55 protein-coding genes (2 of these 55 running past the window's edge) are annotated in these 57068 nt (G+C 56.5%); 26 read left to right on the plus strand and 29 right to left on the minus strand.

From position 1 onward, the window contains the following. Positions 1 to 129, minus strand: the 5' portion of a protein-coding gene (gene gltA, locus C4S72_RS01855; RefSeq protein ID WP_104001372.1) for a citrate synthase. The gene continues 1152 nt to the left of window position 1, outside the view; the window shows 129 of its 1281 coding nt (coding positions 1-129); it begins with the start codon at positions 127 to 129; its stop codon lies beyond the left edge, outside the window. Between the two features lie 433 nt (positions 130 to 562). Between gltA and sdhC the strand changes: the two genes are divergently transcribed. From sdhC to C4S72_RS01905, 10 genes are all read left to right on the plus strand, one after another. After that, positions 563 to 940 (plus strand): succinate dehydrogenase, cytochrome b556 subunit, encoded by a 378-nt coding sequence (gene sdhC, locus C4S72_RS01860; RefSeq protein WP_104001373.1) that lies wholly within the window; start codon positions 563 to 565, stop codon positions 938 to 940. Beyond that, the gene (gene sdhD / locus C4S72_RS01865; protein ID WP_104001374.1) at positions 934 to 1281 is read left to right on the plus strand and encodes a succinate dehydrogenase, hydrophobic membrane anchor protein; all 348 of its coding nucleotides are present in this window, start codon (positions 934 to 936) and stop codon (positions 1279 to 1281) included. The genes sdhC and sdhD overlap by 7 nt, the downstream gene beginning before the upstream one ends. 3 nt (positions 1282 to 1284) lie before the next feature. Beyond that, positions 1285 to 3057 (plus strand): succinate dehydrogenase flavoprotein subunit, encoded by a 1773-nt coding sequence (gene sdhA, locus C4S72_RS01870; protein ID WP_104001375.1) that lies wholly within the window; start codon positions 1285 to 1287, stop codon positions 3055 to 3057. 12 nt (positions 3058 to 3069) lie between these two features. After that, positions 3070 to 3774 carry a succinate dehydrogenase iron-sulfur subunit gene (locus C4S72_RS01875; protein WP_104001376.1) on the plus strand — a complete coding sequence of 235 codons (705 nt, stop codon included), beginning with the start codon at positions 3070 to 3072 and terminating at the stop codon, positions 3772 to 3774. A 296-nt stretch (positions 3775 to 4070) separates the two neighbouring features. Beyond that, positions 4071 to 6902 (plus strand): 2-oxoglutarate dehydrogenase E1 component, encoded by a 2832-nt coding sequence (locus C4S72_RS01880; RefSeq protein ID WP_104001377.1) that lies wholly within the window; start codon positions 4071 to 4073, stop codon positions 6900 to 6902. A 47-nt stretch (positions 6903 to 6949) separates the two neighbouring features. After that, positions 6950 to 8167 (plus strand): 2-oxoglutarate dehydrogenase complex dihydrolipoyllysine-residue succinyltransferase, encoded by a 1218-nt coding sequence (gene odhB / locus C4S72_RS01885; RefSeq protein ID WP_104001378.1) that lies wholly within the window; start codon positions 6950 to 6952, stop codon positions 8165 to 8167. Between the two features lie 39 nt (positions 8168 to 8206). Then, entirely contained in the window at positions 8207 to 9646 is a 1440-nt protein-coding gene (gene lpdA / locus C4S72_RS01890) for a dihydrolipoyl dehydrogenase (RefSeq protein ID WP_104001379.1), read from the plus strand. 131 nt (positions 9647 to 9777) lie between these two features. Continuing rightward, positions 9778 to 10944, plus strand: a complete 1167-nt coding sequence (sucC, locus tag C4S72_RS01895; protein WP_104001380.1) for an ADP-forming succinate--CoA ligase subunit beta — start codon at positions 9778 to 9780, stop codon at positions 10942 to 10944. Positions 10945 to 10946: 2 nt separating this feature from the next. Then, positions 10947 to 11828 carry a succinate--CoA ligase subunit alpha gene (gene sucD, locus C4S72_RS01900; protein ID WP_104001381.1) on the plus strand — a complete coding sequence of 294 codons (882 nt, stop codon included), beginning with the start codon at positions 10947 to 10949 and terminating at the stop codon, positions 11826 to 11828. A 142-nt stretch (positions 11829 to 11970) separates the two neighbouring features. Next, positions 11971 to 12279, plus strand: a complete 309-nt coding sequence (locus tag C4S72_RS01905; protein WP_104001382.1) for a c-type cytochrome — start codon at positions 11971 to 11973, stop codon at positions 12277 to 12279. Positions 12280 to 12289: 10 nt separating this feature from the next. Here the strand turns inward: C4S72_RS01905 and C4S72_RS01910 are convergent, their stop codons facing one another. After that, a complete protein-coding gene (locus C4S72_RS01910; protein ID WP_146071849.1) occupies positions 12290 to 13510 on the minus strand; it encodes an EAL and HDOD domain-containing protein in 1221 nt (406 codons plus the stop codon). 224 nt (positions 13511 to 13734) lie between these two features. Between C4S72_RS01910 and C4S72_RS01915 the strand changes: the two genes are divergently transcribed. Further along, on the plus strand, positions 13735 to 14637 hold the full coding sequence (locus C4S72_RS01915; protein ID WP_104001384.1) for a GGDEF domain-containing protein: 903 nt from the start codon (positions 13735 to 13737) through the stop codon (positions 14635 to 14637). Positions 14638 to 14670: 33 nt separating this feature from the next. Here the strand turns inward: C4S72_RS01915 and hisC are convergent, their stop codons facing one another. Then, a complete protein-coding gene (gene hisC, locus C4S72_RS01920) occupies positions 14671 to 15750 on the minus strand; it encodes a histidinol-phosphate transaminase (RefSeq protein ID WP_104001385.1) in 1080 nt (359 codons plus the stop codon). 178 nt (positions 15751 to 15928) lie between these two features. Between hisC and C4S72_RS01925 the strand changes: the two genes are divergently transcribed. After that, on the plus strand, positions 15929 to 16681 hold the full coding sequence (locus C4S72_RS01925) for a GGDEF domain-containing protein (protein WP_104001386.1): 753 nt from the start codon (positions 15929 to 15931) through the stop codon (positions 16679 to 16681). A gap of 8 nt (positions 16682 to 16689) precedes the next feature. Here C4S72_RS01925 and C4S72_RS01930 read toward each other — a convergent pair whose 3' ends face one another. Further along, on the minus strand, positions 16690 to 17169 hold the full coding sequence (locus C4S72_RS01930) for a MarR family winged helix-turn-helix transcriptional regulator (protein WP_104003008.1): 480 nt from the start codon (positions 17167 to 17169) through the stop codon (positions 16690 to 16692). Between the two features lie 281 nt (positions 17170 to 17450). On the opposite strand from C4S72_RS01930, the gene ectA reads away from it, so the two are divergent. The 4 genes from ectA to C4S72_RS01950 are packed head-to-tail and all read left to right on the plus strand — an operon-like array spanning position 17451 to position 21209. Then, complete coding sequence (gene ectA / locus C4S72_RS01935) at positions 17451 to 17972, plus strand: diaminobutyrate acetyltransferase (RefSeq protein ID WP_200826644.1); 522 nt, start codon at positions 17451 to 17453, stop codon at positions 17970 to 17972. Between the two features lie 49 nt (positions 17973 to 18021). After that, on the plus strand, positions 18022 to 19296 hold the full coding sequence (ectB, locus tag C4S72_RS01940) for a diaminobutyrate--2-oxoglutarate transaminase (RefSeq protein ID WP_104001387.1): 1275 nt from the start codon (positions 18022 to 18024) through the stop codon (positions 19294 to 19296). Between the two features lie 52 nt (positions 19297 to 19348). Continuing rightward, positions 19349 to 19756, plus strand: a complete 408-nt coding sequence (locus tag C4S72_RS01945; protein WP_104001388.1) for an ectoine synthase — start codon at positions 19349 to 19351, stop codon at positions 19754 to 19756. Further along, positions 19749 to 21209 (plus strand): aspartate kinase, encoded by a 1461-nt coding sequence (locus C4S72_RS01950; protein WP_235009018.1) that lies wholly within the window; start codon positions 19749 to 19751, stop codon positions 21207 to 21209. Before C4S72_RS01945 ends, C4S72_RS01950 begins: the two co-directional genes overlap by 8 nt. 85 nt (positions 21210 to 21294) lie before the next feature. Here the strand turns inward: C4S72_RS01950 and C4S72_RS01955 are convergent, their stop codons facing one another. Next, positions 21295 to 21492 (minus strand): PA3496 family putative envelope integrity protein, encoded by a 198-nt coding sequence (locus C4S72_RS01955; RefSeq protein ID WP_104001389.1) that lies wholly within the window; start codon positions 21490 to 21492, stop codon positions 21295 to 21297. Positions 21493 to 21741: 249 nt separating this feature from the next. Continuing rightward, on the minus strand, positions 21742 to 23475 hold the full coding sequence (locus C4S72_RS01960; RefSeq protein ID WP_104001390.1) for a PHA/PHB synthase family protein: 1734 nt from the start codon (positions 23473 to 23475) through the stop codon (positions 21742 to 21744). Between the two features lie 398 nt (positions 23476 to 23873). Between C4S72_RS01960 and C4S72_RS01965 the strand changes: the two genes are divergently transcribed. The 3 genes from C4S72_RS01965 to C4S72_RS01975 are packed head-to-tail and all read left to right on the plus strand — an operon-like array spanning position 23874 to position 27695. Beyond that, positions 23874 to 26609: a bifunctional acetate--CoA ligase family protein/GNAT family N-acetyltransferase gene (locus C4S72_RS01965; protein ID WP_104001391.1), complete on the plus strand. Its 2736-nt coding sequence runs from the start codon at positions 23874 to 23876 to the stop codon at positions 26607 to 26609. Between the two features lie 49 nt (positions 26610 to 26658). Next, the gene (locus C4S72_RS01970; RefSeq protein WP_104001392.1) at positions 26659 to 27363 is read left to right on the plus strand and encodes an AzlC family ABC transporter permease; all 705 of its coding nucleotides are present in this window, start codon (positions 26659 to 26661) and stop codon (positions 27361 to 27363) included. Then, positions 27363 to 27695 carry a branched-chain amino acid transporter permease gene (locus C4S72_RS01975; protein WP_104001393.1) on the plus strand — a complete coding sequence of 111 codons (333 nt, stop codon included), beginning with the start codon at positions 27363 to 27365 and terminating at the stop codon, positions 27693 to 27695. Before C4S72_RS01970 ends, C4S72_RS01975 begins: the two co-directional genes overlap by 1 nt. Before the next feature lie 21 nt (positions 27696 to 27716). Here the strand turns inward: C4S72_RS01975 and C4S72_RS01980 are convergent, their stop codons facing one another. Together C4S72_RS01980 and C4S72_RS01985 are read right to left on the minus strand one after the other, a co-directional pair. Next, the gene (locus C4S72_RS01980) at positions 27717 to 28004 is read right to left on the minus strand and encodes an ArsR/SmtB family transcription factor (RefSeq protein WP_132290479.1); all 288 of its coding nucleotides are present in this window, start codon (positions 28002 to 28004) and stop codon (positions 27717 to 27719) included. Positions 28005 to 28391: 387 nt separating this feature from the next. Continuing rightward, entirely contained in the window at positions 28392 to 29657 is a 1266-nt protein-coding gene (locus tag C4S72_RS01985; RefSeq protein ID WP_160115432.1) for a GGDEF domain-containing protein, read from the minus strand. Between the two features lie 232 nt (positions 29658 to 29889). On the opposite strand from C4S72_RS01985, the gene C4S72_RS01990 reads away from it, so the two are divergent. Continuing rightward, positions 29890 to 30795: a universal stress protein gene (locus C4S72_RS01990; protein ID WP_104001395.1), complete on the plus strand. Its 906-nt coding sequence runs from the start codon at positions 29890 to 29892 to the stop codon at positions 30793 to 30795. A 5-nt stretch (positions 30796 to 30800) separates the two neighbouring features. Here C4S72_RS01990 and xthA read toward each other — a convergent pair whose 3' ends face one another. Further along, entirely contained in the window at positions 30801 to 31619 is an 819-nt protein-coding gene (gene xthA, locus C4S72_RS01995) for an exodeoxyribonuclease III (protein WP_104001396.1), read from the minus strand. 191 nt (positions 31620 to 31810) lie between these two features. On the opposite strand from xthA, the gene gor reads away from it, so the two are divergent. Continuing rightward, entirely contained in the window at positions 31811 to 33169 is a 1359-nt protein-coding gene (gene gor / locus C4S72_RS02000; RefSeq protein ID WP_104003012.1) for a glutathione-disulfide reductase, read from the plus strand. Positions 33170 to 33265: 96 nt separating this feature from the next. On the opposite strand, the gene C4S72_RS02005 is transcribed toward gor, so the two are convergent. Continuing rightward, entirely contained in the window at positions 33266 to 34318 is a 1053-nt protein-coding gene (locus tag C4S72_RS02005; protein ID WP_104001397.1) for a GGDEF domain-containing protein, read from the minus strand. A 53-nt stretch (positions 34319 to 34371) separates the two neighbouring features. Beyond that, the gene (locus C4S72_RS02010) at positions 34372 to 35535 is read right to left on the minus strand and encodes a cation diffusion facilitator family transporter (protein WP_104001398.1); all 1164 of its coding nucleotides are present in this window, start codon (positions 35533 to 35535) and stop codon (positions 34372 to 34374) included. 529 nt (positions 35536 to 36064) lie between these two features. Here C4S72_RS02010 and C4S72_RS02015 point away from each other — a divergent pair. Further along, on the plus strand, positions 36065 to 36949 hold the full coding sequence (locus tag C4S72_RS02015; RefSeq protein WP_104001399.1) for a bile acid:sodium symporter family protein: 885 nt from the start codon (positions 36065 to 36067) through the stop codon (positions 36947 to 36949). A 78-nt stretch (positions 36950 to 37027) separates the two neighbouring features. Here C4S72_RS02015 and queE read toward each other — a convergent pair whose 3' ends face one another. From queE to ccoN, 14 genes are all read right to left on the minus strand, one after another. Next, positions 37028 to 37660: a 7-carboxy-7-deazaguanine synthase gene (gene queE / locus C4S72_RS02020; RefSeq protein ID WP_104001400.1), complete on the minus strand. Its 633-nt coding sequence runs from the start codon at positions 37658 to 37660 to the stop codon at positions 37028 to 37030. 4 nt (positions 37661 to 37664) lie between these two features. Then, positions 37665 to 38582, minus strand: a complete 918-nt coding sequence (locus C4S72_RS02025) for a recombination-associated protein RdgC (protein WP_104001401.1) — start codon at positions 38580 to 38582, stop codon at positions 37665 to 37667. A gap of 86 nt (positions 38583 to 38668) precedes the next feature. Further along, the gene (locus C4S72_RS02030) at positions 38669 to 39211 is read right to left on the minus strand and encodes an adenine phosphoribosyltransferase (protein ID WP_104001402.1); all 543 of its coding nucleotides are present in this window, start codon (positions 39209 to 39211) and stop codon (positions 38669 to 38671) included. Positions 39212 to 39386: 175 nt separating this feature from the next. After that, on the minus strand, positions 39387 to 40160 hold the full coding sequence (gene fnr / locus C4S72_RS02035) for a fumarate/nitrate reduction transcriptional regulator Fnr (RefSeq protein ID WP_104001403.1): 774 nt from the start codon (positions 40158 to 40160) through the stop codon (positions 39387 to 39389). A gap of 96 nt (positions 40161 to 40256) precedes the next feature. Then, entirely contained in the window at positions 40257 to 41648 is a 1392-nt protein-coding gene (gene hemN / locus C4S72_RS02040) for an oxygen-independent coproporphyrinogen III oxidase (RefSeq protein ID WP_104001404.1), read from the minus strand. 75 nt (positions 41649 to 41723) lie between these two features. Continuing rightward, positions 41724 to 42392 (minus strand): sulfite exporter TauE/SafE family protein, encoded by a 669-nt coding sequence (locus C4S72_RS02045; protein ID WP_104001405.1) that lies wholly within the window; start codon positions 42390 to 42392, stop codon positions 41724 to 41726. After that, the gene (gene ccoS / locus C4S72_RS02050) at positions 42382 to 42600 is read right to left on the minus strand and encodes a cbb3-type cytochrome oxidase assembly protein CcoS (protein ID WP_104001406.1); all 219 of its coding nucleotides are present in this window, start codon (positions 42598 to 42600) and stop codon (positions 42382 to 42384) included. The genes C4S72_RS02045 and ccoS overlap by 11 nt, the downstream gene beginning before the upstream one ends. 13 nt (positions 42601 to 42613) lie before the next feature. Next, the gene (locus C4S72_RS02055; protein ID WP_104001407.1) at positions 42614 to 45067 is read right to left on the minus strand and encodes a heavy metal translocating P-type ATPase; all 2454 of its coding nucleotides are present in this window, start codon (positions 45065 to 45067) and stop codon (positions 42614 to 42616) included. Between the two features lie 15 nt (positions 45068 to 45082). Beyond that, on the minus strand, positions 45083 to 45589 hold the full coding sequence (locus tag C4S72_RS02060) for a FixH family protein (protein ID WP_104001408.1): 507 nt from the start codon (positions 45587 to 45589) through the stop codon (positions 45083 to 45085). Positions 45590 to 45664: 75 nt separating this feature from the next. Then, complete coding sequence (gene ccoG / locus C4S72_RS02065; RefSeq protein WP_104001409.1) at positions 45665 to 47089, minus strand: cytochrome c oxidase accessory protein CcoG; 1425 nt, start codon at positions 47087 to 47089, stop codon at positions 45665 to 45667. Between the two features lie 269 nt (positions 47090 to 47358). Further along, positions 47359 to 48252, minus strand: coding sequence for a cytochrome-c oxidase, cbb3-type subunit III (gene ccoP, locus C4S72_RS02070; RefSeq protein WP_104001410.1), 894 nt, complete (start codon positions 48250 to 48252; stop codon positions 47359 to 47361). Further along, a complete protein-coding gene (locus C4S72_RS02075) occupies positions 48249 to 48446 on the minus strand; it encodes a cbb3-type cytochrome oxidase subunit 3 (protein WP_235009019.1) in 198 nt (65 codons plus the stop codon). Before C4S72_RS02075 ends, ccoP begins: the two co-directional genes overlap by 4 nt. 6 nt (positions 48447 to 48452) lie before the next feature. Next, complete coding sequence (gene ccoO, locus C4S72_RS02080) at positions 48453 to 49073, minus strand: cytochrome-c oxidase, cbb3-type subunit II (protein ID WP_104001411.1); 621 nt, start codon at positions 49071 to 49073, stop codon at positions 48453 to 48455. Between the two features lie 22 nt (positions 49074 to 49095). Next, positions 49096 to 50526, minus strand: a complete 1431-nt coding sequence (gene ccoN, locus C4S72_RS02085) for a cytochrome-c oxidase, cbb3-type subunit I (protein ID WP_104001412.1) — start codon at positions 50524 to 50526, stop codon at positions 49096 to 49098. Between the two features lie 428 nt (positions 50527 to 50954). Here ccoN and rlmM point away from each other — a divergent pair, with 428 nt between their 5' ends. Further along, the gene (gene rlmM, locus C4S72_RS02090; RefSeq protein WP_104001413.1) at positions 50955 to 52019 is read left to right on the plus strand and encodes a 23S rRNA (cytidine(2498)-2'-O)-methyltransferase RlmM; all 1065 of its coding nucleotides are present in this window, start codon (positions 50955 to 50957) and stop codon (positions 52017 to 52019) included. Positions 52020 to 52043: 24 nt separating this feature from the next. Here the strand turns inward: rlmM and C4S72_RS02095 are convergent, their stop codons facing one another. After that, positions 52044 to 52325 carry an antibiotic biosynthesis monooxygenase family protein gene (locus C4S72_RS02095; RefSeq protein ID WP_104001414.1) on the minus strand — a complete coding sequence of 94 codons (282 nt, stop codon included), beginning with the start codon at positions 52323 to 52325 and terminating at the stop codon, positions 52044 to 52046. A 127-nt stretch (positions 52326 to 52452) separates the two neighbouring features. On the opposite strand from C4S72_RS02095, the gene tusA reads away from it, so the two are divergent. The 3 genes from tusA (at position 52453) to trxC (ending at position 53816) form a co-directional block, all read left to right on the plus strand. Then, complete coding sequence (gene tusA, locus C4S72_RS02100) at positions 52453 to 52695, plus strand: sulfurtransferase TusA (RefSeq protein ID WP_104001415.1); 243 nt, start codon at positions 52453 to 52455, stop codon at positions 52693 to 52695. A gap of 2 nt (positions 52696 to 52697) precedes the next feature. Then, positions 52698 to 53288 carry a ProQ/FINO family protein gene (locus C4S72_RS02105; protein ID WP_104001416.1) on the plus strand — a complete coding sequence of 197 codons (591 nt, stop codon included), beginning with the start codon at positions 52698 to 52700 and terminating at the stop codon, positions 53286 to 53288. Positions 53289 to 53381: 93 nt separating this feature from the next. Beyond that, positions 53382 to 53816: a thioredoxin TrxC gene (gene trxC, locus C4S72_RS02110; protein WP_104001417.1), complete on the plus strand. Its 435-nt coding sequence runs from the start codon at positions 53382 to 53384 to the stop codon at positions 53814 to 53816. A gap of 55 nt (positions 53817 to 53871) precedes the next feature. On the opposite strand, the gene C4S72_RS02115 is transcribed toward trxC, so the two are convergent. The 3 genes from C4S72_RS02115 to C4S72_RS02125 form a co-directional block, all read right to left on the minus strand. Further along, positions 53872 to 55821, minus strand: a complete 1950-nt coding sequence (locus tag C4S72_RS02115) for a bifunctional diguanylate cyclase/phosphodiesterase (protein WP_104001418.1) — start codon at positions 55819 to 55821, stop codon at positions 53872 to 53874. A 14-nt stretch (positions 55822 to 55835) separates the two neighbouring features. Beyond that, positions 55836 to 56462 carry a transglutaminase-like cysteine peptidase gene (locus tag C4S72_RS02120; protein ID WP_235009020.1) on the minus strand — a complete coding sequence of 209 codons (627 nt, stop codon included), beginning with the start codon at positions 56460 to 56462 and terminating at the stop codon, positions 55836 to 55838. 163 nt (positions 56463 to 56625) lie between these two features. After that, a protein-coding gene (locus C4S72_RS02125) for a DUF3080 family protein (protein ID WP_104001419.1) crosses the window boundary here: on the minus strand, positions 56626 to 57068 show its final stretch. The gene runs 625 nt beyond the window's last position; the window shows 443 of its 1068 coding nt (coding positions 626-1068); its start codon lies off the right edge, out of view; its stop codon occupies positions 56626 to 56628.

The following is a 57068-nucleotide window of genomic DNA, read 5'->3' on the forward strand; positions in this document are numbered from 1 at the left end:
GGTGAAAAGTCCCTGACCGGTCAGCGGGCGTACGTCGATAACGTCCGGGCCTTCTGTACCGCTATAAACGGGAAGCTCAATTGCATCTTCCAGACCATCGACTGTCAAACGTGCTTTTTTGTCAGCCATTCGAGGCTCCTATCATTCGGTTGTAATAGCTGCGACTTGTTGTCAGCCGCTTAAATTCAGGGTTTCAGGATCGTCTGAGGCCCCTGTAAAGAGTGCAACCACTATAAGGTTTGAAGCGTGATTGTCAATTTAGCCGAAGGGCTAATATGTTGCGTTGCATCATGAGGAAAATTTCAATTCCATTCATCGGCATAATGGCTTTAATAAGAGGTGGGGATCAGCCTTTTATAAGGTGTGGGTGGCATTGGACATAAGGCTAATGCGGCCTGGGCTGCATTGTGTTCAAAGGGGGAAGTGTCTATACTTCCGCACCTGAAATGCCTCATAAAAGCAAAATATATGAGCGCATTTCAGGCATCTCGAGGTACTACTCTCTGAGCACTTCCAAACAACCGAGTCCTGCAACAGGGCCGAAAGAGTGTGAACTAGAGCCGTGAACAAAAATAGACCTGTAAACTTAGATCTGCGAACAATCAAACAGCCACTACCGGCGATTACGTCCATCCTGCACCGTGTATCAGGTGTCGCGCTGTTCTTCGGCGCCATCTTCATGGTGTATGCGTTGAGCCTGTCGTTGGAATCTCCCCAGGGCTTTGCTGAAGCTCAGGAGATGCTCCAGGAATCCTTCCTGGCAAAACTCATTGCATGGGGTCTGGTATCAGCGCTCCTGTACCACTTCTTTGCGGGTATCAAGCACCTGATTATGGATGCTGGTTTCTGTGAAGAGCTGGAAAGCGGTCAGCGCGCAGCCAAGGTAACACTTGTTGTTGCCGTCGTAGCGATTCTTCTGGCAGGAGTATGGATATGGTAACCAGCATTACTAGCTTTGGCCGTAGCGGCCTGTATGACTGGATGATGCAGCGTGTTACTGCTGTCATTCTTCTTGCTTACACCGTATTCATGATCGGCTACCTGCTGTTCAACCCGGATATGGATTACAACCAGTGGAGAGGCCTGTTCGACGCAACAGGTATGCGTATCTTTACGCTGCTGGCACTGCTTTCCATGGTTGCACATGCCTGGATCGGTATGTGGTCTGTTTCTACCGACTACATCAAACCGACCGGCGCCCGTTTCGTATTCCAGTCCGTTTGTGGCCTGCTCGCGTTTATTTACGTTGTGTGGGGCATCCAGATTCTTTGGGGTATCTAAGACATGTCTAAACTGCGTACGCTCTCTTTCGACGCGATTGTTGTCGGCGGTGGTGGTGCAGGCATGCGCGCTGCGCTCCAGCTGGCACAGTCCGGCTTGAACACTGCCTGTGTGACCAAAGTTTTCCCAACTCGTTCCCACACTGTATCTGCCCAGGGTGGTATTACCTGTGCTATCGCAAGTGCTGATCCGAACGATGATTGGCGTTGGCACATGTACGATACCGTCAAAGGGTCTGACTACATCGGTGACCAGGACGCTATCGAGTACATGTGCTCTGTGGGTCCTCAGGCGGTATTTGAACTGGACCACATGGGTCTGCCGTTCTCCCGTACTGAAGTAGGCCGCATCTATCAGCGTCCGTTCGGCGGTCAGTCGAAGAACTTTGGTGAGGGTGGTCAGGCTGCCCGTACCTGTGCTGCTGCCGACCGTACCGGTCACGCACTGCTGCACACCCTGTATCAGGCCAACATGAAGGCCGGTACTACCTTCCTGAATGAATGGTATGCGGTCGATCTGGTCAAGAATGCTGACGGTGCTGTCGTTGGTTGTATCGCGATCTGCATCGAGACCGGCGAAACCGTTTATATCAAGGCGAAGGCTACCGTGCTGGCTACCGGCGGTGCGGGTCGTATCTATGCTTCCACTACCAATGCCCTGATCAACACCGGTGACGGTGTCGGCATGGCGCTGCGTGCCGGTGTTCCGGCGCAGGATATGGAAATGTGGCAGTTCCACCCGACCGGTATTGCCGGTGCCGGTGTCCTCGTAACCGAGGGCTGCCGTGGTGAGGGTGGCTACCTGATCAACAAGGATGGCGAGCGTTTCATGGAGCGTTACGCTCCGAACGCGAAAGACCTTGCTGGTCGTGACGTTGTTGCGCGCTCCATGATCCTCGAGATTCTCGAAGGTCGTGGCTGTGGTGAAAATGGCGACCACGTTTACCTGAAGCTTGATCACCTGGGTGAAGAAGTTCTGCACTCCCGCCTGCCGGGTATCTGCGAACTGTCTCAGACCTTCGCTGCTGCGGATCCGGTTAAAGAGCCGATTCCGGTTGTACCGACCTGCCACTACATGATGGGTGGTCTGGCGACCAACATCGGCGGCCAGGTGCTTGCACCGAACGATGGCGGTGAAGACACCGTTGTTCAGGGTCTGTTTGCTTGTGGTGAGGTTGCCTGCGTATCCGTACACGGTGCTAACCGTCTGGGCGGTAACTCACTGCTTGACCTGGTTGTATTCGGTCGTGCGGCGGGTCTGCAGATTGAGCAGCAGATGCGTGAAGGCTATGAAGTGGCTTCCGCTACCGATGCTGATATCGAAGCGGCCATGGGTCGTCTGAATCGTCTGAACGGCTCTACCGGCGGTGAAAGTATCGCTGATGTGCGTAAGGATCTGCAGAACACCATGCAGCTGTACTTCGGTGTATTCCGTGACGGCGAGAGCATGCAGAAAGGTCTTGGTCTGCTGAAAGAGCTCCGCGAACGCGTTGCCAACGTACATCTTGAAGACAAGAGCAATGCCTTCAATACCTCGCGTATCGAAGCGCTTGAGCTTGAGAACCTGATGGAAGTGGCAGAGGCAACGGCTATTGCTGCGGAAGTGCGTAAAGAGTCACGTGGCGCTCACGCCCGTAACGACTTTACCGAACGTGATGACGAGAACTGGCTGTGCCACTCCGTCTTCTACCCGCAGGACAAGCACATCGGCAAACGTGCGGTTAACTTCGCACCGAAGACGATGGATCCGTTCCCGCCGAAAGTACGAACTTATTAAGGGGCTGATACGATGCTGGTAAGTGTATATCGCTATAACCCTGAGGTTGATGACGCGCCGTACATGCAGGATATCCATATCGATATCCCGGGCGGCAAAGACATCATGGTGCTGGATCTGCTCCAGCTGCTGAAAGAGAAAGACGCTACGCTGGCGTACCGTCGCTCATGCCGTGAAGGGGTTTGTGGCTCCGACGGTATGAACATGAACGGCAAGAACGGCCTGGCTTGCATCACTCCGCTGTCTGCGGTTGTTGAAGCTGACAAGCTGGTGCTGCGTCCGTTGCCGGGTCTGCCGGTCATCCGTGACCTGGTTGTCGACATGGCTCAGTTCTACAAGCAGTACGAGAAGATCAAGCCGTTCCTGATCAACGATACTCCGGCGCCGGCTATCGAGCGTCTGCAGTCTCCGGAAGAGCGTGCTGAGCTGGACGGTCTGTACGAGTGTATTCTCTGTGCATGCTGCTCTACTGCCTGCCCGTCGTTCTGGTGGAACCCGGATAAGTTTGTTGGGCCGTCTGGTCTGCTGCAGGCTTACCGCTTCCTGGCAGATAGCCGTGACACCGCGACTCGTGAGCGTCTGGCTGATCTGGATGATCCGTTCAGCGTATTCCGCTGCCACGGCATCATGAACTGCGTCAGCGTATGTCCGAAAGGTCTGAACCCGACCAAAGCGATCGGTAAGATCCGTACCATGCTGATTCAGCAGGCGACCTGATTGGTTGTTGATTGAACAGAAAGCGGCACCTGGTGCCGCTTTTTTCGTTTCTGGCAGGACGCAATGCGTCTTTTGTGGAAGGAAAAACAGAATTCGAGGGAACTTTAGTAGTATCCATCCCCGCTAGCTGTGTTAAGGCTCAATGAAAAGTCGTAAAATATTCCCCGCAATTTCGCGTGACCCGTTAGATTGCAGCTGAATAACAAATCGGTAATCAGCAGGGGATAGGTATTGATGAGCAGGACATGGTGCACCCTGATCGCGGCCTACGCCCCCAAAGCCAGGGTGATATCATAATGCAAGATGGCATAATGGAGCTGATGTGGAAGAATGCTCACCTGTACGGTGGCAACCTTTCTTACGTCGAGCAACTGTACGAAACCTACCTGATGGACCCGAACGCTGTTCCACAAGAATGGCGTGAAGAGTTCGACCAGCTTCCTAAAGTTGGTGACAGCATCTCCCAGGATGTTCCCCATTCTCCAATCCGGGAGCATTTCCTTTATCTTTCCAAGAATCAGAAACGTGCTCAGCCCGGTGTGGTGAGTAGCGTAAGCTCAGAGCATGAGAAGAAGCAGGTTCGTGTGCTGCGTATGATTAACGCCTATCGTGTGCGTGGTCATCAGGTGGCGCAGATCGATCCGCTGGGTCTTCTTGAGCGTGAGCAGGTGCCCGATCTGGAGCCGCGTTTCCATGAGTTGTCTGAAGCGGATTACGACACCGTATTCCAGCTTGGCTCTCTGTTCTTCGGTAAGGAAGAGGCGCCGCTGAAAGAGATCCTGGCCGATCTTAAGAAAACTTACTGCACCACCGTCGGCGCTGAGTACATGCACATCGTCGATACCCAGGAAAAGCGCTGGATTCAGTCGCGCCTGGAGCCCGTGCGTTCACATCCTGAAGTAGAACAGGATATGAAGATGATGGTGCTTGAGCGCCTGACGGCGGCAGAGGGTCTCGAGAAGTACCTCGGTTCCCGTTACGCCGGTGCCAAGCGCTTCGGTCTTGAAGGTGGCGAGTCTCTGATTGTCTCTCTGAACACGCTGGTGCGTCGCGCCGGTAAACAGGGTGCCAAAGAGATCGTTATCGGCATGGCCCACCGTGGCCGCCTGAACACCCTGGTCAATATCTTCGGTAAGAACCCCACTGACCTGTTCGGTGAGTTTGAAGGTAAGAAGCTGGTAGAGAGTTCTGGTGACGTTAAGTACCACCAGGGTTTCTCTTCCAACGTGATGACCGATGGCGGCGAAGTTCACCTGGCGATGGCGTTTAACCCGTCTCACCTTGAGATCGCAGCTCCGGTTGTTGTCGGTTCCGTGCGTGCGCGTCAGGATCGTCGTAATGATGATGATGGCGATACCGTGGTACCGGTTAACATCCATGGTGATGCTGCTTTCGCAGGTCAGGGTGTGGTCATGGAGACATTCCAGATGTCTCAGACCCGTGCCTACAAAACCGGCGGTACCATCCACATCGTGATCAATAACCAGGTCGGCTTCACCACTTCTCGCAAAGAAGATGCACGCTCGACTGAGTACTGCACCGACGTTGCGAAAATGGTTCAGGCGCCGATTTTCCACGTTAACGGCGACGATCCCGAAGCGGTTCGTTTCGTGACTCAGCTGGCGGTCGATTACCGTCATGAGTTCAAGAAAGACGTGGTTATCGATCTGGTCTGCTACCGTCGTCGCGGCCACAACGAAGCTGACGAGCCGTCCGGCACCCAGCCTCTGATGTACGCCAAGATCAAAAACCAGAAATCCACCCGTGCTCTGTATGCTGAGCAGCTGATTGCGCAAAACGTGATCTCTGAAGAGCAGAGCAAAGAGATGGAGAAAGAGTACCGCAGCCAGCTCGAGAACGGCGAGCACGTGGCACGCGCTCTGGTTAAAGAGCCGAACACCGAGTTGTTCGTTGACTGGCGCCCCTACCTGGGTCACCAGTGGAGCTTCGACTGCGATACCCGCGTTGATATCAAGTTGCTGCAGGAGCTGGCGAACAATATCGCCGAGTACCCTGAAGGCTTCGCGATTCAGCGTCAGGTTCAGAAGATCTACGAAGACCGTAAAAAGATGGCTCATGGTGCCATGGAAGCCAACTGGGGCTTCGCTGAAACCTTGGCCTACGCGACTGTGCTGGCTGAAGGTCATCCGGTGCGTCTGACGGGGCAGGACGTAGGTCGTGGTACCTTCTCCCACCGTCATGCGGTGCTGCACGACCAGAAAAATGCCAGCAGCTACGTGCCGCTGCAGAACATCGCGTCTGAACAGCCTGAGTTCGATATTTACGACTCTCTGCTGTCTGAAGAAGCGGTGCTTGGCTTTGAATACGGTTATGCCACCACCACGCCTAACGCGCTGGTTATCTGGGAAGCTCAGTTTGGTGACTTCGCCAACGGTGCTCAGGTGGTTATCGACCAGTTCATCACCTCTGGTGAGCAGAAGTGGCAGCGTCTCTGTGGTCTGACCATGCTGTTGCCGCACGGTTTCGAAGGTCAGGGGCCGGAGCACTCTTCAGCACGTCTGGAGCGTTTCCTGCAGCTGTCCGCCGAGCACAACATTCAGGTCTGCGTACCGACAACGCCGGCTCAGATCTTCCATCTGCTGCGCCGCCAGGTTGTGCGCCCGCTGCGTAAGCCGTTGATCGTGATGTCTCCGAAGTCACTGCTGCGTCACAAGCAGGCGGTTTCGTCACTGGAAGAGTTGGCTGACGGTTCATTCCAGCCGGTAATCCCGGAAGTGGATGCGCTTGATCCGAAGAAAGTAAAACGCCTCGTTATGTGTAGCGGTAAGGTTTACTACGATCTGTATAACCGTCGCACCGAACTGGCAAAAGATGATGTTGCTATCGTGCGTATCGAACAGCTGTATCCTTTCCCGGAAGAGATCCTGCTGGAAACGATCGCCGAGTACACCAACCTGGAAACAGTGGTCTGGTGTCAGGAAGAGCCGATGAACCAGGGCGCCTGGTACTGCAGTCAGCACCATATGCGCAACGTGATGCACAAGCATAACCCCAAACTTTATCTCGAAGGGGTTGGTCGTCCGCACGCTGCAGCACCGGCTGTGGGTTACATCTCGGTTCACCTTGAGCAGCAGGAACAGCTGGTCAACGAAGCAATCAACGGTTAATGACAGTTCGTTAGCATAGAAACGAGCACCATATTAAAGGAAACAGCATGTCCATCGATATCAAAGCACCGACATTCCCGGAGTCCGTAGCGGACGGTACTGTTGCAACCTGGCACAAGCAGCCTGGTGAGGCTTGCTCAGCTGACGACCTCATCGTCGATATCGAGACCGACAAGGTCGTTCTTGAAGTGGTTGCGCCGGCTGACGGCGTGATCAAAGAGATCGTTAAAAACGAAGGCGATACCGTCCTGAGCGACGAAGTTATCGCTATCTTCGAAGAAGGTGCTGCGGGCGCCTCAGCACCGGCTAAAGAAGCTGCAGCTCCGGCCGCGGCTGAAACGACCACTGAAGCTGCCGGCGAAACCGGCGACGGCGACAAGGTCGGTCCTGCAGCCCGTAAACTGATCGACGAAAACAACCTGGACGCAAGCCAGATCCCGGCGACCGGCAAAGGCGGCGGCATCACCAAGGAAGACGTCCAGAACTACCTGAAGAACAAGCCGGCGGCTCCTGCTGCGAAGCCTGCAGCAGCGGCTGCTCCGGTGAATGTTCCGGTTGGCGAGCGCACCGAGAAGCGCGTTCCGATGACTCGTCTGCGTGCCACCATCGCCAAGCGTCTGGTTGAAGCACAGCAGAATGCTGCCATGCTGACTACTTACAACGAAGTCAACATGAAGCCGGTCATGGAACTGCGTAAGCAGTACAAAGACCTGTTCGAGAAGACCCACAACGGTACTCGCCTGGGCTTCATGTCCTTCTTCGTGAAGGCGGCTACCGAAGCGCTGAAACGCTTCCCGGCCGTTAACGCCTCTATCGATGGCAACGACATGGTTTACCATGGTTACCAGGATATCGGCGTTGCTGTATCTACCGAACGTGGCCTGATGGTTCCGGTTCTGCGTGATACCGACAGCATGAGCCTGGCAGATGTCGAATCGACTATCGCTGACTTCGGTAAGCGTGGCCGTGACGGTAAGCTGGGCATGGACGACATGCAGGGCGGTACCTTCACTATCACCAACGGTGGTGTGTTCGGTTCCCTGATGTCTACTCCGATCCTGAACCCGCCGCAGACTGCAATCCTGGGTATGCACAAAATCCAGGAACGCCCGATGGCTGTTAACGGCGAAGTTGTGATCCTGCCGATGATGTATCTGGCGCTGTCATACGATCACCGTATGATCGACGGTAAGGAAGCAGTACAGTTCCTGGTTACCATCAAGGATCTTCTGGAAGATCCTGCCCGTATGCTGCTGGATATCTAATCGAGCCCACCATCGAACGAGAGAGAACAGGATTAAGTAATGGCAGATAAATTTGATGTAATTGTTGTTGGCGCCGGTCCCGGCGGATATGTGGCTGCGATTCGTGCAGCGCAGCTGGGCCTGAAAACTGCCTGTGTCGAGAAGTGGGTTGATGACAAGGGTACCGCTGTACTGGGCGGCACCTGCTTGAACGTCGGCTGTATCCCGTCCAAGGCGCTGCTCGAAACCACTCACAAGCTGCACGAAGCTCAGCATGGCTTTGCTGCTCAGGGTATCGTTGCGGACAACGTCCAGATCGACACCAAGAAAATGGTTGAGCGCAAGGACCAGATCGTTAAGAACCTGACTGGCGGTATCGCTGGCCTGTTCAAGGCGAACGGCGTGACCCTGCTGCAGGGTACCGGCAAACTGCTGGCTGGCAAAAAAGTAGAAGTGACCGACAAAGACGGTAACGTTTCTACTCATGATGCTGAAAACGTCGTCCTGGCTTCTGGCTCCGTTCCGGTTGAGATCCCGCCGGCACCGCTGACCGAAGGTCTGATTCTGGATAACGCCGGTGCACTGGATATCGACGAAGCGCCGAAGCGCCTTGGTATCATCGGTGCGGGTGTTATCGGTCTGGAAATGGGCTCTATCTGGGCTCGTTGCGGCTCTGAAGTTACCGTACTTGAAGCGATGGACGACTTCCTGTCCCTGGCTGATATCGACGTTTCCAAAGAAGCCAAGAAACTGCTGACCAAGCAGGGTCTGGACATCAAACTGGGTGCGCGCTGCACCGGCACTGAAATCGTCGATGGTAAAGAGGTGAAAGTTAAGTACACCGATTCCAACGGCGACCAGGAGCTGGTAGTCGACAAGCTGATCGTTGCGGTTGGCCGTCGTCCGCAGACTCAGGGACTCCTTTCTGAAGATTCCGGCGTTAAGCTGGATGAGCGTGGCTTCATCTTCGTTGATGAAAGCTGCCGCACTGACGCACCGGGCGTCTACGCGATCGGTGATTCCGTTCGTGGCCCGATGCTCGCACACAAGGCCTCGGAAGAGGGCATCATGGTAGTAGACATCATTGCCGGCCATAAAGCCGCAATGAATTATGACTGCATACCGAACATCATCTACACCTTCCCGGAGCTGGCCTGGGTCGGTAAGACTGAGCAGGAGCTCAAGTCTGAGGGTGTGAAATATAAAGTCGGCAAATTCCCGTTTGCGGCATCAGGTCGTGCGATGGCAGCCAATGCCACCGAAGGCTTTGTCAAAATGATCGCTGACGAAGCGACTGACCGCATTCTGGGTGTTCATATTGTTGGCGGCATCGCCTCTGAGCTGATCGCTCAGGGTGTAATCGCGATGGAGTTCTCCTCCAGTGCGGAAGACCTGCAGCTGACCATCTTCGCTCACCCGACCGTGAGTGAAGCGGTTCACGAAGCTGCACTGGCTGTGGATGGTCACGCTATCCACGTCGCCAACCGTAAGAAGCGTTAAATCCTGAGGGTTGCGCTGCAAGAGGGTCGGGCCACAAGCCCGGCCTGATGTGGCAGCATCATTATAAGCAGACACGTGGCTGCACATTCGCGGCCCGTGTATGAATAACCGACACAATAACGGATTAGAGCATGAACCTTCACGAGTACCAGGGTAAACAGCTGTTTGCCGCCTATGGTCTGCCGGTTTCCAAAGGGATTGCGGTAGATACTCCGGAAGCAGCAGTAGAAGCAGCCAAGCAGATTGGCGGAGACAAGTGGGTCGTCAAGGCTCAGGTACACGCTGGCGGCCGCGGTAAAGCGGGCGGCGTGAAACTGGTCGACAGCCCGGAAGAAGCTAAAGCCTTCGCTGAAAAATGGCTCGGCGAGCGTCTGGTAACTTACCAGACAGACGCTAACGGTCAGCCGGTTTCCAAGATCCTGGTTGAAACCTGCACCGATATCGCCAACGAACTCTACCTGGGTGCCGTTGTTGACCGCTCCAGCCGCCGTATCGTCTTCATGGCGTCTACCGAAGGTGGTGTGGAAATCGAGAAAGTTGCTGAAGAGACTCCGGAAAAGATTCTCAAGGCAACCATCGACCCGCTGACCGGCGCTCAGCCGTATCAGGGTCGTGAGCTGGCGTTCAAACTGGGCCTGAAAGGCGACCAGATCAAACAGTTCGTCAACATCTTCCTTGGCCTGGCCAAGATGTTCGAAGAGAAAGATCTCGCGCTGCTCGAAATCAACCCGCTGGTTATCACTGACCAGGGCAACCTGCACTGCCTGGACGCTAAAGTCGTGATCGACGGTAACTCCGTTTATCGCCACAAGGATATCCAGGAAATGCACGATCCGTCTCAGGACGACGCTCGTGAAGCGCGCGCTGCAGAATGGGATCTGAACTATGTTGCTCTGACCGGTAACATCGGTTGCATGGTTAACGGCGCAGGTCTGGCCATGGGTACCATGGATATCGTTTCCCTGCACGGCGGTTTCCCGGCCAACTTCCTGGACGTTGGTGGTGGTGCGACCAAAGAGCGCGTTACCGAAGCATTCAAGATCATCCTCGAAGACGACAAGGTCAAGGCCGTACTGGTCAACATCTTCGGCGGTATCGTCCGCTGTGACCTGATCGCTGAAGGCATCATCGGTGCTGTCAAGGAAGTGGGTGTAGAGGTACCGGTTGTGGTACGTCTGGAAGGTAACAACGCAGATCTGGGTTCCAAACTCCTGTCCGAGTCTGGCCTGGACATCATCGCAGCGACCAGCCTGACCGACGCGGCTCAGCAGGCTGTTAAAGCAGCGGAGGGTAAATAATCATGTCCGTACTGATTAATAAAGACACCAAAGTAATCTGTCAGGGTTTCACTGGTGGTCAGGGTACCTTCCACTCTGAACAGGCTATTGCTTACGGTACTAAAATGGTCGGCGGTGTTACCCCGGGCAAAGGCGGTACCGAGCACCTGGGTCTGCCGGTATTCAACACTGTTGCTGAAGCCGTTGAAGCCACTGGCGCTGAAGCTTCTGTTATCTACGTTCCGGCTGCTTTCTGTAAGGATTCCATCCTGGAAGCTGCTAACGCAGGCATCAAGCTGATCGTTTGTATCACTGAGCACATCCCGGTTATGGATATGCTGCAGTGCAAGGTTAAGTGTGACGAGCTGGGCGTTCGCCTGATCGGTCCGAACTGCCCGGGTGTTATCACTCCGGGTGAGTGCAAGATCGGTATCATGCCGGGTCACATCCACCTGCCGGGTAAAGTCGGTATCGTTTCACGTTCAGGTACCCTGACTTATGAAGCGGTCAAGCAGACTACTGATGCTGGCTTCGGTCAGTCTACCTGCGTAGGTATCGGTGGCGACCCGATCCCGGGCTCCAACTTCATCGACATTCTGGAAATGTTCCAGAACGACCCGCAGACCGAAGCGATCGTTATGATCGGTGAGATCGGCGGTTCTGCCGAAGAAGAAGCGGCTGCCTACATCAAGGCAAACGTCACCAAGCCGGTGGTTTCTTACATCGCTGGTGTTACCGCTCCTCCGGGCAAGCGCATGGGTCACGCTGGTGCGATCATCTCTGGCGGTAAAGGTACTGCTGACGAGAAGTTTGCAGCACTGGAAGACGCTGGCGTTAAGACTGTTCGCTCCCTGGCTGATATCGGCAAGGCGCTGTCTGAACTGACCGGCTGGGAAATGAAGTAATTCTTTTCCGGTAATGAAAAAGGCGACTTAGGTCGCCTTTTTTTGTGCCTGAACGACCATGAATTTCCACTCTAAATCCTTTTTTTAATTAGGGTTATCTGGTTTGATAGCAGCATATGTAATTAACGCTAGGGAATGATTAATGAAGAAGTTTCTGGTCGGGGTCTCCTGCGGTATCTCCTTGTTGCTGGCTGGGCAGGTAGCAAACGCTCAGACGGCTGAAGAGGTCGTTAACAAGCACTGTGTGGCTTGTCATAAGGCTGGGGCAGCAGGGGCGCCTAAGCTTGATGATGCAACGGCGTGGGCACCGAGGCTGGCGACAGGTATTGACGCTATGCTGGCGACGGTCAAGGCCGGTAAGGGCTCAATGCCTCGGATGGGCACCTGTATGAAATGTACCGATGATGAGTTGAAAGCGGCGATCGATCTGATGACGCAACAGGTACGATAGAAACCTTGCTTCAGTCGTTATCCAGGCAGCTCATTGTCTCGTTCACCCAGGTCAGGGCCTGGAGGTAGGATTCCCGATACACCTCAAGTTCGTCGCAGGGGAGGTTGTTCCAGTCTCCGTCGCACAGGGCGTAGGTCTTCTTGATCAGTTTGCCAAGAGGGCCGCTGCCGTCTCTGACCGCGTCTTTTATTTCCTCACTGATTGCGATCTCCGTGAGCAGGTGTTCGCGGTCGATATCCAGTGCAGCATCCAGGCGATAGAGCAGTGTGCCAAGGAACGCGCCACTGGCTGAAACTTCCAAGCTGTTGATCTTCGTGGTGACCAGTTCCGCCAGGCGCGCTGCGGTCAGAATCTGGCGCGTCAGCTCTGAAGGCTTGCGTTTCTGGCCTGAGAGCGCGATTAACGAGATCCATTTGCGCACTTCGTTCAGGCCGAGTATCACCAGCGCCTCGTGCACGCTGTTAATGGGGTGTTGCATAGCCAGTGCCGCGGAGTTGACGATTTTCAGCAGGCGGTAAGTCAGAGCTGGGTCCTGCTCTATCAGATCGGTCACCCGGATGTCGTCGGGTTCTGCCTGGTTTAATTCAGCAACCAGCTGCAGTAAGACTGCCTCGTTGCTCTCCAGACGGCGCCCAGCGACCACCTCGGGGCGCTGTAAAAAATAGCCCTGGAACAGCTTAAAGCCCAGGGCTATGCATTCGCGCAGTTCTTCGTAGGTTTCAATCTTCTCGGCTAGCAGGCTGGCTCGGAACTGTTTCAGGTGGGATACGTGGTTGCGAACCTGATCCATGCCCAGCGCCAGAATATCGAGCTTGATGATGTCAGCCAGCGCCAGTAATGGGTCATATTCCGGGCTATAGACAAAGTCATCCAGGGCAATGCGGTACCCTGCCTGCTTGTAACGCGCAACTGCCTCGAGAAGGGTAGAGTCGACCTTTACGTCTTCCAGGACCTCAATGACGAGTTGCTTGTGTGACATCGAAGGTAAGGTGTCCGCCTCGAACATTTCCCGGGGCAGGTTAAGAAACGCGGGTAGTCGCTTGGGTTCCTGGTTTTCGATAATGCTGGTGTAGGCATTGAGCAAAACGGATGAGGTGGCTTGGTGGCCGTTGATGATCTTGGCGACGGAGGTTTCGTCGTCCGAACGGTACAGCAGCTCATAGGCGACGACGTTGAGTTCCCGGTCGAAGATCGGCTGCCTTGCCATAAGTACCTGAGATGCTTCTGTCACCTAGCTCTCCTCGCGTTTTTATCAATGTCACCATATTTCCGGCACCTGGGCAACGTATTTGCGGCCCTTGTTCTGACCGGGTTAGTAGGTGGGTTGTCATGAATAAGAGACAGGATCGCTACTATACTTCTTCTTTGAAGTTACAGGGATTTCCGGTAGCTTTCATTTAGGCGTGTCAATTGCCAGCTAATAACAACGGCGGCGTTAGCCGGGGAGAATTTGGGATGAGTCAGGATGTTTCCGCCAGTGCAGGGCGTTTTGACGCGCTGCTGCAGGTTAACCGCGATCTGGTGTTGGTCTTGAAGGATGGTGTGGTAGAGCTATGTAGTGCCGGGGAGTCGGAGTGGCTGTTGGAGTCTGTACTTACAGGGGGGCGGCTGGATGATCTGCTTCCCGCCGATATTCTGGCTCTCGTCAGTGGTGCGGTCGAACGGGCCCTCGCGGCGCCAGGGCAGGTGCAGTCATTGCAGTATGCCCTTAGGCCTGAGCATGTTCCGGTTTTTCGTGAGGCCGGGTTGCGTGAGCCCACCTGGTTTGACGCGCGCATTCTGGCATCGGCCGATGGCGAAGTATTCTGGAGTGCCCGTGATATCAATGACAGCAAGAAGCTGCAGCGCAAAGTGACTAATCAGGCGCAGCGGGATCCTCTGACCGGTGCCTATAATCGCCGCGCCCTCATGACGGTGATGGAGCAGACCGTTGCTCAGGCGCAGCGTTACGACTGGGTCTGCAGTGTCATGATTATCGATATCGATGATTTCAGCCGGATTAATGACCAGCATGGTTGGGACGCAGGCGATCAGCTGTTGCAGCAGATCGTGACTGGTATACACAAGCTCAAGCGCACGGCTGATTTCCTTGCGCGCTATGGCGATGATCAGCTGGTGCTGTTTTTGCCGGAAACCAATCATGAGCAGGGCGTAGCAGCCGGGGAGCGTGTACGACGCTTAATCGCTGAGATGGAAATGCCTTACCCTACCGGCGATATCGCCTGCACGGCCAGTGTCGGGGTGTCAGGTCTGCTTGGTCTGGAGGATGGGGCGGCCGCGATGCTGAAACGGGCGGAGGAGAATCTGTTCGTTGCGCGCAGCAGTGGCGGAAACAGGGTTGAGGGCGAGTCGCTTTAAGCGCCAGCCCTGCTTGTTTCTTGAGCCGGCGCCTCAGGGCGCCGGTTTGCTGCTGATGGCAGGGTGTTGTCTCAGTGTCTCGATCAGCAGGGCCATCTCAGCGTCGGTGCCGACGGTAATTCGCAGATAGTCGGCAATCAGTGGTTTGCTGAAATGGCGTACGAGGATGTTGTGCTCACGGAGGTAGGTCATCAGCTCGCTACCCGACAATTCCCCGTGTTTGGCGAACAGGAAGTTTGTGGCTGAGGGCAGTACCTCAAAGCCGAGCGCTTGCAGCGCTTCGCGGCTCTGCTCGCGGGTTTGCATGATGCGCTGGCAGGTCTGGCTGAAGTAGTTTTTGTCCGCCAGTGAAGCGCAGCCCGCCTCGATCGCCAGCATATCCAGAGGGTAGGAGTTGAAGCTATTCTTGACCCGCTCCAGGCCATCGATCAGTTCGACAGATCCGATGGCGTAGCCAATCCTCATTCCTGCCAGTGAGCGTGACTTGGAAAAAGTCTGAACCACGAGCAGGTTGGGGAACTCGTCGACCAGGCTGGCCGCCGATTCGCCACCGAAATCTACATAAGCTTCATCCACCAGCACCACGCTGTCCTGGTTGCGCTCCAGCAGGGTTTTGATGGCGCTGAGCGGCAAGGCGACACCGGTAGGTGCGTTAGGGTTGGCGAAGATGATGCCCCCGTTCTCGCTCGGATAGTCGTCCAGTTCAATACGGAAGTCGTGAGTCAGCGGAATCTTCTGGTGATCTATGGCATAGAGGTTCGCATAGACGTCATAGAAGCTGTAGCTGGTTTCCGGCATCAGCAGTGGTTTGGGCTGGCGGAAAAATGCCATGAACGCCAGCGCCAGTACTTCGTCTGAGCCGTTGCCGACAAAGATCTTCGAGCTGTCCGTTTCAAACTCGCTGGCCAGGGCCTCTTTCAGACGCGACGCATTGGGATCCGGGTATAGACGCAAGCGATCGGTTGCAAATGATTTGATCGCTTCTGCGGCACCAGGCGCCGGCGGGTAGGGGTTTTCGTTGGTATTGAGCTTGGTTAGATTCGCAATGCGTGGCTGCTCTCCCGGTGTGTAGGGAACCAGGGATTCGATTGCGGGACTCCAGAATTTGCTCATGATCTGTGTGCGCCTGAGGACTGCGTGAAAAGAGGGTGTGAATCATACCAGATCGCCGATTTGGAGGCGAGAAGCGGCTGGCGGGGTATGCTTAAGCGCGGCTGCGAACGGCTGTATTAACCTGCGCAGGGACTGCTAATATATGCGTTAAATTGTCCCCGTTTATGGACGTTAGTAGTTGTCTCGATTCAAGCATAAGTATCTCGATCTTCGTCGCCTGGTGGGGGAGCTGGTTCTGGCTATCTTGCTGGTGGTTCTGGTCTTTCTGCTGACAGCGCGTTTTGAAGTTAGCGAATGGCTGATGGAGTGGGCCAAGAGGCACGAGGAGTACGAGCTCGATGATCTCCTGCTCAGTGTGCTAGTGGTAGGGCCTGTGTATCTGCTGGTGTTTGCTTACCGGCGCCACAGAGAGATTGGCAAGCTGGTGGAGCAAGCCAATACCGACGTTCTTACCGGGATTTTTAATCGCCGCAGGGGTATGGAGCTGCTGGCCAGAGAAGTGCGTCGCTCCCATCGTTACCACCGGCATTTGTCGGTGATTCTTTGCGATATAGATCACTTTAAGCAGATAAACGACCAATTTGGACATCCTGTTGGTGACAGGGTCTTGCAGTCGTTTGCGAGGCTGGCATCGGCGCGGGTACGTGACCTGGATCTGATCGCGCGTACCGGTGGCGAGGAATTTATGGTCATCGCCACTGAAACCAGTGGTGCCGGTGCTGTGGAACTGGCTGAGCGTTTGCGTTCAGCGGTGGAGACTACCAGTTTTGGGGTTGAGCGGGCTGTGACGGCGAGCTTTGGTGTTTCGCAGCTGAGGCCTGGGGAGAGTTATGCGGCGCTGATGCAGCGGGCGGATGAACGTCTTTACTGGGCGAAACGAGGTGGTCGAAACAGGGTGTCGGGCCCCGGCGCTACAGCGGCGAAGCCCTGAACGTCGACTTACTGTATTGGACGATCCAATGCGCCTATGTCGAGCATGGGAGCTGCATCGATCTGGTCTGCTTCAAGCAGGCCGGATATCTGTTGCAGTGAGGCGATGATCATCGACTGCTCCCAATCCTTCAAGCCTTCGAACTGGCCGACAAAGCGGTCCTGAAGGGTTGTCGGGGCAGATTTCAACAGCTCTATGCCCGAAGGCGTAGGGCAGGCAAGTACCTTGCGTTTGTCGGTCTGACTGCGCTCTCTTCTAACTAATCCTTTGAGTTCAAGTCTGTCCAAAATGCTGGTCACTGTAGCCTGAGCCAGGTTCATTTTCTTGGCCAGAACGCCGATGGTGATTGCACCCTCGGCATCCAGTGTCTGCATGGTCATAAGCTGCGGCATGGTCAGTCCGGTGATCCGGCTGAGCTGCTTGTCGTGCATGTCTGTTACGCGAATTATCTGGCGCAAAAGCACCAGAACGTCCTGACTCTTCGGCATATCTTTCCAGGTTTTATCTTCTGCATCTAACGAGATAGCGGAGTTTTTAGCCTGATTCATGAAACCTTGCAATAAAAAGCTGTCTTACTAATTTAAATCTATTGTAACGCTAAACAAAGTAAAATTGCACGCCGGTTGCGTGTGTGGCCCGGTAGTTGGTGATTTTTAGGCTTTTTATGACAGTTTCAGGGATCGAAAATCTAACGAAGGTCGAGGTTGATTAACGATCCTCGATATGTTTTACAATAAAAACCATCGTAAAGCTAAATATTCAGGACGCTATGAATACCAACAAAATGAAGATCAAGTTTCGTAAGCCGAACTCCCATGATGGTGCCGCGGTGTACAACCTGATCAAGCGCTGCCCGCCGCTGGATACCAACTCTATGTATTGCAACTTGCTGCAGTGTGGCGACTTCGCCGACACCTCGGTTGCAGCCTTTGACGATAAAGGAAAGATGATTGGATTTATCTCCGGTTACAGGCCGCCAGCACGCCGCGAGACGCTGTTTGTCTGGCAGGTGGCTGTCTGTCCGTCTGCACGCGGACAGAAACTGGGTAATCGCATGTTGATGGAATTGGCTGACCGTCTTTCGGACGAAGGTGTCGAGTACATCGAGACCACCATCACGCCGGACAATCAGGCTTCCCAGGCGATGTTTGCGCGGTTCTTCGCTGCGCTCAGCGCACCGGTTGAGAAAAGCGTGAAGTTTGCCAGCGATGACCATTTCGATGGTGCTCATGACGACGAAGTGTTGTATCGCGCAGGGCCGTTCAAGTTGGCCGTAGCGCTGGCGTCATAAGCGAGACTGGAATTAAAGAGCAAGTAATTAACTCAAGCAGGAGTTTGTAATGAGTATTTTTGAGCAGGTTGAATCAGAAGTTCGTTCCTATTGCCGTTCGTTCCCTGTGGTATTCAACCAGGCCCGCGGGGCTGAGCTCACAACTGAAGAGGGTCGTACCTACATCGATTTTCTGGCCGGTGCGGGCACTCTGAACTATGGACATAACCACCCGGAGCTGCGTGAAGCACTGATCGAGTACATCAGCTCTGAGGGGATCACCCACGGTCTGGACATGATGTCTTCTGCAAAGGCTCGCTTCCTTGAGTCTTTCCAGCAGTACATTCTGAAACCGCGTGACATGGACGATTTTCGCGTCATGTTCACCGGCCCGACCGGGACCAACGCTGTTGAAGCCGCCATGAAGCTGGCGCGCAAGGTCAAGGGTCGTCCGACCATCGCTGCGTTTACCAATGGCTTTCACGGTTGCAGCGCCGGTGCGCTGGCAGCCACAGGTAACCAGCACCATCGCGGAGGCATGGGTACATCACTGAACGATGTTTTCCGTCTGCCGTTCGATGGCTACCTGGGTGAAGGTGTTGATACCACCGAGTACTTCGAAAAGCTGCTCGAAGATCCGAGCAGCGGTCTGGATCACCCGGCGGCGGTTATCGTTGAAACCGTGCAGGGCGAAGGTGGCCTCAATGCGGCTAACGCTCAGTGGCTGCGTAACCTGGAAGCGGTATGCCGTCGCCATGACATGCTGCTTATCGTAGATGACATCCAGGCAGGCTGTGGCCGCACCGGGCACTTCTTCAGCTTTGAAGAAGCCGGCATCAAGCCCGACATCGTTACTCTGTCCAAATCGTTGAGCGCCTATGGTCTGCCGTTTGCGGCAGTGACCTATCGTGGCGAGCTGGATATCTGGACTCCGGGTGAACATAACGGCACGTTCCGCGGCAACAACCTGGCATTTGTCACTGCAGCCAAGGCGTTTGAGCTGTTCTGGAGCGATAACGAATTCGCTGAAGAGGTGCAGCAGAAAGCGCGTCACATGCGTGCAGGGCTGGAAAAGCTGATCCGCAACCACGGTCCTTCGACCTTGAAGCTCAAGGGGCGTGGCCTGATGAGCGGTATCGAGTGCCCGGATGGCGATCTGGCCTCTGATGTTATTCGTGAAGCTTTTGATAACGGTCTGGTGATCGAAACCAGCGGCGCACATGACCAGGTGGTTAAGTGCCTGGTGCCGTTGACGATTACCCAGGCGCAGATCGATTTCGGTCTGAACGTGCTTGATCAGGCGTTTGCCAAGGCTGTCGCTGCGCGCGAGAAGAAAGCCTCTTAATTGAGCCCGTTTTCACGAGTTAACCCGTTTTCAAGACAAGGATTTTTGCACAATGATCGTACGTACACTGGCTGAATGCGAAGAGAATGGCCGCAAGATTTATTCAGAAACCGACACCTGGGACAGCACCCGTATGTCGCTGAAGGATGATGGTATGGGCTTTTCCTTCCATATCACCAACATCTACCCGAACTCTGAAACCCATATCTGGTATCAGAACCATTTCGAGACCGTTTACTGTATTAGCGGATCGGGTGAGGTCGAAACCCTGGCGGACGGTAAGATCCACAAGATCGTGCCGGGGACCGTTTACATTCTGAACAAAAACGACGAGCACCTGCTGCGCGGTGGTCCGGAAGGGATGCAGGTTGCCTGCGCTTTCAATCCGCCGCTGAACGGCAAAGAGGTGCATGATGAAAACGGCGTTTACCCGGTTGAAGCGGAGGCGCTTGATGCCTGAATCAGAGAATACTCAGACTGCTCTGCATAGTGTCGAAAAGATAGGCGGTACTTCCATGAGCCGGTTTACCGAGCTCATGGACACGATCCTCATCGGTGACCGGAGTGGCGAGGATCTCTATCAGCGCATCTTTGTGGTTTCCGCGTATGGTGGCATGACCAACCTGTTGCTGGAGCACAAGAAGACCGGGGAACCTGGTGTCTATGGGCGTTTCGCCAACGGCGAACAGGAACAGAGCTGGCACGAATCGCTGGATAAAGTTCGTGACGAGATGCTGGCGATGAACCGCGCACTGTTTGGTGACTCCACCGCCCGGGCCAAGGCTGATGGCTTTATCTCCGAGCGGATTGAGGGCGCCCGCAGTTGCATGGATAACCTGCAGGCGCTTTGCCGCTACGGTCACTTCCAGCTCACCGATCATCTGCTGCGTGTCAGGGAAATGCTCGCCGCTATCGGTGAGACGCACAGCGCGTTCAATACGGTGCTTGCTCTGAACGAGTCGGGTGTTAAAGCTCGATTAGTCGATCTCAGTGGCTGGCATGAGCCGGAGCCGTTGGCGTTCGAAGAGATGCTGACCCGTCATCTGGAAGGGATCGACCTAGCCACCGAGCTGCCGATCGTCACTGGCTATACCCACTGTAAAGAGGGTCTTATGAAGACCTTTGACCGTGGTTACAGCGAGATGACGTTCAGTAAGATCGCGACGCTGACCAATGCCCGCGAGGCGGTGATCCATAAGGAGTTCCATCTGAGCACGGCCGACCCGGGCATCGTTGGACTGGACAATATCGTCACCATCGGTCGTACCAACTATGACGTGGCGGATCAGCTGTCTAACCTCGGTATGGAAGCGATCCACCCGAAAGCGGCAAAAGGTCTGCGAGAGCAGGGTATCGAACTGCGTATCAAGAACGCCTTCGAGCCTGATCACTCGGGTACGCTGATCAGCCAGGACTACTGCAGTGCAGAGCCCTGTGTTGAAATCATCGCCGGTCGCAGTGGTGTGCTGGCGCTGGAGGTGTTTGACCAGGATATGCTGGGCGACATCACCTACGAGATAGAACTGCTGCAGTTGCTCAAAGAGCTCAAGGTCTACGTGATTGCTCGAGATTCAGATGCGAACAGTCAGACCTACTACCTCTCGGGTACTCGCAAGATTATCAATCGCGCGGTGCGCCTGATTGGTGAGAAATACAGCGCAGCAGAGGTTCAGCTGCATCGTGTGGCGATCGTTTCCGCCATTGGGTCCGATATGAAGGTGCCGGGTATTCTGGCGAAAGCGGTATCCGCGCTGTCAGCGGCCGATATCAGCGTGCAGGCGCTGCACCAGTCTGTGCGCCAGGTCGAGATGCAGGCGATTGTCCGCGAGCAGGATTATGAGAATGCGGTGCGCGCACTGCATCATGCCCTGATCGAGAAAGAGGAACACGGCGACGTTATCTGCGCTGCCTGATCCGACTTTTCAGCAGGGATGAACCTGCCAGAAACGAATCGGCCCGCTCGGTATTATCCGGCGGGCCGATTTTTTTGATCCTGTTTCAGATCCGTTCGTCGAAGTCGTAGCTGTCGCTTAGCTGTCTTGCCAGCGCTCGCTCTTCCATCAGGTCTTCAATCTGGCGGCGGCGCTTGCCGTTGTAACGAACGCGTGTCTGTGCGACTTCGTCATCGTCGTTGAGCTGTTCGCTCCAGTCGTCGAGGTCGTCTAATGAATGATCGACACGAATCTTGGTGCCCATCGGCTTTAATCTCACACTTAAGTTAACAGTGCGCAGCAGGGTTGCTGCAACGTTTCAATGGTGAGGCTTTAAACGCCGGATTAACGCCCTTTTGGCTGCCGGAGTTAAGGTGCCTCTGAAACGCGAATATAGAGCAGCATCCGTGAAATCTGAAAATTAAATTTTGCTATCGAAAACTCAAAAAAATGCGCCTTTAAGCTATCAACGAATCTGCCTGCAGGCACTGGCATACGGGCGTTTCAGCCGTTTCTACTTTTCAAAAACATAGGTGCCCGGTGCTTTGCACAGCGGAGCATAACCGGCCTCGGTATTGCCCATCTCCGGAGGTGCTACACGCTCGCTGGAATTCTCTGCCAGCCACTCGCTCCAGGGTTCCCACCAGGAGCCCTCAGAGGCCTCGTTGCGCTCATACCACTGGTCGGCGGATATGTACTTGTCTTCAGGTCTATTCAGCGCCATTCGGTAGCGACGTCGCGGGTGGCCTGGCTCGCTGACGATGCCTGCGTTGTGGCCGCCACTGGTTAATACGAAGGTGAGATCGGTGTTTACCAGACCGTGCAGTTTGTAGACGGAGTGCCAGGGCGCCACATGGTCCTTTTCTGTAGCCACCGAGAAGATCGGCACGCGGATGTCACGCAGGGATACCGGGCCGTCATCGACAATAAAGCGGCCGCTGGCCAGGTCGTTGTGCAGGAACAGCCTGCTCAGGTATTCCGTATGCATTTTGTAAGGCATGCGGGTGGAGTCGGCGTTCCAGGCCATCAGGTCATTCACTGGCGGGCGTTCGCCCAGCCAGTATTCACTGACCATGCGTGACCAGAGCAGGTCATAGGATCGCAGCAGGGTAAAGGCGCCGGACATCTGGGTGGTGTCGAGGTAGCCGCGATCCCACATGATATCTTCCATATAGCTGAGCTGACTCTCGTCGATAAACAGCATCAGCTCGCCCGCCTCGGTGAAGTCGGTCTGCGCGGTAAACAGCGACAGGGTTTTCAGCCGGTTGTCCTCGTCCCTGGCGAGGGCCGCGGCGGTTGTCGCGAGGAGTGTGCCGCCAAGGCAATAGCCTACCGCGTGGATCTGGCGCTCGGGAACGATAGCGTTGATCGCCTTTAGCGCGTCGCGTACACCCCGGTTGATATAGTCTTTCATCGCCATGTCGCGGTCGCTGGCATCCGGGTTATGCCAGGAGATCATAAACACCGTGTGCCCCTTCTCAACCAGGTAGCGCACCATTGAATTGTGTTCCGACAGGTCGAGGATGTAGTACTTCATGATCCAGGCGGGAATGATCAGCACAGGCTCGGCATGCACCTGCTCCGTCTTCGGGCTGTACTGGATCAGCTCGATCAGACGGTTGCGATAGATCACCTGGCCTTCGGTGGTCGCCAGGTTTTCCCCGGCGCAGAATCCCTCACAGGCAGGGCCGCTGCCTGTGGTGTAGTTCTGCACATCTTCCAGCAGGTTTTCCATCCCTTTAAGCAGATTCATGCCGCCGCTTTGAATGGTGCGGTCGATGATCTTCGGATTGGTCAAAGGGAAGTTGGTCGGGGAAAACATGTCCAGCCACTGACGTGCCGCAAACGACACCACGTTTTCGTGATGCCGTGAGACCCCGGGGATGCCGGTCGTTGCGTAGTGCCACCATTGCTCACGCATCAGGAAGCCCTGGGCGATGACGTTAAACGGGAACTTGCCCCAGGCGGGGTCGTTAAAACGGCGGTCCTGCTGCAGAGGTTTGATCAGTGGTGGTGTAGCAGGATCTGTCGCCGCCCGGGCGCTCCAGACCGAGTAGGCGAAATGCTTGCGGGTGAGGTTCTCGGTCAGTTCGCCAAACTTGCCCGGTGAGTGCAGCAGGTGGATCAACCAATCCATATAGGCCAGTGACAGAGAGGCAGGGGAGATGCCCTGGGTGATCCTGCCCTCGAAAGCGTGAATGGCGCGGTCGATGTTGCTTTTCAGCTCATTGAACACTGGCGTTTCCATGCTGAACTCCTATCGTGACGGATATCTGCCGAATGGCGCAGGGCTTCACAGTTTCTGATTCTGGCCCGTGTTCCTCACGGGCTCTGCTCATCCTGATTGCAGATCGTGAATGCGGCAATTGCCTCTGTCAGTGTCCTGACTTTTAGTGACGCTTTTATTGTCCTGGCTCCAGCAAGTGGGTCAGGCGGTCGATCTGTGTCTTTTGCTGCACCTGCACAAGACATAGAATGTAGACTGTTCTAGAGTCAAACGAAACAGGCTGTTTGCATCCTGAAGTGCAGGGAAGGCTCGTAACGGGCAGGAAGCGTGATCGACGCCTGCGCCGGCCAGTTCATCTGCTGCCTGTCAGGGGCTTTGCTCTCAAGGTCAATCTCAAGGTCAATTTCAGGGTCTGCTGCGTGTCTACACGATATCTGAAGCGCTTCTTCAAACCCCGTTCCATCGCTGTATTTGGTGCCTCTGAGCGCGAAGACAGTATGGGCGGTATCGTCTTGCGAAATCTAATCGACAGCGGCTTTGAAGGCCGGCTGATGGCGGTCAACTCCAAGGGCTATGAGCAGGTCAACGGTATCGCCTGTTACTCGGGTGTGGCCGAATTGCCGGAGATGCCCGACCTGGCCATTATCTGTTCACCGCCCGAGGCGGTGGCGGGGATCATCCGCAAGCTTGGCGCCAATATGGTCAAGGCGGCGATGATCCTGACGGGGGGCTTGTCCTTGCACCAGAGCAGCCATGCTCGCTCTCTGCGTGAAGAGGTCCGGGAGGCTGCCGGGCCTTACGGTATTCGCATCCTGGGGCCCGACTGCATGGGTATGCTGGTGCCTGGCTCGAAGATGAACGCCAGTTATTCCCATATCAATATTCTCAAGGGCAAGGTTGCCTACGTGGGCCAGTCGGGTCTGTTGGGCACGGCGATGATCGATTGGGCTAACGGCCAGGAGATCGGTTTCTCCCACTTTCTGACCCTGGGGGATGGCGTCGATGTGGATCTGCCGTCGATCATCGATTACCTGGCTCGTGATCCCTGGACCCACGCCATTCTGGTGCAGATGGACCGGGTGATCGGCGATGCCCGCAGCTTTGTCTCCGCGCTGCGCTCTGCGTCGCGCAACAAGCTTGTGCTGGTGCTCAAATCCAATCTGGTGCTGCAGGAGGATGCGCCGAAGCTGCGCACTCCTGGCATCCCCGATTCCGACGTGGTCTATGACGCGGCGCTTCGCCGTGCCGGTGCGGTACGCGTAGAGAGCGCGGATGAACTGTTCAATGCGCTGGAAACCCTGTCGCGGATGAAGCCCATGCGTGGCGAGCGGCTGGCGCTGCTCTGCAACGGTATGGGGCCGAATGCACTGGCAACCGACCGACTGCTGAAAAATGGTGGGCAGTTGGCGCGGCTGTCCGAGGAGACCGAGCAGCAACTGACCGAGCTGTTGCCGCCGGAGGCGCGGGTCTCGAATCCCGTAGACCTGAATGCTGACGCCAATCCTGAGCGCTTTGCCGAGGTCACGCGGCTGCTGACCAAGGATCCCAACGTGGATGCGGTACTGGTGATCCATGCGCCGACGCGCCTCGCCGATAGTGTGAAGACCGCCGAGCAGGTGATCAGTATCGCCCGCAAAACCCCGCGCAATGTACTGACCTGCTGGATGGGGCGTTACTCCGCCATCGCCGCACGCAACGCCTGTAACGCTGCCGGCATCGCCACCTTTCTGACGCCGGAAGAGGCGATCAACGCCTTCCTGCACATGGTCGACTACCACCGGAATCAGCGGGTTATGCGTCAGACTCCGGCTCCGTTCCTGGGCCAGCTGGTGCCGGGCAGGGAGCAGGCGGCGGCGCTGATCGATGCTGTTCCTCGCGACGAGCGTGATTATCTCACTCATGCCGAAGTCAGCACGCTGCTCAACCTTTATGAGATCCCCACTTCGCGCACCCGCTATGCCGAGGATATTCCGGGCGTGGTGGACTGCGCCCGGCAGATGGGTGGCTCGGTGGCGGTCAAGGCGCTGCATAGCTCCAACGTTTACCCGTTCAGCTACGACGAAACCGGGCATCAGCGCTGGCACGACCTGGCGCTGGATCTTTATTCCATCAGTGAGGTGCGCCACTCCACGACCAAGCTTGCCTACCGGGTGAACGAGCTTTACGGCAACGAGCAGCTGTTCGGCTATGCGGTGCAGCAGATGAAGCGTGGCTTCCAGTCGATGCAGATCAACGTCGGTTTTACCCGCGACCCGGTGTTCGGGCCGCTGATGATTTTCGGCGTGGGCGGGTACACGGTGGACGTACTGGCCGATCGCAACGTGATGTTGCCGCCGCTGAACCTGGCGCTGGCGAAGGAGATGGTCCGCTCTTCTCGTATCTATCGCATCATTGCCGAAAACAGTTACCAGGTTGAGCGTGATGTGGAGCAGATCAGCGGTCTACTGGTCAGCCTGTCCGAGATGCTGGTGGATATACCGCAGCTCAAGGCGCTGGAGATAAACCCGCTGCTGCTCAACAAGCGTGGGCTGTTGGCGGTGGACTATTCCGCTACGGTGGATGAGCCGGGACGCCTCTCCATCAGCCCTTACCCTGAGCACCTGACCGAGCAGATTACCCTCAAGCGCTCGGGGCGGCCCGCGATCTTGCGTGCTGTGCGTGGCGAGGATGAACCTGCGCACCTGGAGTTTTACAACCAGTTAAGCCCGGAATCGATCCGTCTGCGTTACTTCTACAGTCGCGGCGTGCCGACCCATGATGAGCTGGCCAACTGGACGCAGATCGATTACGACCGGGAGATGGCCTTTATCGTTTCCGCGCCGCGCCTGGACGGCAAGGGCTATGAGACGCTGGGCGTGGTCCGGGCGGTGACCGATGCCGATAACGTCCGGGCCGAGTTTTCGGTAGTGATCCGCGATGATCTGCAGGGCGAGGGGTTGGGTATTATCCTGATGTCCAAGACCATCGATTACTGCCGTTCTCGAGGAACGCTGGAGCTGTCTGGCTCGACCCTGGCCAGTAATAAAGGGATGCAGGCACTGGCACGCAAGCTGGGCTTCGATATCAGCTACAACGCCGAAGAGGAGGTGGTCGAGATGAAGATGCAGCTTAACGAACCCACCGAAGACTGGCAGATCTACCGTTTGCAGCAGTAACCGCTGCGCATTACCATAGCGCGCCTGATCATTCAGTCAGGATCGCGCTATGGCTTCCCGCCCCGATAGTTTTCAATCCAGTCCCGCGCCCGGCCCTCAGTCCAGCTCTGCACTGCGCCTGTCGCTGCCGGTGATGTTTGGTTACATACCCCTGGGTATCGCCTTTGGGGTGCTTTTTTCCGACCTGGGTTATCACTGGCTCTGGGCCACCGCCATGGGGCTGTTTATCTATGCCGGCGCCGCCCAGTTTCTCGCCGTTGGCCTGATCGCCAACCACGCCGGTCTGTTCGAGGTATTTGTAGCGATCCTGCTGCTCAATGCCCGTCATCTGGTTTATGGCTTGTCGCTGATCTCGACGCTGGATCTCAAGGGCTGGCGTCGCTGGTATTTGATTTTTGCGCTGACGGACGAGACCTATTCGCTGCTCAGCATCACCCGGTCAGGCTCTCAAAACACACTGCAGCTGCGTATTGCGGCGTTAAACCAGGGTTACTGGGTGTTTGGCTGTACGCTTGGGGCCTGGCTGGGCAGTCGCCTGGATCTGCCGACGCAGGGGGCGGAGTTCGCGCTGCCTGCGCTGTTTACGGTGTTGGCCATTGAGCAATATCGAGCCGTACGGCGCCCGCTGCTGTTTCTGGCGGCTCTGGCCGTGGCGGGCCTGGCTCTAATGATCAGCGCGGATAATATGCTGATGATCGCGATTCTGTTGGCAGTGTCTTTGTTGTTGATGGCGCGGGGAAGGGAAGCAAGTTAATGGCAGACGGTTATCTTATAGCGTTTATCGCATTGGCCACGCTGGCCACTTTTCTGACCCGGGCGCTGCCTTTTCTACTGCTGTCTAAGCAGGCGGACCACCCGCTTCTGGCTTTTCTTGGACGTTATTTGCCGCCAGTGCTGATGGTCCTGCTTGTGGTTTATGCGCTGAGAACGCCTTTGGTTGAAGGTGACGGACTGGTTCAGTCGCTGGTTGCGCTGACCGTAGTCACTGCGCTGCACCTGCTGGCGCGTAACGCGTTGATCAGTATTCTCGGCGGAACGTTCTGCTACATGTTGCTGGTGCAGTCGCTTATGCCTCTGGGAGGCTAGCAGTCGCGCTGTAACCCTTGATTACAGGGTTTCTGGGCAAAACATTTCGTGCAGCGTGCGGATAATCCGTTTTGCGGTGTCGCCTTCCAGCGAGTAGTAGATGGTCTGTGACGCGCGGCGGGTCTTGACCAGTTCATCTTTACGCAGCACGGCGAGATGTTGGGACAGGGCGCTCTGGCTCAGGTCCAGGCGGCTGTTCAACTCGCTGACTGATAGCTCCTGGCCATCGAGATGGCAGAGAATCAGCAAGCGGCTGTCATTGCCCAATGCTCGCATAAGTTTTGCAGCGCGGCCGGCATTTTCCTTCATCAGGGCCAGCATCTCACTGCTGTCCGCTTGCTCGTCTGCGGGCTGTTTGTTTGCTTGGCTCACGAGTTTATCTCCGTAATTCGAGTCGAGGCTTCTCTTGGATTTTGCAGCTGCAGGATGAAGGGGAATCCTGTAAAGCTGCATGAAAACCTGAACGATAATGATTCCCGATTATACAACAATCGACTTTTCACTCATACCGGCGACTGATAACTATTTAAGCATTATTGATTTCTAATATAGATTAAATATCAGTGCCTTCCAGTGGATGTTCACCTGTATTGTCGCGCGAATACCCCGCTATTCAGCGCGCAGGAGACAGGCTTCAAACCAGCAAAGCCTGCAACAATTGCGCGGCTCTACTTCATCTATGACCGGATTTTTCTGTTATCTATCCTTAACGCGGCGTTGTCTGCGAGGGTCGTTGATACCCTCGGTGATGACGCGGTTGCGACCGGCTCCCTTGGCTTTGTAGAGCGCCTTGTCCGCGCGCTTGATCACGCTGTCGGGCTTTTCATCCGCCAAGCGCCAGGCGACACCGATGCTAATACTGACCTTTACCTGCTCGGTGGCAGCACCGGTTTCCTCACGTGTCTTGCGTCCTCTGCGGTCGTTGCGCGGACGCTGCGGCGCGCGCACCTTCATGGGATAGTCCGCGACGCGCTGGCGCACGGTATCCAGGGCCGAAACGACCTCCTCCTCACGCTGGCCCCTGAATACGATGGTGAACTCCTCGCCGCCATAGCGGAAAAGGGAACCGCCGGCTGTCACCTTGTTAAGCTGCGCCGCGACCATACGCAGAACCTGGTCGCCGACATCATGGCCGTAGGTGTCGTTGAACTGCTTGAAGTGATCGATATCCAGCATGGCGATACTGTAATGACGACCGAGATTGCTCAGATGATGCTCCAGCGCGCGGCGGGCCGGGACGCCGGTCAGGGTGTCGACAAAGGCCATGGCGTAGATGTGCATAACGACCGCGCAGACACAAAGAAGCCCTGCGCTTGCCAGGAACAGCATGCCAAGCAGGGGCTCCTTCATTGTGTGCAGCGCCAGCAGCTGGGCGAGCAGGCTGCCGAACATGGCAACTTCGTCAATGGTGCGGCGGGTCAGTGTCAGCACCAGGTAGAGCGCCAGTATCGGCAGGGATAACCAGAAGATTGCGCGCGTCAGCATGGAGTGCTCGGCTACCACTTCCAGAAACGCGCTGGGTAGTCTTGGCAGCCACAGGGCCAGTTGTTGCGGATATTGCCAGGCAAGCAGCAGCAGACCGAAGGGGAGCAGTAATCCGCCCCATTGCAGAAGCCCGCGGCGGCTGAGAATAGCGCTGTCTCGCGGTATCAGTAACCAGGCATAAACCAGTGGTAGTAGCAGGCTGATGCCGCTGAACAGAACATAGGCGTCCGGGTTGTCGAGGCCTCGGTCGCTGGCGGCTCCGAGTAGCAGGGCGCTGCAGCCAAGGGCGACGGACGCCAGCGCTATGCGGCCGCGTTTGAAACCGCTGGCCAGAAGCAGAGCGCATAACGCCATCAGCAGGGGAAGGCCTTCGAGCAGGCGTTCCTGTACCGGATCTGCCCGCTGGGCAAGTGGATAGATTACCCAGGGCAGGGCGATCAGCAGCAGCGGCAGCAATAGGCGAAGGTAGCGGAACACCGGAGTCATATTCCTCGGAGCGGTATGGGAGGATTGTAGCACGACGGCGACAACTACATAGATTCTCCATCATGGCGGGTGTAGTGGAAGTAGCGGATTCAACGATTCATTGTTTGAGCTCACTCCCCCTCGGATCTTTGCTGAGTTCAGGGGCGAGAAAATTGCCAGCGGGCGCTATGCTTAAATCGGCAGGCGGGCCTGCCTGGTCGGCGCGAAGAAAAGGAGAGAGTTGATGTTCAGCAAGCTGCTGGTCGATATAGACGAACAGAGGGAGCATCTCGAAATGCTCGAGAAGGCCGTCAGGTTAAGTGGCAAAGAGGGGCATCTTGAACTTTTCTGTTGTGCCTACCAGCCCTTTATAAAGGGCGCCGGCGTCTTCAGCGAAGAGGCAGAGAAGCGTTCCCGTCACGCTTATATGGTGCAATGTGAAGGACGTCTCGATCATCTGGCCGAGCGCATACGTATCGACCCCCAGCGCATAGGGACCGATATCGCCTGGGATGACGACGGTGCCCATGCTCTGCTGCGTAAGCGCGAGCGCTTCGGGGCGGATCTGGTGATCTATCCGGTTGCGCCTCAATCCACACTATTACATCACCTGCTGGCGCCCGAGGACTGGAAGATATTACGAGAGTGTCCGGTGCCTTTGCTGATCAGTCGTGACAGGGTCTGGCCAACTCATCCACGAATAGCCGTCGCCATAGACCCGTTTCATAGCCGCAATGAGCCTGCATCGCTGGACGCGAAATTAATGCAGATAGCGGAAGCTCTGTCGCTGGAGCTGGAGGCCGAGCTGCACGTACTGCATACCTACACCACACTGCCGGAGAGCGCTGTATTTGATGAACACCAGGTAACGGACTTCGGCTATCTGCAGAAGAAAGTGGTCGAGGAGCATCAGCAGCGGATGGCGACCTTGCTGGCGCCCTGGAGCGATATGGCTGGCGCCCCGGAGGTTCATCTGCTGGAGGGGGAGCTACATCAGTTGGTGCCGCAGTTCTGCAAGGAGCAGGATGTGGATCTGCTGATTATGGGCAGTGTGCCGAGAGGTGCGCTCGAGCGCCTGCTGTTGGGCAGCAGCGCCGAGCGTATCCTGGACCGGGTCAGCTGTGATCTGATGGTGATCAAGCCGGACTGAGCTGCTTAGAAGTCGAAGTCTGCCCACACCGGCGCATGGTCAGACGGCTTTTCCATACCGCGGATCTCATAATCGATCCCCGCTTCCTGGCAGCTGTTCAGCATCGCAGGCGTTGCCATGATCGCATCGATACGCAGGCCACGCTTGGGATCATCGTCAAAACCGCGGCTGCGGTAGTCAAACCAGCTGAACAGATCGTCCCGTTGCGGGTGGCAGTGGCGGTAAGTGTCGGCCAGGCCCCAGTCATACAGGCGCTGCAGCCATTCGCGCTCTTCCGGCTGAAAACTTGTCTTACCGGTTTTAAGCCAGCGCTTGCGGTTTTGCTCACCGATACCGATATCGATATCTGCCGGCGAGATATTCAGATCTCCCATCACGACCAGGGGCTGGGTCGGGTCGCAATGCTCAGTCAGGTGGGTCAGGAGATCGGCATAGAAACGACGCTTGGCCGGAAACTTGGTTTCATGGGCGATGTTCTCTCCCTGAGGGAAGTAACCGTTGATGACGGTAAAGCGGTTGCCCGCCTCGCTCTCATACTCCCCGATGATCAGGCGACGCTGGGCGCCGTCCTCGTCAGAGATAAAGCCTTTCTGTACCGATAGCGGCGGTTTCTTGGATACCAGGCAAACGCCGTAATGGGTTTTCTGGCCGAAATACTCCACGTGGTAACCCAGTGACTCGATCATATCGACCGGAAACTGATCGTCAGCCACTTTGCTTTCCTGAATACCGATCACGTCCGGTGAGTGGCGCTCGATCAGCGCTTCCAGCTGATGCTGGCGGGCGCGAATACCGTTGACGTTGAATGAGACTAATTTGGTCACTGCGGATCTCCCTTGGATCGAGGCTGACGTGGAAGCGGTGGATACTAACAAAATTGTGGCGCCGGGGCGGCTAATGGGTTGATAGATTATGTTTATCTGCTGTGTTTGTCCGTTCAATTGGCCTCTATGGGGTGAACCGGTTAAGGTTGCGCAATTGGATGGAAACTATCAGCGAATCGGGAGTAACGAGCGTGTCTGATTTTGATTACGATCTTTTTGTCATAGGTGCCGGCTCCGGCGGTGTACGTGCCGGGCGTATGGCTGCGGGCCGTGGTGTTAAAGTGGCCATAGCGGAAGATCTTTACCTGGGGGGCACCTGTGTCAATGTGGGCTGTGTGCCGAAGAAGCTCTACGTTTACGCCTCCCATTACGCAGACGGTTTCCATGAGGCCAAGGGGTTCGGTCTCAACGCCGGTGACGTAAAGTTCGACTGGCCGACCCTGAGAGATAACAAAAAGTCAGAAATTGCCCGGCTGAACGGCATTTACGGCAATATGCTGCGCAACTCCGGTTGTGACCTGATCGATGGCCGCGCCGTGATCACCGGGCCGAACAGCGTCGAGGTGGCGGGCAAGACCTACACTGCAGAGCGTATTCTGGTCGCCACTGGTGGCTGGCCGTTCGTGCCGGAGTTTCCGGGCAGTGAGCATGTGATCAGCTCCAACGAGGTGTTCGATCTGGAGTCTTTCCCCAAGAAAGTGATCGTGGTTGGCGGCGGCTACATCGCGGTCGAGTTTGCCGGCATCTTTGCTGGCCTCGGGACCGAGACCGAACTGCTGTATCGTGGCGATATGATCCTGCGTGGCTTTGATGAAGAGATTCGCCAGTTCACCGCCAAAGAGATCGCCAAGAAGGGGGTTAACCTTTCGCTCAACACTAATGTGGTGCGCATCGATAAGCAGGCCGATGGCTCGTTACTGGTCGAGCTGACCGACGGTCGCAGGGTTGAAGCGGATCAGGTTCTCTATGCTACCGGCCGTACGCCCAAGACCCAGGGGCTGGGGCTGGAAGAGGTTGGCGTGACGCTGGCTGATAACGGTGCGATCAAGGTCAATGAAAACTTCCAGAGCTCGGTGCCGTCGATCTACGCGATCGGTGATGTAATCGACCGGGTGCAGTTGACCCCGGTTGCCCTCGCCGAGGGGATGGCGCTGGTGCGTCACCTGTATGCCGAAGGCAGCGCCAAGGTGGATTACGAGTTGATCCCTACCGCCGTGTTCTGCCAGCCGAACATTGGTACCGTCGGTATTACCGAAGAGCAGGCGCGCGAGCGTTACGCCGAGATCGAGGTGTACAGCTCGGAGTTTCGTGCCATGAAACACACCCTGAGCGGCAGCGATGAGCGCACCCTGATGAAGCTGATCGTGGATAAAGCCAGTGACAGGGTTGTGGGTGTGCATATGGTCGGCGACGAGGCCGGAGAGATCATTCAGGGGATCGCCGTTGCATTGAAAGCCGGTGCCACCAAAGCGGTATTCGACAGCACCATCGGTATTCACCCCACCGCGGCTGAAGAGTTTGTCACCATGCGTCAGCCTACACGCAACTGAGCGATTCTCTGACGCGGACAAAGAAAACGCCAGCTTTGATAGCTGGCGTTTCTGCTTCTGCTGCGATGCTGGAGCTATCGCAACGGTAACGGCTGATCAGGCCCGGTCGATACTTGCTGTCTGTTGCAGAACAACCTGGTTGCGCCCCTGTTCTTTGGCCCGATAGAGCGCGCTGTCGGCGCGTTCGATCAATGTTTGAGTGGAATCTCCCGACGCATAAGTGGCGACACCAAAGGATGCTGTGATCGAACTGATCACATTGCCGGAGCTTTTCTGGCGAATGCGAATCGCCTCAATGCGTCGGCGAAGCTCCTCGGCCAGCTGCTCAGAGTCTGTCAGGCTGGCGCCAGGCATCAGCACCGCAAACTCCTCGCCGCCAAAACGTACAGGAATCAGCGGCTCCACGCATTTTTCCTTGAGGATGCGGCCGACATACTGCAGCACCTTATCGCCCATGAGATGGCCGTAGGTATCGTTGAAGTGTTTGAAGTGGTCCACATCGACGAGGATCATCGAAAAACCGGCAGGCAGATCGAGGTCGATCAGCTGGTTGATTTCCGTATCGAATACCCGGCGGTTGTAAAGGCCGGTGAGGACATCCATGCGGGCATCCTGACGGGTCTTGGTCAGCTCCTGGCGGAGCTGCTCAATCTCTTTTTGCGCCGCATCGATTTTCCGCTGGAAGCGCCGCGTGGATTCGTTGATCGCCTCGGTATTGGTGGCCAGCTCCTGAATGATCGAATCCAGTGACATGGCTGAGTCGGGATCTTCTCGAGAAGCCTGCAGCGCCGCAAAACTTTTGCGCAGCTGGTCCGAATAAGTATCTGCATCGCCCGCAACCGTGCCGGCTTGATCCTGCAGCATGGAGGTCAGTTTCAGTAGCCCTGTTAAAACCTCGCTGTTGCCTCCGGCAGTGTCGTTTTCCGCCAGGTGGTTCTGATACAGCTGTTCGCTGAGCAGGTTGGGGCAGGTGCCGTAGGTGTTCAGAGTAGTATCCAGTGCGGCATTAAGCGCCGGCACCTTTTTCGAGACGTAGGTGTACCAGAGAGCGTAGTTCAGCGGGTTGGGAGGAATGTTGTTGCGTACCATCAGCGGCAGCGCCTCGCGCAGATAGGCGGTGGCCTGGTTGGGCGCTTCGGTGTATTTCATTGCGGCTATCTCTCCTTCCTCGCTGGAATGCAACGCTAGGTTTACCTCTGGGATCAGGCCGGCAGCCAGACCCTCAGCTCACGGAACCAGTCCTGGCTGTTTAACTGCTCATGAAGCTGCAGTTCCAGGCTTTTTGCCTCAATTCCAATCTGCCTTAGAAGCTCGTGCATGTCAGTGGTTGCGCGCAGTTCAAGGTCAATATACTCAGGATGATAATAAAGTATCAGCTCATATTCAGGTGTTTCTCCCGTAATTCTGCTGATCGCGGCATCAAGATGATGCTCTATCTCCGCTCTTGGCGGCATGGCAGGCAGGCTGTCATCGTGATAAGGCTGGTCGTCATAGGTGTCGATGTGGACGATGACATGGCCAATATCGTCGAAACGATCTTTCAGTTTCAGTACCGCAACATCGCCGATATAGTGCCCCTCGGCCGCGCTGAGGTGAGGGTCTACCTGAAGATGCATCTCCAGCTGGCTCTGGCTGCCCATCTGACGGCTTTTGAAGCTGTGTACGCTTACCACCCCTTCAACGGCCAGCGTTGTCGCTCTGAGCTCTTTCACGCGCTCTTCGGGTAGCGCGGTATCGACCAGTTCAGTGACGCTACGGGCGACAAGATCCCAGCCGATCTTGCCGATCAATACTGCCACCACCACGGCGGCCAGGGCATCCAGCCACCAGATGCCCATCATGGCGCCGGCAAGAGCGATCAGGACCACGACAGAGGAGAGTGCGTCGGAGCGACTGTGCCAGGCGTTGGCGATAATCAGGTCTGACTTCAACGCCTTACCGATTTTCAGCGTGTAGCGGAATATCCATTCCTTGCCCACTATGGAAATAGCCGCAGCGCCCAGCGCCAGCCAGCCCGGTGGCGATGGCTGGGTGTCCGCTAGCAGGCGCATCACGCTTTCATAGGCGATCAGGGCGCCAACCGCGGCAAGGATGACTCCGAGTACTACCGTACCTATGGTTTCGAAGCGGCCATGGCCCCAGGGGTGATTCCGGTCGGGCGCCTGATGAGAGAGGCGCAGCACGACGATAACGATAATGTCGGTGAATAGATCGGAGAGAGAGTGGACGCCATCGGCAACCAGGGCTGCGGAGCTGGCCAGCAGGCCGACAACGATCTTGAGGATCCCCAGCGCCAGGTCAAGAACCGAACCGATCAAGGTGACCTTCTCGGCGGCCTTGCGGCGTTGATCCAACTGTTCCTGCATCGTCGGCTTCCCTATGGCGGCGTAGGCGGCAATATTACCCTGCTTTCCACACAGGGGCCAGTTGGCGCGTTGCCTGTGAACTATTACGAAAAAAACGAGTTTCGGGCCTTGACACTGTGCTTTTTGAATGTCGGGAATGTGACAATACTGAACAGTAGACAGAGCGTCGCAGATATGCCGGAAAGCGACCAGGTTGATTTGTGTTTATTATTATAAGTTGTTGTTATTTAAAGGATAAAAACAACTGGTTAAAAAATGATCAATCTGTGTGAGGCGACGGCATAGCGGGTGGTTGATGGGTATTTTGTGGCACTTTTCACAGTCTTATCCACAACAGATGTGGGTAGTGTCAGCCAGCCCCCATGGTTACTGAAGTGTTCCAGTTTTGTTAACAAAATTTTACGCTGTGGATTGCGCTATCGAAGCGGCTGAATCCAATCACAGACGAATAATTCAAATCGTTTGTTTCTAAAAGCAGATTGCCGTTATCCTCGTCCGGATAAGTCGTTTTTAAGCTCCGGGGAATGCCATGGATGTCGAATCGCTGGGAAAGTTGCTGCTCCCGTTTGCTCTGTTTCTGATGATGCTGGGCGTTGGTATAACGCTGGAGTGGCGTGATCTGGCGCGGGTGTTCCGTCAGGATGGCCGGGTGCTGCTTGCGGGCTTGACGGGCCAGATGCTGCTGTTGCCCTGTATCGGCGTTATTCTTTGTCTTGTGCTGCAGTTGCCTCCACTGGTGGCGGCGGCTCTGATGATCGTTACCCTCGCTCCTGGCGGTGTGACTTCCAATATGATCACCCTGGTAGCACGTGGTGACACGGCGCTGTCGGTGGCGTTGACGGCGGTGGGTAGCCTGATCACGCCTTTTACCTTGCCTTTGCTGACGGCGCTGGTGCTGAATTATGCGGCGCTCGGCATGGATCTGGGCGCTTTTCCCATCCTTCCCTCCATATTCAAGCTGGCGACCGTCACGCTGCTACCCGTCATTCTGGGTGTTTGTCTGAGAGCACGATTCCCGGCGATCTGCCAGACGCTCTACCCCTGGGTGAAGGGGCTGGCAGTACTGGGCTTTCTGGCGATGGTGGCGGTGGTGGTGCTGGCAAACCGTGAGCGTCTGCCGGCATTGATGCAGAGTTATGCCCATGTGGCGTTATTGCTTTCTATGCTGGCGATGGCGGCAGGTGCCGGCCTGGGATGGTTCCTGGGGGCCCCGGGGAGGGTTCGGCTTACGCTGGCCGTAGAGGTCGGCATTCAGAATGCGGGTACCGCCCTGATGGTTACAGGCGCGATGCTGGGCAGTGCCGAAATGTCCGCCGTGGTGCTGATCTACGGGGTGGTGATGCAGTTGCCCGCGGCGCTGTTGATGCTGTACCGGAACCTGCCGCTGAGGCGAGCAGGCGCCGCGGCAGGCTGAACGGGCTGTTTTCCAGGCTTAGGGGCGGGAAATAACCAGATCAGTCTGCAGTAGAGCTCTGTGCCGCGTCGTGGAGGGCTAGTCGATGCCGAGGTACTTGTGGGTCTGCATGCTCAGGTACCAACGAGGATGCGCCATGCAGTAGTCAACGCAGCGACGGGTGTTGGTTTCCTGCAACGGGCCATCCATCGGCTGCAGATAGAAGTGCTCAAAGTCGAGCTCTTCAAAGCGTTCCGGTGGCGCCAGAGACTGGGGATAAACCAGTTTAAGCTCGTTACCTTGAGTCACCACTATCTCCGTGTCTGCCTTGGGGCTGACACAGATCCAGTCGATCCCTTCGGGAAGAGGGCGGGTGCCGTTGGTCTCTATGGCAATCTCAAAGCCCAGACGGTGCAGCTCATCGATGAGTGCGCGGTCCAGCTGCAGGGCGGGTTCGCCGCCTGTGCAGACCACGTAGGGATTTCCCTGGCCAAGATCCGGCCATAGACTGGCGATGCGCTCTGCCAGGGCACTGGCGTCAGCGAATTTACCACCGCCCTGGCCGCCCGTGCCGACGAAAGCGGTATCACAAAAATCGCAGATCGCGCTGGCGCGATCCTTTTCCCTTCCGCTCCATAGATTGCAGCCGGAAAAGCGACAGAACACCGCAGGGCGGCCGCTCTGTGCGCCTTCGCCCTGAAGGGTGTAGAACATCTCGTAAACGCTGTACATCGCCTTAGCGCTCCAGCTCGCCGCCAAAGGCTGCCAGCAGTTGCGGGAACAGGCGGGTGTACTCCAGGCCCAGCTGAGTCACGTCCGCATCCAGGGCGGCCAGTTCCTCTTCGGGAGCCTGCTCTTCAAGCTGGTCGCGGTACTCGTCGGTCAGCTTAAGGCGATGCAGGGTCAGGTCGTCGTGCAGAACCATGCGCAACTGCTGCTCCCAGCAGAGTGCCAGTTTGCTCACTTCCATGCCGCCTTCGATATGGGCGCGAATCTCGCTGCTGGTGAGGTCCTGTCCCTTCACCTTGATGACACCGCCTTCATCCGCCAGCGTATCTTTGATTTCGCACTCCTGCTCCAGATCTATGCCTGCCGGCAGGTCGTGGTTGCCCATGACCCAGCCTGAGAGTGTGGCTCCCGGTGAGTCCTGGACCTCAGGTAGACGAACGCGCAGTGAGCCCAGAGCCTCACGCAGCTCGCTGAGCAGTTGTTCGGCCTTGGTAATAGAGGAGGCGTCGACGGCGATCCAGCCATGTTCGGCAGAGATCAGTGCGTGAGTTGGACGGCGGCGGGTAAAGGCGCGCGGCAGCAGTTCGAAGGTGACTTCCTCCTTCAACTGGGCGCGTTCCTTGCGGAACACCTTGCGGTCCTCCTCCTGCTCGATCTGCTCGACCTTTTCGTTCAGGGCGTCGCGTACCACGCTGCCGGGGAGGATGCGCTCCTCCTGCTGCAGGCACACAAGCAGATAGCCGGTGCTGGCGAATACCGGGCTTTCGGTCAGTCCGTAGGTGGGCGAGGTCCAGCCGGTGCGTTTCTGCTCGTGGCGGCTACAGGGCGTGAAGGGCTTGGCGAGAAGCGCCTGCTCCAGCTTTTCAGCATCGAAGTCGGTATCGGGAGTGAAGCGGTACCATACCGCGTTCTTGAACCAGAGCATTGCGCCTCCTGTCGGGGTTCAAAGGGATTGAAGCGAAGGCGCGCATTATTGAGTGGCTCTGCCTCAGATGCAAGGGGAGAGGAGGCTCAGGCCCCCTCGTAGGCCAGCAGGGTATAGACCGGCACGCCCGCTTCCTGGATCAGAGCGGAGCCTTTCAGGTCAGGCAGGTCGATCAGAGCAGCAGCCTCAACGACTTCAGCACCGAGCTTTTTGATCAGAGTGCAGGCCGCGAGAATAGTGCCGCCGGTGGCGATCAGATCATCGAACAACAGTACGCGATCACCAGCGCCGACCGAGTCGGACTGCATCTCGACGGCGGCGCTGCCGTACTCAAGCTTGTATTCCTGATGGATGGTGTCGCCGGGCAGCTTGCCTTTTTTACGTACCAGTACCAGCGGCAGGTTAAGCTGATGAGCGAGGATAGAACCAAACAGGAAACCGCGCGCATCGATACAGGCGATATGGGTGATCCCTGTATCCACGTAACGGTGGATAAAGGCGTCGGCAACCATGCGCAGTGCGCGCGGGTCTTTGAATATCGGGGTGATATCGCGAAACAGAACGCCAGGTTCAGGCCAGTCCGGAAGCGAACGGATAACGGATTTGACGTAAAACTCGTCGTACGACATGGGAAAGGCTCCTCGGCTTCAGGGCTTGCTGTTGATCTAACTCAATGTGCGGGGGAAGGTGAAGGTGTCTAATGGACAACGTTGGGTTACACATTGAGATGGCTACTTCATTGTGCAACTGTTCTGGCGCTTATCCCTGTGGATAAGCGCCTTTTTTATGTTCAGTCGCTGGGTGTCAGCCGCGCTGGGAGTTGCTGTCGGATTCTTCAAACGGGTTGCACTCGCCGGCCAGGTCATACAGCTCGGACAGGTTGCAGAGCTCAATCTCTTTGCCGTCAACGCGGATTAGGGACATCGCCTGGAAGCGGGTGAAGATACGGCTGACCGTTTCAACCGCGAGGCCCAGGTAGTTGCCGATCTCGTTGCGTGACATGGAGAGACGGAACTGAGACGGAGAGTAACCACGGGCACGGAAGCGGGTGGACAGCTTGATCAGGAAGGTAGCCACGCGCTGTTCGGCGTTCTTTTTCGACAGCAGCATCATCATTTGCTGATCGTCACGCAGCTCCTTGCTCATGGTGCGCAGCATCTGACGACGCAGTTCCGGCATCTGTCCGGCCAGGTCATCCAGGCGCTCAAACGGGATCTCGCAGACCGTAGTGGTTTCCAGCACCTTGGCAGAGACAGGGTAGGTCACGCCGTCAACGCCACTCATGCCGACCAGTTCGCCGGGGAAGTAGAAACCGGTAATCTGCTCTTCACCCTCGTTGGTCAGGGTATAGCTCTTGATGGTGCCCGCACGTACGGCGTAAACCGTTGTAAAGGTCTCTCCCTGGTGGAACAGGTGCTCACCCTTTTTGATTGGGCGGCTTTTCTCGATGATGTTATCGAGCCGTTCCATTTCCGTCATATTCAACGAAACCGGTAGGCACAGCGAGCTCAGGCTGCAGGTGTTGCAGTGGACCTGATGCAGGCTGCGCAGTTTACCTTCACAATTTTGATCACCCATGGGGCATTCCCTTTTTCGAGGTGGCTTTGGTCACTATCAAGCCAAGCGGCTAATGTCGCATTATGTAACATTTGACGCTTGGCTTGAAGTGACCACCTAAATGATCCTGGAGTAGCGGCGGGTTGCTGTTTCCTGTGGAATGTAGGCGTCGTACGCCATGCAGATCCGGCGGATAAGCAGGCGGCCCGCGTCTGTAACGCGGATCAGATCGGCGTTCAAGCTGATCAGGCCGTCTTCCGCGAACTGCCCCAGGCTTTCCAGTTCCTTCTGGAAATAGTGGCTGAAGCTTATACCAAAGTCTGATTCGATTTGGGCCGGCTTCAGCTCGAAATGACAGATAAGCTGGGTAATGACTGCGCGACGGATATGGTCGTCAGTCGTTAATTTAACGCCCCGGCGCACCGCGTTGCCACGATCAGCAACGGCCTGGCTGTAGGCGCTGATCTCGTGCTCATTCTGATAGTAGACGTCCCCAATCTGGCTGATTGCCGACACGCCCATGGCGACCAGGTCACAGTCTGAATGGGTGGTATAGCCCTGGAAGTTGCGGTGCAGGTGTCCGTTTGCCTGTGCCAGCGCCAGTTCATCGTTTGGCTTGGCAAAATGATCCATGCCGATATACACGTAGCCTGCAGCCAGCAGTTTCTCGATAGTACTCTGCAGAATATCGAGCTTGGTTTCCGGGCTGGGTAGATGTTCCGCCTGGATATGCCGCTGGGAGCGGAACCGGTCCGGCAAGTGGGCGTAGTTGAATACGGAGAGCCGGTCCGGTGACATTTCTATCACTGAATCCAGAGTGGCGTTGAACCCATCCAGGGTCTGGTGTGGCAGGCCGTAAATCAGGTCCATGTTGATCGACTTGAAGCCGAGCTCGCGCGAGGTGTGGAGCACCCGCAACGTCTGCTCGGTGGGCTGAATACGGTTGACCGCCTCCTGAACTTGCGGGTCCAGGTCCTGTACGCCAAGACTGATGCGGTTAAAGCCGATTTCGCGAAGGACCTGCAGGCTGGTGTCCTGGGCTTCACGGGGGTCTACCTCGATAGAGTAGTCGCCCTTATCGTCATCGCGCAGATTAAAGTTACTGCGCAGATGCGTCATCAGGTCACGCATCTGCTGATCGGAAATAAAGGTGGGCGTGCCGCCGCCCCAATGCAGCTGATTGACCTGGCGATCGCCGCTATACCAGCGGGACAGCTGCTCCATCTCCTGATAAACGGTATCGAGGTAGGGTTGAGCCTTGTCACGACGTCGTGTGATTACCTTGTTGCAGGCGCAGTAATAGCAGACGTGCTCACAGAACGGGATATGCACGTAGAGTGACAGCGGACTGCTCTGGTCGGCGCTGCTGCGGCCGGCTTCAACCAGCTCAGTGGCGGACAGCTCTGGGTCGAACTGAAGCGCCGTCGGGTAAGAGGTGTATCTCGGCCCGGACAGGTCGTAGCGGCGAATGAGATCAAGATCCCACTGAATGCGGTTTGTGCTGCTCACTTCGGTTCAATCCTCGTAAAACGTTGGCGCCGGGCGCAAGTATATCAGCCCGTTTTGTGTATCACTTGACCGACATCAATGGCCAGTCAGTGCGCTAAGGGGAAGGGTGTAAACCCCGAAGAGTATGATCAGCATCCCAGCGCCCCTGCGCACGCCTTTACGCTGCATCAATGCGCGTACCTGCTGAGCCAGAACGCCGGTTGTCAGCATGGCGGGGAGGGTACCCAGGCCAAAACCTATCATCAGTAACGCGCTGTCATACCAGTGACCCGCGGCAGATGACCAGATCAGCGTGGAATAGACCAGCCCGCAGGGTAGCCAGCCCCAGAGTCCACCCAGAAGCAGGGCTTTCGGCAGAGTGTCCGCGGGCAATAGTCGTGAGGCCAGCGGGCGCAGGTAGCGCCAGAGCACTCCGCCGGCACGTTCGAGCCGCGTTAGTATCTGCCACCACTGGGCCACATAAAGTCCCATCAGTATCAGCAGCACACCTGCCAGCGTTCTCAGCAGTATTCCTACGCCGCCGCTGCTGAGCTGATAGCCGAGCAGGCCGATCAGGGCGCCGGCAACTGCGTAGCTCGAAATACGTCCGATGTTATAGGCGATAACCAGGGGGATGCCGCGACGGCTGTCATCCTGGCTCATGCTGACGCTGGCGGCAATTCCGCCGCACATGCCGACACAGTGAGTGGCACCGAGCAGGCCGATCAGAATCGCCATGGAGAACTCGAGAGATTCAGGCACCATCGCTTTTCGTGTCGCTGTTCCGCCCCTGCTCGCGAGTGCTGTTTTTAGCGTCGTCAGGAATCAGGTCCGCATCATCATCGTAGAGAATTTTGTGTGCGGGGGATTCAAGGTCATCAAACTGGCCGGAATTGACGCTCCAGAAAAAGGCCCAGATTCCGATAGAGGCCAGGATGATCGCGATAGGGATCAGCAGGTAGATGATGCTCATAGGTAACTCCGGATTAGTGCCTGCTTTTGCGTGGTGCCCGGCTGAGCCTTAGCGCGTTGCCGACAACGACCAGCGAACTCGCCGACATGCCGATGGCGGCCATGTAGGGCGGGATAAACCCGGTAGCTGCCAGGGGCAGGGCCAGAAGATTGTAGCAGGCGGCCCAGGCCAGGTTCTCACGGATGATCGTGCGGGTCTTACGGGCCAGGCGTACCGCATCGCTGAGGCGTTGCAGGTCATTGGCGATAAGCACCGCATCGGCGTTTGTCTTGGCAAGATCGGTAGCGCCGGCCATAGCTACGGAGGCGCGTGCTCCAGCTAGGGCGGGGATATCGTTAATGCCGTCGCCGACCATGATGACGTCGGCGCCCTGTTGGTCCAGCTCGTTAAGGAACGCGAGTTTCTGCTCTGGCCTCACGCCTTTTTTAAGGGTTTCGATACCGAGCTTTGCGGCGACCTCGTCGGCGGCCAGAGAAGCGTCGCCGGTGAGCATGACGCAGCTGAGCCCCAGTTGCTTGAGTTCAGCGATCACCCGGGCGGCTTCCGGTCGGATCTGATCGTCGAGCTGGAACCAGCCCAGAGCCTCACCCTCAGTACAGAGCAGCAGCCAGAGGCCACGTTCGTCCGGTTGCTCTGGCGCGGACTTGCCGGTGATCTCTGCGGCGAAAGCCGGTTTGCCTATGCGGTAGCCTCTGCCGTCTATCCAGCCCTCCAGGCCCTGTCCGAGATGATTTTTCACCTCGTTTGCCTGATAGCCGCCGAAGGCGGAAAACGCCTGGGCGATCGGATGCTCTGAAGCCGATTCCAGAGCGGCGGCGAGTCGCAGCAGCTCTTTATTGGTTGTCGCGCCAAGAGAGTGGGTGGAGCGAATCTGCAGGTTGCCTTCGGTCAGTGTGCCCGTTTTGTCGAAAACGACGTGGGTCGCGGTGGCAAAGCTTTCCAGTAAATGGCCGCGGCTGATCAGCAGGCCGCTGGCGCGCAGTGTGCCTGTCGCGGCGGTCAGCGCCGTTGGGGTTGCCAGGGAGAGTGCGCAGGGACAGGTAACCACCAGTACCGACAGGGTGATCCAGAACGCATCCTCCGGACGGATAAACCACCAGCTGGTGGCAACGATTACAGCGGTGACCAGCGTTGCAGCCACAAAATAGCGGGCGACCCTGTCGGCAAGCCGGGCTACCGCCGGCTTCTCGGCCTGGGCGCGATCCAGCATGCGGACGATGGTGGACAGGCGCGATTCGCTGCCGGTCTCGGTAACGCGGACCTCAACGGCATGTTCCACATTCTGCGTACCGCCGACGACGGCATCGTCGACGCTGCGTGCCTGCGGCAGGTACTCGCCGGTCAGGGCTGATTCGTCCACCGATGTGGTGCCGCGGACGATGATGCCGTCGCAGGGGATGGTGTGTCCGGGTTTTACCAGTACCCGGTCGTCGCGTTTTAGCTGGGTTGCCGGTACCAGTTGCTCTTCGCCGTCGATCAGGCGCAGTGCACTGGTGGGGAGCAGGTTAAGCAGGGCGTTGCCGGCCCGACCGGTACGATGGCGTGCCTGCATCTCCATAAAACGCCCGACCAGCAGGAAAAAGGTGAACATGCTGACCGAGTCATAATAGACATCGCCGGTGCCGGTGATCGTGGCCCAGACACTGGCCAGGTAGGCACAGATAATAGCGATGGATACCGGCACATCCATGCTGAGCTGACGTGTGCGTATATCTCGCAGCGCTGCCTTATAGAATGGCAGCGCCGCATACAGTGCTACCGGCGTGGCAAGCACGAATGAGGCCCAGCGAATAAAATCGACGAAGCGGCCCTCCATTGAGGAACTCATGTCGCCGGCATAGAGTGCAGCAGCCAGCATCATCACCTGCATGGTGAAGACGCCTGCCACGCCGAGTCGACGTATGGCGCGCTTTTTCTCCTGTTCGAGCAGGGCTTCTTCACGGTTTGGCTGATAAGGGTGAGCCTGATAACCGATGCGATCAAATTCACCCAGCAGCGAGCTCAGCGGGGTCTGTTCGGGATCCCAGCACAGGCGTGCACGGTGGGTCGTCAGGTTGACGCTGATCTGGCTGACGCCGGGCTGTTTTTCAAGGTGGTGTTCGAGCAACCATATACAGGCAGCGCAGGTGATCCCCTCGATCACGAGGAGTGCTTCGCGCTGCCCCTGGTCATTGGTGTGGACGAAGGTGTTCTGAACTTCAGGCGTATCAAAAAGACGTAGTTCTTGAGCACGCTGTTCGGTGTTGGTTGAACGCACGCGCTCGCTGGTAGCGTTTTGCTTATCCCGGTGGCGGTAGAAATTATCCAGTCCGCCACCGAGAATGGTTTCCGCCACGGCCAGACAGCCCGGGCAGCACATCGACCGCTCCTTGCCATCGATACAGAGGCTGTAGTCGCTGCCCATGGGTACTGGAAGCCCGCAATGGTAGCAGTGGCTTTGCGAGCTGGTCTCGACGCGAGAGTTCATTCCACCGGGCTTCCGTTAGTTCGATGAGCCCAGGGCGAAGGTATTATGGTCGTAGGGCGGCAGCGTTTCGGTCTGTACCTGCCAGCTCTGGTCTGCGGGTTCAAGAATCACGTAGCGCTTACCTTCGATCTGAGACTGAAGGCTGGAGCTGTACAGTCCGCGGTTATCGACCGAGCGCAGTTGCAGTACCTGGTCGTATTTCTGGTGTGTCGGGTGAACCAGTACCAGTTGCAGCTCGCTCGGCAGCTGTTCGTTGCTTTCCAGCTGCAGCTGCACGTCGCCGGTGACGCTGTCGAGAGTCAGCTGGCCATGAATGTTGAGTTCCACCGCTCTGTTTTCACGGGAGGGGTCTTCACTGATACCGCGAGCAACCTTGTAGAAGTCATCCTTCACCAGGCCGTCGTTGGTCACTATCGAGAGATAGAGAAAGGTTGTGCCGTAAATAACGGTGGCGATCAGGGGCGCCAGAACAAACCAGAGCCAGGTCTGTTTGTACCAGGGGGCTTGCGCTTCGTCGTGCATGAACTACCTCTAAATCGGGCGGCCGGTTATTTCCGGCCGCCATTCTAAACTAATTCCCGTGTGACGTGGATCGATTTAACGGGAGCGGGCAGGGCCTATAAAACGGTTATCCTCGGTCACGGTGATCGAAGAGTCATCCGTTGCTTCGACAGTGAATTTGATGTCGTAGTTCGGCTTTTCGATATCGGCCGGGTCCATCTGCAGGCGCACCGGGTATTCCAGCAGCTCACCGGCAGCGATGTTTACCAGGCTTTCGGTACGCAGCTCCAGCCCTTCGACTCCGGAAACGCTGATGCGGTACTGATGATCACCCTGTTCCTTGTTGGCGATCTTCAGGGTGTACACATTCTCGATCTTTCCTGATGGGGTATTGGTGTACAGCTGACCGCGGTCACGGATGATATCGACCTCTAGTGGCACTCGGTTTATTAGCGTAAAGCCGAAGGCGATAAACATTGCCATCAGTGCAGCGAAGTAACCGATCAGGCGCGGGCGCAGGATATGTGTCTGCTTGCCTTCGAGCTGGTGCTCGGTGGTGTAACGCACCAGTCCGCGGGGGTAGTTCATCCGGTCCATGATGTCATCGCAGGCATCAACGCAGGCACCGCAGGCCACGCATTCGTACTGCAGTCCGTCGCGGATATCGATGCCTACCGGGCAGACATGGACGCAGTTGCCGCAGTCGATGCAGTCGCCGAGTCCCTGTTCCTTGTAGTCAGCACCTTTTTTGCGGCTGCCGCGTTTCTCGCCACGTTCTTCATCGTAGGAGATGATCAGCGTGTCCTGATCGAACATGACGCTCTGGAAGCGGGCGTAGGGGCACATGTAGATGCAAACCTGCTCGCGCAGCCAGCCGGCATTGCCGTAGGTGGCTACGGTGAAGAACGCCAGCCACCAGGTTTCCCATGGCCCCAGGTCCCATACCAGTACATTGGGGATCAGTTCGCGAATAGGGGAGAAATAGCCGACGAAGGCGATGGCGCTGGCGGCGGCAATAAACAGCCAGAGCAGGTGCTTGGCTGTTTTGCGCAACGCTTTCTCTTTGCTCATTTTCGCCTTGTCGAGTTTCATGCGCTTGTTGCGATCACCCTCGGTAATGCGCTCCGCCCAGATGAAAAACCAGGTCCAGACGAACTGCGGACAGGCATAACCGCACCAGAGGCGGCCGGCAAATACGGTAACGAAAAATAGCGTGAAGGCGAGAATGATCAGCAGCCAGGAAAGCAGCATGAAATCCTGCGGCCAGAAGGTGAGGCCGAATATATGAAACTGACGGTTAGGCAGGTCGAACAGGATCGCCTGGCGACCATCCCACTGAAGCCAGGAAAAGCCGTAAAACATGATCAGCATTATCGCGCCGGAGATGACGCGGAAGTTCTTGAAGAAGCCCTTGTAGTATTTGACGTAGATATGTTCGCGCTTGGCGTAAAGATCGTAGCTGTCCTTGCCGTCACCGGCACCTTTTTTGGGCGTGAGATCTTTTACCGGAATCTGGTTCATGTCTAATCACCACACAGAGAGACGACCCTTGGTGAGGTCTTGTATTGGGTTTTCGCGAATGTTTATGGCAGGCGCTTTGCGGCTCCACGGTATGGAAAGCCGGGGCTGCAATTTATTGGTGTTGTAGTCGGACTGGCCGTCATTCGCACGAGAAACTGTTATTCATAACTTTGAGTCTCCCGCCGCAACTGTACCGTTAATGATAGGTGAACAACAAAAAAGGCGATATGACCTGAGTCATATCGCCTTTGTTTTAAGTTGCCTGCTACTTACTTGTTAGACAGGCTGTAGACGTACGCGGTAATCAGGTGGATCTTGTCGTCAGACAGCAGATCCTTGTGAGCCGGCATTACGCCCGCACGACCGTTACGGATGGTATGAGCAACCTGTTCGAAGCTGCCGCCGTAAAGCCAGATGTCGTCGGTCAGGTTAGGCGCGCCCAGGGCGTGCATGCCTGTACCTTCGGCAGTGTGGCAGGCTGCGCACAGCGCCTGGAACTGGCTTTCACCACGTGCCGCTGCTGCGTCGTCAACTTCCTGGCCGCTCAGTGACAGCACGTAGGAGGTTACGTCGCGCACACCATCTTCACCCAGCACCTGGCCCCAGGCCGGCATGCCGCCGTTACGACCGTTGGTGATGGTGGTTTTGATGGTGTCCGGCTCGCCGCCGTACAGCCAGTCGTTGTCGGTCAGGTTCGGGAAGCCATACGCGCCGGTACCTGCAGAGCCGTGGCAGACTGAGCAGTTGTTGGCGAACATGCGCTGACCCATTCTCAGGCCGGTTTCGTTGCTCGGATCCTGAAGTTCCTCGACAGACAGAGCTGCGTACTTGGCAAAAACAGGCTTGTAAACCTCTTCTGCGTGCTGCATCTCTTCTTCCCACTGACCGTGGGAGCTCCAGCCGAGCAGGCCCTGGAAGCTTCCCAGACCCGGATACAGAGCCAGGTAACCCAGGCCGAAAATGACGGTTCCGATGAACATCATGAACCACCAGCGCGGCAGCGGGTTGTCGTACTCTGCAATACCGTCGAACTCATGACCGACGGTTTCTTCAGTCATTTCCTTGTGTTTTTCGCTCTTCCGAGTTGCGAACAGCAACCAGGTGCAGCCAAAAATCACGGCCAGGGTAATGACAGTTACCCATGCGCTCCAGAAAGCACTCATTTGTCGTCTCTCCCGTTATTGGCTTCCTTGACCTGGCCGGTAGCCTTTGCATGTTCCTCTTCGTCAGCGAAGGGAGCCTGCGCGGCGTCGTCAAATCGTTTGCTGTTCTTGGGGCTCAACACCCAGAAAAACAGGGCGATGAACGTGATCAGCATTATGACTGGCAGGTAAGGGCCATAAACTTCGTAACTCACAATTAGTTACCGCTTGTTGGTGTATTCGCCATGCAGCTTTCCGAGTGCCTGCAGGTAAGCGACCAGGGCGTCGATCTCATACTGTCCTGATACGGCTTCCTGCGCGCCATCGATCTGCTCGTCGGTGTACGGCACGCCAAGCTTGCGCAAGGTCTGCATCTTTGCTGCGGTATCCGCACCCGTCAGCCTGTTTTCGAACAGCCAGGGGTACGCCGGCATCTTGGACTCAGGTACAACGTCACGCGGGTTGTACAGGTGAGCACGATGCCAGTCGTCGGAGTAACGACCGCCTACGCGAGCCAGGTCCGGACCGGTACGCTTGGAGCCCCACAGGAACGGGTGTTCCCATACGTGCTCGTCAGCGGTGGAGTAGTGACCGTAACGCTCGGTTTCAGCACGGAAGGGGCGGATCATCTGGGTGTGGCAGACGTTGCAGCCTTCACGGATGTAGATGTCGCGACCTTCGAGTTCGACTGCATTATAGGTGCGCAGGCCTTCGATCGGCTTGGTTGTAGAGCTCTGGAAGAACAGAGGTACGATCTCTGCCAGACCACCGCCACTGATGACGATGATGATCAGCAGGACCATCAGTCCAATGTTCTTTTCAATTGTTTCGTGTTTGATCATTGCTATCTGCTCCTAGTCTCGATCAAGCAGTCTGGGCTGAAGGCTCAGCTGCTTTAACAGAGCTACCGGCACGAACGGTCTGCCACACGTTGAACGCCATCAGCAGCATACCTGTGAGGAAGAACAAGCCGCCGATCCAGCGAACCAGATAACCCGGGTGGCTTGCTTCCAGTGCTTCCACAAAGCTGTAGGTCAGGGTGCCGTCTTCGTTAACCGCACGCCACATCAGACCCTGCAGGATGCCGTTGACCCACATCGCGCAGATGTAGAGAACGGTACCGATGGTGGCCAGCCAGAAGTGGGCGTTAACCAGACCAACAGAGTACATCTGTGCCTTGCCGAACAGACGCGGGATCATGTGGTAAACAGCACCGATAGAGATCATCGCAACCCAGCCCAGAGCGCCGGCGTGTACGTGGCCGATGGTCCAGTCAGTGTTGTGAGACAGGGCGTTTACAGTCTTGATCGACATCATCGGGCCTTCGAAGGTGGACATACCGTAGAAGGACAGAGAAACAACCAGGAAGCGCAGTACCGGATCGGTACGCAGTTTGTGCCATGCGCCGGACAGGGTCATCATGCCGTTGATCATACCGCCCCAGGAGGGAGCCAGCAGGATCAGAGACATAACCATGCCTACAGACTGAGTCCAGTCAGGCAGAGCAGAGTAGTGCAGGTGGTGGCCGCCGGCCCACATGTAGGTGGCGATCAGAGCCCAGAAGTGCACGACTGACAGGCGGTAGGAGTAGATCGGACGCTCAGCCTGCTTCGGTACGAAGTAGTACATCATGCCCAGGAAGCCCGCAGTCAGGAAGAAACCTACCGCGTTATGGCCGTACCACCATTGAACCATCGCATCCACGGTACCAGGGTACATGGAGTAAGACTTGGTCAGGGTGACTGGCAGCGCCATGCTGTTGACGATGTGCAGTACGGCAACGGTCAGGATGAATGCCATGTAAAACCAGTTACCCACGTAAATGTGGGAGGTTTTACGCATCTTCACTGTGCCGAGGAACACGATGGCATAGGAGACCCAGACCACGGCGATCAGGATGTCGATCGGCCATTCCAGCTCGGCGTATTCCTTGGCAGAGGTGAAGCCCAGCGGCAGGCTGATGGCTGCAAGCAGAATTACCAGCTGCCAACCCCAGAAAGTGAATGCGGCCAAACCGTCAGAGAACAGACGGGTCTGACAGGTGCGCTGCACGACGTAGTAAGACGTCGAGAAAAGTGCACAACCACCAAACGCGAAGATTACCGCGTTGGTGTGTAACGGACGGATACGTCCGTAGCTCAACCAGGGAAGGTCGAAGTTCAGTGCCGGCCATACCAGCTGGGCTGCGATAAGGACGCCAACGCCCATACCGACAATACCCCATACCACCGTCATGATGGCGAACTGGCGCACGACTTTGTAATTGTAAGTCGGTTGTTCAGTTGCAGTGCTCATGTCAGGCTCTCATCAACAAGCTAGAAAAGTAAGAAGAGTTCCGCCGGCAATTATCTGGTAATACCCCCACGTTTTCAACGCGATGTGGTGTTTTAGTGTGGCTCTTTGTCGCACCGGGGAAAATTACTTAAAGGAGGGCGTGTGAAACGTCTGTATGAATATGGAGTCTTTCTATCATTTTGAAAGTAAAGCGTTATTTTGTGGGTTGGACGCATTTTTTACAGCCGTTTTTCGCCCTAGGGACCCTTTTTGGGCGCGCAGTAAGACCTAAGACTTAAGACTAAACTTCCTTTGCTTGATATGGATCAACCGGGTTTTTGGGCTTATTTATCCGGGCGCTTTAGTAGGACATCTTTATATGCCGGTTGAGCCTGAGGGTATACCTGACTATAGTGCGCGACCATTAGAAACGAGGCTGGAGAGGGCCGATGAGCCAGGCTGACACACTTATTCTTCTATGTCGTTCCGGGTTCGAGGGCGAATGCGCTGCGGAAATCTCTGATGTCGCCGCCGCTGAGGGTTTTTATGGCTATCCCCGGTTGGAAAAAAACAGTGGTTATGTCTGCTTTCATGTACAGGGCGGTGATGTCATAGAACTGGTTTCCCGCCTGCGGTTTGGCGAGTTGATCTTTACCCGGCAGTGGTTTGCCTGCATGCCGGGGCTGACCGAGCTGCCTCCCAAGGATCGTCTGACCCCTCTGGGTGAACAGGTAGCGGCACTTCCCAAATGCGCCGAACTGGTGGTTGAAACCCCGGATACGACCGACGGCCGCGAGCTGCAGGGCTTCGGCCGTAAGCTGGCTTCCGCACTGGCGCCATACCTGCGTCAGCATGATCTGATGCTGCCACGAAAAAGCCGCGCCAAGTATCGTCTGCATCTCTTCGTACTCAGCGGACGGGAGATGTTTGTTGGTGTAGCTCCTGTGGCAAACAGTGCCTCTCTGCCCGGTGGCATACCGCGATTGAAGTTTCCCGCTGCTGCACCGAGCCGTTCGACGCTCAAGCTGGAAGAGGCCTGGCACTGGTTTGTACCGCGCGATCAATGGGATGCGGAACTGGCGCCCGGTATGAGGGCTGTTGATCTGGGGGCTGCTCCCGGGGGCTGGACCTGGCAGCTGGTAAAGCGGGGCATGTTTGTCACGGCGATCGATAATGGCCCGATGAATGAAGATCTGATGGAGACGGGGCAGGTCGAACACTTGCGAGAGGACGCTTTTGTCTACCATCCGAGCAAGCCTGTGGACTGGATGGTCTGCGACGTGGTTGAAAAACCGGCGCGTACCACGTCGATGGTGATCGACTGGGCTGTCAACGGCTGGAGCCGCAATATGATCTTCAACCTCAAACTGCCGATGAAGCAGCGTTATGTGGAAACCCGTCGCTGCCTTGATCGGATCAGCGACGAGCTAGAGGCTGCAGGCATCCGCGCCAAACTGCGCGCCAAGCACCTTTACCACGACCGGGAAGAGATTACCTGCTGGCTAAGCCTCTGAGGCTGGCCTTGAGGTGTGCCGGACTCAATGTTCGTATACGGTGATCTTTTCGTCCCGTTCCAATAGGGGCGTCAAGGTCTCCAGCATCTCTCGCCGTTCGTGGCTGGTGTACCATGTTTGCCAGTCGTTTATAGTTCGGTAGGTCGCCATCACCAGCCTGTGGTTAGGGTCGTCCATGTCGTGCAGTACCTCTCCCGAAATAAAGCCGTGAGAATGCATCGCCTTCTGCAGCAGCTCGCGGGACAGGTGGTCATAATGGACGCCCAGGTCCTCGGCGATCTGTCTTTCGATCATTACTCTAATCATTCGCCGTTAGCTCCCTCTGGTGTATTTACCGTTAAAGCATAATTCAGCAGGCTGAAGTCGCAACTTCGGTTTCTCTGTGCCAGCGAATTTGCGACAATGGCCGACTTTATACAGTGCGGATTGGATTATGGGCGAAATTGAAGCCAGTCAGGTTCTGGATGCGTGCGGTCTGTTCTGCCCGGAGCCGGTCATGATGTTGCACAATCATGTGCGTGAGTTGGCGGTGGGTGAGGTGCTATGTATTCGCGCTACCGATCCTTCCACACAGCGTGATATTCCCAAGTTCTGCCAGTTTCTCGGGCATGAGCTGCTTGAAGAATTAGTTGAGGATGAAGTGTTTATCTACTTCATTCGTAAAGGGGATGCCTGAACGTGGCTGAGGTGGAAGAGCTGCGCCAGGCAACAGAGACGCTGCTTGATGAGTGCGAGCGTCGTTTACAGGCGCTGGAGTCGGCAGGCTACAGCGATCAGAGTGATAAACCAGAGAGTGTGTCAGTGAACCAGACCGAAAAGTCACCGGAAACCAGTAATCGCAACCGCGCCAAGAACCGGGCAGCGAACCAGGCGGCGCTCCAGCTGCTTTTCGATACCTACCCTGAGGTGTTCAGCCGCGAAAATGTGCGCCCGCTGAAAATAGGTATTCAGGAAGACCTGATTGCTGATGAAAAACTCGCGCGTAACCGCATCAAGCGCGCCCTGGCCAGCTATGTTCGTAACCCTCACTACCTGCGCAGCCTGCAGGCGGGCGCGGATCGTGTCGGTCTGGACGGCGGCGCGGCCGGTACGGTCAGCGAAGAGGAAGCTGCTCATGCTCAGGAAAAACTGAAGCAGATCCGCGAGCAGCGTCGCGAGCGCCAGAAAGATGAGCGTGTCAAACAGAAGCAGCAGGAGCAGCAGGTTAAAGAGCAGCGCATCAATAAAAAGCTGGATATGCTGATGCAGCTGAACAAGCGCGCGCGCTAATCGTCGCTTGATCTTTTCCCGCCTTATCCCCATTTAACAGACTGGAAGCGCCGACCACAGGGTGGGTGCCCTGGCTGTTGAATGGGGAATCGAATGTCTACCAATCTTACCCTTAGTTGTCCCGCCTGTCTGGCTACTAACCGTGTGGCAGAGGAGCGGCTGACAGCATCTCCCAAATGCGGTCGTTGTGGCGAAGCCTTGTTTCAAGGGAAGCCTCTGGCTCTGGATCAGGCCGGTTTTGACCGTGTGCTCGCCAATACCGATCTGCCACTGGTGGTTGATTTCTGGGCCGAGTGGTGTGGGCCATGCAAAATGATGGCGCCGGTCTTTGAGCGTGCTGCCGCGAATCTGGAGCCCAAGGCTCGTTTCATCAAGGTGGATACCGAAGCTGCCCAGGCCTTGGCTCAGCGCTACGCCATTCGCAGCATTCCTACACTGATACTGTTCAAGGATGGTCGCGAGATTGCCCGGCAGTCAGGTGCCATGGATCAGCGCTCACTGGAAAGCTGGCTCGCCGGCGCTCTCTGAGCGGCGTTCATAACCGCCGCCCGCTTGAGAGCGCTCTTTTACTCCATCCCGATTGTTAATTGAGTGCCGTGGGTCTGCCGTGCAGGTAGCCCTGGGTGCCGTCGATGCCCAGGGCTATCAGGGTGTCCAGCTGAGTACTGCGCTCCACATGCTCCGCATAGGCTGGGACGTCGATGTTGTGCGCGACGCCGATCAGGCTGCGCACAAAGAAGCGGTCTTCGTCGCTGGTGTCGATATCGCGTATCAGTGAGCCGTCGATCTTGAGGTAGTCCGGCTTCAGGTTATAGAGATAGCTGAAACCTCTCGGGTGGATACCGAAATTGTCGACGCCAAAGCAGGCGCCGAGAGCCTGTATCTGGGCACGCAACGCCTGCACTTGCTCCAGGTTGTTGAGGATTACCGTCTCGTTGATTTCGAAGCTGACCCGTTCCGGAGTACTCAGCTGCTGTATCTGTTCGCCAAGCCAGCGCGGGAAGTCCTGCGCGGTAATGCTGTCAACACCCAGGTTTACCGCGATTCGCACGCCCTCGGGGTGTCGTCTTACGTAATCCAGTGCCGTTGACAGGGTGGCGCGGTCCATGGCGTCGAGCAGGCCAAGCTCTCGCGCCACACCGATAAAGCGGCCTGCGGGGCAGGGTTCGTTGTCCTCATCGAGGATGCGGGCCAGTAGCTCGCCATGGATCTGCTGCTGGTCGCCTCCGATAACACTCTGGTATTGCAGGAATACCTGGCCATTACGAATGGCGCTAGCCACGTGCTGCTGCCAGCTCTGGGACAGATTTTCCCGGGGCGCCTCGCCACTGTACTCGTAAATCGCTTCGTTATGTTCCTCTGCGTGATTCAAGGCGAGGCGGGCTTCAGACATCAGCAATGCTGCGCTGCTCTGGTCACTGGTTTGGCTGATACCGGCAATCAGCGGGTGTGCTGGCGCCGAGCCGTCGCGATAGAGTGAGGCGAGTTCTGTTTCTGTTTTTGTCTGGAGCTGGTTTAGCTGCGGTGCGAGCAGTTTCATCGGTTGCTGCTCGGTCAGCAGCAGGAATTCCGAACCACCGAGCCGGCCGACCAGGCTGTTGCTCGTTGTTGCGTTAGCGAGGGTCTGGAGCTCATCCGCGACCAGTTTTAACAGGCGGTTGGTGCTGTCCTCGCCGCAGCGGCGGTTGATCTCAGAAAGGGGGCGCAGGCGGATCAGGACTAAGGTAGCCGGGCCAAAATCGCGCTCATATTCCAGCCTTGCCTGCAGCTGGGCGTTGCATGCGCGCTGATTTAGCAGGCCGGTCAATGGATCGCGGTAGGCGATGCTTCTCAGCTCCTCAATATTACGGGCCTGCTCCTCAAACATCTGCTGTACCTGGCGCACCATGGCGTTCATGGCCTGGACGACGCTGCGCAGTTCGCGGGTTTTGGGCAGTTGGGGCTGCTCTATGTAGGTTTTTCTGGCAAGGGCCTCGGCCTGGCGCTCAACCTCGCCGAGAGGTTTGAGAAGATAGCGCAGCAGTAACGCGATGATCAGGGCTGCGAGCAGTGCGAGCACAGCAAACAGCAGCAGTGCGCGCTGGGCGCCCTCCCAGAAGCGTTCGTAGGCGTAACCAGCGCTGCTCTGCACGTAGATTGTGCCCACGTGGCGCCACTGGTGGGTGATAGGGCGCTCCATTGAGGGTGGGTCTATATGCACCAGGCTCACGAACCACCCGGGTACGCTGGCAGAGATATCCGGCGGGGTTTCCTTGACGTAAAGCGGCTCTCCGCTGGCATTCATGACGGCAATACGCTGGTAAAAGCCGCTGTCGAAAATGGCGTTCACGGCGGTCTCGATGGTAGCGGTGTCCTGCGCCGCCATATAGGGCGAAATGTAGAGGCCCAGGTGTGTGGCGCTATCCAGGGCGTGGGACTCAAGCTGGCGCAGCAGCATCGATTTACCGCTGTTTGACATCACAAACAGAGTGCCGGAAGCCAGCCCAATCAGGACAGCCAGGACGGCGGCGATAAGTTGCTTGACCAGAGACATATCCTTGTGACCCTTTACTGCACGTTAACGTTATTGGAGTTGACCCGGGACTGCAGCTTGACCCAGGGTTTCAGGCGGTCGGAGGTGCCTACCAGCTGTGCCCGTCGGCCACGTTTACTCAGCCATAGATTGTCGCCGTTAAAAGTATACACATGAAGCAGGTCGGGGCGTTTGTCGGCAGTGCGGATCTCGCCGATCAGGTTATCAAGCACCAGAGGGATGGCATCCGGTGTGGGGTAGTAGGTCAGGACCATATGAGCCTGATTAAGCTCCAGTGCCTTAACGTAGGTCAGGCTCATCTTGTCCACCGGGACGCCAAGTTCTTTCAGGGTGTAGTACTTCGCGATGGCGAAATCTTCACAGTCTCCGCCGTTGGTAATGAGGAACTCTACTGGAGTGGCCCAGTAGTCTTCCTGTTTCCAGTGCACGATATCGTCGATGAAGCGTACCTGGTTAAAGAGCGCGTTGACCTCTTGAAGCTGTTTCTCCAGTGGCGCGCCAGTAAGCTCCTTTATCAGATTTTGCCAGGCGCTGAGACGCTTGCCGGCTTCTTCGCCGTAGAGTTCACGAAAGTGTTGAATCTGTTCTGGAGTCAGGCGCACGCCATTCTCTGCCCGGCTTGCCAGTGCCAGCAGAAGCACGACCGCACAGCAGCAGCCGATCAATTGGGGAAAACGAAACGCGCGGAAGAAGCGGCGTTTGGTGAGCTCAGAAATGGTGGTGTCCTTTCCTGCGGTATTGAGCGCGTTAATCTTGAGGCAAAACCTGGCGCCCCTCAAGCCTGTTGAAGGTCTGTGCTGCGGATCAGCTGCCGGGCATCATGCCGCACTGGCGCAGCAGCCGCTGCCAACTCTGGGTATGCAGGTCGCGGGCCTCAAGGTAGCGGTGCCATAGCGCGTCGTCCCTGTCCGCATCGAACACCTTGGTGAAATACTCGGCTGCGGCTGGCGGTAGTGGCAGGTCGGCGATGGTTTTAAGCTGGTATTCCCGCCATAGCCGGCCTGGGCGTTCGACCGAGGACAGATAGGGCTGAAACTCTCCGGCATAGAACTGCTGGAAAACATTGCGGATAATTCTCGCCTGGTTGTTGGGTTGCTGTTTGAAACAGATCGGCCGACGTTCGAGGCGCTGATTAATGGCGGCGGCGGTCTGTTCCAGGGTGTGTGTCAGCAGCGCCAGGCTGGTGAGCCATTCGGCACCAAAGCTGGAGCGGTAGAGCTGCTCGAAATCCTTTTCCAGGTTGGCTG

The organism is Marinobacterium lutimaris (genome assembly GCF_900108065.1).
In the GTDB taxonomy this organism is placed as follows: domain Bacteria; phylum Pseudomonadota; class Gammaproteobacteria; order Pseudomonadales; family Balneatricaceae; genus Marinobacterium_D; species Marinobacterium_D lutimaris.

Bases quoted from the DNA above. Each gene is read 5' to 3' on its own strand.
- sdhD (WP_104001374.1), top strand. From the start codon at position 934: ATGGTAACCAGCATTACTAGCTTTGGCCGTAGCGGCCTGTATGACTGG.
- sdhA (WP_104001375.1), top strand. From the start codon at position 1,285: ATGTCTAAACTGCGTACGCTCTCTTTCGACGCGATTGTTGTCGGCGGT.
- C4S72_RS01875 (WP_104001376.1), top strand. From the start codon at position 3,070: ATGCTGGTAAGTGTATATCGCTATAACCCTGAGGTTGATGACGCGCCG.
- C4S72_RS01880 (WP_104001377.1), top strand. From the start codon at position 4,071: ATGCAAGATGGCATAATGGAGCTGATGTGGAAGAATGCTCACCTGTAC.
- odhB (WP_104001378.1), top strand. From the start codon at position 6,950: ATGTCCATCGATATCAAAGCACCGACATTCCCGGAGTCCGTAGCGGAC.
- lpdA (WP_104001379.1), top strand. From the start codon at position 8,207: ATGGCAGATAAATTTGATGTAATTGTTGTTGGCGCCGGTCCCGGCGGA.
- sucC (WP_104001380.1), top strand. From the start codon at position 9,778: ATGAACCTTCACGAGTACCAGGGTAAACAGCTGTTTGCCGCCTATGGT.
- sucD (WP_104001381.1), top strand. From the start codon at position 10,947: ATGTCCGTACTGATTAATAAAGACACCAAAGTAATCTGTCAGGGTTTC.
- C4S72_RS01905 (WP_104001382.1), top strand. From the start codon at position 11,971: ATGAAGAAGTTTCTGGTCGGGGTCTCCTGCGGTATCTCCTTGTTGCTG.
- C4S72_RS01915 (WP_104001384.1), top strand. From the start codon at position 13,735: ATGAGTCAGGATGTTTCCGCCAGTGCAGGGCGTTTTGACGCGCTGCTG.
- hisC (WP_104001385.1), bottom strand. From the start codon at position 15,750: ATGAGCAAATTCTGGAGTCCCGCAATCGAATCCCTGGTTCCCTACACA.
- C4S72_RS01930 (WP_104003008.1), bottom strand. From the start codon at position 17,169: ATGCCGAAGAGTCAGGACGTTCTGGTGCTTTTGCGCCAGATAATTCGC.
- ectA (WP_200826644.1), top strand. From the start codon at position 17,451: ATGAATACCAACAAAATGAAGATCAAGTTTCGTAAGCCGAACTCCCAT.
- ectB (WP_104001387.1), top strand. From the start codon at position 18,022: ATGAGTATTTTTGAGCAGGTTGAATCAGAAGTTCGTTCCTATTGCCGT.
- C4S72_RS01945 (WP_104001388.1), top strand. From the start codon at position 19,349: ATGATCGTACGTACACTGGCTGAATGCGAAGAGAATGGCCGCAAGATT.
- C4S72_RS01950 (WP_235009018.1), top strand. From the start codon at position 19,749: ATGCCTGAATCAGAGAATACTCAGACTGCTCTGCATAGTGTCGAAAAG.
- C4S72_RS01955 (WP_104001389.1), bottom strand. From the start codon at position 21,492: ATGGGCACCAAGATTCGTGTCGATCATTCATTAGACGACCTCGACGAC.
- C4S72_RS01960 (WP_104001390.1), bottom strand. From the start codon at position 23,475: ATGGAAACGCCAGTGTTCAATGAGCTGAAAAGCAACATCGACCGCGCC.
- C4S72_RS01970 (WP_104001392.1), top strand. From the start codon at position 26,659: ATGGCTTCCCGCCCCGATAGTTTTCAATCCAGTCCCGCGCCCGGCCCT.
- C4S72_RS01975 (WP_104001393.1), top strand. From the start codon at position 27,363: ATGGCAGACGGTTATCTTATAGCGTTTATCGCATTGGCCACGCTGGCC.
- C4S72_RS01980 (WP_132290479.1), bottom strand. From the start codon at position 28,004: ATGAAGGAAAATGCCGGCCGCGCTGCAAAACTTATGCGAGCATTGGGC.
- C4S72_RS01990 (WP_104001395.1), top strand. From the start codon at position 29,890: ATGTTCAGCAAGCTGCTGGTCGATATAGACGAACAGAGGGAGCATCTC.
- C4S72_RS02005 (WP_104001397.1), bottom strand. From the start codon at position 34,318: ATGAAATACACCGAAGCGCCCAACCAGGCCACCGCCTATCTGCGCGAG.
- C4S72_RS02010 (WP_104001398.1), bottom strand. From the start codon at position 35,535: ATGCAGGAACAGTTGGATCAACGCCGCAAGGCCGCCGAGAAGGTCACC.
- C4S72_RS02015 (WP_104001399.1), top strand. From the start codon at position 36,065: ATGGATGTCGAATCGCTGGGAAAGTTGCTGCTCCCGTTTGCTCTGTTT.
- queE (WP_104001400.1), bottom strand. From the start codon at position 37,660: ATGTACAGCGTTTACGAGATGTTCTACACCCTTCAGGGCGAAGGCGCA.
- C4S72_RS02025 (WP_104001401.1), bottom strand. From the start codon at position 38,582: ATGCTCTGGTTCAAGAACGCGGTATGGTACCGCTTCACTCCCGATACC.
- C4S72_RS02030 (WP_104001402.1), bottom strand. From the start codon at position 39,211: ATGTCGTACGACGAGTTTTACGTCAAATCCGTTATCCGTTCGCTTCCG.
- fnr (WP_104001403.1), bottom strand. From the start codon at position 40,160: ATGGGTGATCAAAATTGTGAAGGTAAACTGCGCAGCCTGCATCAGGTC.
- C4S72_RS02045 (WP_104001405.1), bottom strand. From the start codon at position 42,392: ATGGTGCCTGAATCTCTCGAGTTCTCCATGGCGATTCTGATCGGCCTG.
- ccoS (WP_104001406.1), bottom strand. From the start codon at position 42,600: ATGAGCATCATCTACCTGCTGATCCCTATCGCGATCATCCTGGCCTCT.
- C4S72_RS02055 (WP_104001407.1), bottom strand. From the start codon at position 45,067: ATGAACTCTCGCGTCGAGACCAGCTCGCAAAGCCACTGCTACCATTGC.
- C4S72_RS02060 (WP_104001408.1), bottom strand. From the start codon at position 45,589: ATGCACGACGAAGCGCAAGCCCCCTGGTACAAACAGACCTGGCTCTGG.
- ccoG (WP_104001409.1), bottom strand. From the start codon at position 47,089: ATGAACCAGATTCCGGTAAAAGATCTCACGCCCAAAAAAGGTGCCGGT.
- ccoP (WP_104001410.1), bottom strand. From the start codon at position 48,252: ATGAGTGCTTTCTGGAGCGCATGGGTAACTGTCATTACCCTGGCCGTG.
- ccoO (WP_104001411.1), bottom strand. From the start codon at position 49,073: ATGATCAAACACGAAACAATTGAAAAGAACATTGGACTGATGGTCCTG.
- ccoN (WP_104001412.1), bottom strand. From the start codon at position 50,526: ATGAGCACTGCAACTGAACAACCGACTTACAATTACAAAGTCGTGCGC.
- rlmM (WP_104001413.1), top strand. From the start codon at position 50,955: ATGAGCCAGGCTGACACACTTATTCTTCTATGTCGTTCCGGGTTCGAG.
- C4S72_RS02095 (WP_104001414.1), bottom strand. From the start codon at position 52,325: ATGATTAGAGTAATGATCGAAAGACAGATCGCCGAGGACCTGGGCGTC.
- tusA (WP_104001415.1), top strand. From the start codon at position 52,453: ATGGGCGAAATTGAAGCCAGTCAGGTTCTGGATGCGTGCGGTCTGTTC.
- trxC (WP_104001417.1), top strand. From the start codon at position 53,382: ATGTCTACCAATCTTACCCTTAGTTGTCCCGCCTGTCTGGCTACTAAC.
- C4S72_RS02115 (WP_104001418.1), bottom strand. From the start codon at position 55,821: ATGTCTCTGGTCAAGCAACTTATCGCCGCCGTCCTGGCTGTCCTGATT.